This is a genomic window from Snodgrassella alvi, from assembly GCF_002777425.1.
Taxonomy (GTDB): domain Bacteria; phylum Pseudomonadota; class Gammaproteobacteria; order Burkholderiales; family Neisseriaceae; genus Snodgrassella; species Snodgrassella alvi_B.
Genome location: NZ_MDVC01000005.1, coordinates 1 through 57,671, shown reverse-complemented (window position 1 = coordinate 57,671; position 57,671 = coordinate 1). Strand labels below are relative to the sequence as shown.

At 43.0% G+C, this 57,671-nt stretch carries 50 protein-coding genes and 1 tRNA gene (1 of these 51 running past the window's edge); 26 read left to right on the top strand and 25 right to left on the bottom strand.

Going from position 1 to position 57,671, the window contains the following annotated elements; translation table 11 throughout:
- The 3 genes in view from BGI33_RS02105 to BGI33_RS02095 are tightly spaced (at most 1 nt apart) and all read right to left on the bottom strand, a layout consistent with a single transcriptional unit that may run on beyond the window.
- Window positions 1–1,120 carry the 5' portion of an ABC transporter permease gene (locus BGI33_RS02105; protein ID WP_100089740.1) on the bottom strand. Its footprint begins 8 nt before the window's first position, so only the first 1,120 of its 1,128 coding nucleotides appear in the window; it begins with the start codon at window positions 1,118–1,120; its stop codon lies beyond the left edge, outside the window.
- On the bottom strand, window positions 1,121–3,910 hold the full coding sequence (gene rbbA / locus BGI33_RS02100) for a ribosome-associated ATPase/putative transporter RbbA (RefSeq protein ID WP_100089739.1): 2,790 nt from the start codon (window positions 3,908–3,910) through the stop codon (window positions 1,121–1,123). It lies immediately after the preceding gene.
- Window position 3,911: 1 nt separating this feature from the next.
- On the bottom strand, window positions 3,912–4,910 hold the full coding sequence (locus BGI33_RS02095) for an HlyD family secretion protein (RefSeq protein WP_100089738.1): 999 nt from the start codon (window positions 4,908–4,910) through the stop codon (window positions 3,912–3,914).
- A 253-nt stretch (window positions 4,911–5,163) separates the two neighbouring features.
- On the opposite strand from BGI33_RS02095, the gene BGI33_RS02090 reads away from it, so the two are divergent.
- From BGI33_RS02090 to BGI33_RS02040, 10 genes are all read left to right on the top strand, one after another.
- On the top strand, window positions 5,164–6,021 hold the full coding sequence (locus BGI33_RS02090) for a chorismate mutase (protein ID WP_100089737.1): 858 nt from the start codon (window positions 5,164–5,166) through the stop codon (window positions 6,019–6,021).
- A gap of 390 nt (window positions 6,022–6,411) precedes the next feature.
- Window positions 6,412–8,184 carry a biosynthetic-type acetolactate synthase large subunit gene (gene ilvB / locus BGI33_RS02085; RefSeq protein ID WP_100089736.1) on the top strand — a complete coding sequence of 591 codons (1,773 nt, stop codon included), beginning with the start codon at window positions 6,412–6,414 and terminating at the stop codon, window positions 8,182–8,184.
- Window positions 8,181–8,672 (top strand): acetolactate synthase small subunit, encoded by a 492-nt coding sequence (gene ilvN, locus BGI33_RS02080; protein ID WP_100089735.1) that lies wholly within the window; start codon window positions 8,181–8,183, stop codon window positions 8,670–8,672. The genes ilvB and ilvN overlap by 4 nt, the downstream gene beginning before the upstream one ends.
- A gap of 84 nt (window positions 8,673–8,756) precedes the next feature.
- Complete coding sequence (ilvC, locus tag BGI33_RS02075; RefSeq protein ID WP_100089734.1) at window positions 8,757–9,773, top strand: ketol-acid reductoisomerase; 1,017 nt, start codon at window positions 8,757–8,759, stop codon at window positions 9,771–9,773.
- Window positions 9,774–9,866: 93 nt separating this feature from the next.
- On the top strand, window positions 9,867–11,207 hold the full coding sequence (locus tag BGI33_RS02070; RefSeq protein ID WP_100089733.1) for an MFS transporter: 1,341 nt from the start codon (window positions 9,867–9,869) through the stop codon (window positions 11,205–11,207).
- A 138-nt stretch (window positions 11,208–11,345) separates the two neighbouring features.
- A complete protein-coding gene (gene smpB / locus BGI33_RS02065; protein ID WP_100089732.1) occupies window positions 11,346–11,792 on the top strand; it encodes an SsrA-binding protein SmpB in 447 nt (148 codons plus the stop codon).
- A 316-nt stretch (window positions 11,793–12,108) separates the two neighbouring features.
- A complete protein-coding gene (locus tag BGI33_RS02060) occupies window positions 12,109–12,363 on the top strand; it encodes a hypothetical protein (protein WP_100089731.1) in 255 nt (84 codons plus the stop codon).
- A 715-nt stretch (window positions 12,364–13,078) separates the two neighbouring features.
- Window positions 13,079–14,644: a glutamine-hydrolyzing GMP synthase gene (gene guaA, locus BGI33_RS02050; RefSeq protein WP_100089729.1), complete on the top strand. Its 1,566-nt coding sequence runs from the start codon at window positions 13,079–13,081 to the stop codon at window positions 14,642–14,644.
- A gap of 487 nt (window positions 14,645–15,131) precedes the next feature.
- Window positions 15,132–16,328, top strand: coding sequence for an MFS transporter (locus BGI33_RS02045; RefSeq protein WP_100089728.1), 1,197 nt, complete (start codon window positions 15,132–15,134; stop codon window positions 16,326–16,328).
- Between the two features lie 135 nt (window positions 16,329–16,463).
- Complete coding sequence (locus tag BGI33_RS02040) at window positions 16,464–17,435, top strand: alpha/beta hydrolase (RefSeq protein WP_218965102.1); 972 nt, start codon at window positions 16,464–16,466, stop codon at window positions 17,433–17,435.
- A gap of 121 nt (window positions 17,436–17,556) precedes the next feature.
- Here BGI33_RS02040 and BGI33_RS02035 read toward each other — a convergent pair whose 3' ends face one another.
- The gene (locus BGI33_RS02035) at window positions 17,557–18,438 is read right to left on the bottom strand and encodes a LysR family transcriptional regulator (RefSeq protein ID WP_100089726.1); all 882 of its coding nucleotides are present in this window, start codon (window positions 18,436–18,438) and stop codon (window positions 17,557–17,559) included.
- A 1,159-nt stretch (window positions 18,439–19,597) separates the two neighbouring features.
- Here BGI33_RS02035 and BGI33_RS02030 point away from each other — a divergent pair.
- Complete coding sequence (locus BGI33_RS02030; protein ID WP_100089725.1) at window positions 19,598–20,161, top strand: hypothetical protein; 564 nt, start codon at window positions 19,598–19,600, stop codon at window positions 20,159–20,161.
- An 85-nt stretch (window positions 20,162–20,246) separates the two neighbouring features.
- Here the strand turns inward: BGI33_RS02030 and BGI33_RS02025 are convergent, their stop codons facing one another.
- From BGI33_RS02025 to BGI33_RS02010, 4 genes are all read right to left on the bottom strand, one after another.
- Window positions 20,247–20,441: a CsbD family protein gene (locus tag BGI33_RS02025; protein ID WP_100089724.1), complete on the bottom strand. Its 195-nt coding sequence runs from the start codon at window positions 20,439–20,441 to the stop codon at window positions 20,247–20,249.
- A 624-nt stretch (window positions 20,442–21,065) separates the two neighbouring features.
- Window positions 21,066–21,365 carry a hypothetical protein gene (locus BGI33_RS02020; RefSeq protein WP_100089723.1) on the bottom strand — a complete coding sequence of 100 codons (300 nt, stop codon included), beginning with the start codon at window positions 21,363–21,365 and terminating at the stop codon, window positions 21,066–21,068.
- 5 nt (window positions 21,366–21,370) lie between these two features.
- Window positions 21,371–21,994, bottom strand: coding sequence for a nucleotidyltransferase domain-containing protein (locus BGI33_RS02015; RefSeq protein WP_100089722.1), 624 nt, complete (start codon window positions 21,992–21,994; stop codon window positions 21,371–21,373).
- A 2-nt stretch (window positions 21,995–21,996) separates the two neighbouring features.
- A complete protein-coding gene (locus BGI33_RS02010; protein ID WP_218965101.1) occupies window positions 21,997–22,803 on the bottom strand; it encodes a pentapeptide repeat-containing protein in 807 nt (268 codons plus the stop codon).
- Window positions 22,804–23,337: 534 nt separating this feature from the next.
- On the opposite strand from BGI33_RS02010, the gene dusA reads away from it, so the two are divergent.
- The 6 genes from dusA to BGI33_RS01980 all read left to right on the top strand — a co-directional run bounded on the left by dusA (window position 23,338) and on the right by BGI33_RS01980 (window position 27,911).
- Window positions 23,338–24,411, top strand: a complete 1,074-nt coding sequence (dusA, locus tag BGI33_RS02005; protein WP_100089720.1) for a tRNA dihydrouridine(20/20a) synthase DusA — start codon at window positions 23,338–23,340, stop codon at window positions 24,409–24,411.
- Between the two features lie 35 nt (window positions 24,412–24,446).
- Window positions 24,447–25,241, top strand: a complete 795-nt coding sequence (locus BGI33_RS02000) for a thymidylate synthase (protein ID WP_100089746.1) — start codon at window positions 24,447–24,449, stop codon at window positions 25,239–25,241.
- Complete coding sequence (locus tag BGI33_RS01995; protein ID WP_100089719.1) at window positions 25,238–25,735, top strand: dihydrofolate reductase; 498 nt, start codon at window positions 25,238–25,240, stop codon at window positions 25,733–25,735. The genes BGI33_RS02000 and BGI33_RS01995 overlap by 4 nt, the downstream gene beginning before the upstream one ends.
- A gap of 223 nt (window positions 25,736–25,958) precedes the next feature.
- A complete protein-coding gene (gene tpx, locus BGI33_RS01990; protein ID WP_100089718.1) occupies window positions 25,959–26,456 on the top strand; it encodes a thiol peroxidase in 498 nt (165 codons plus the stop codon).
- A 123-nt stretch (window positions 26,457–26,579) separates the two neighbouring features.
- Window positions 26,580–27,257, top strand: coding sequence for an epoxyqueuosine reductase QueH (locus BGI33_RS01985; RefSeq protein ID WP_100089717.1), 678 nt, complete (start codon window positions 26,580–26,582; stop codon window positions 27,255–27,257).
- Window positions 27,258–27,578: 321 nt separating this feature from the next.
- Window positions 27,579–27,911: a DMT family transporter gene (locus BGI33_RS01980; protein WP_100089716.1), complete on the top strand. Its 333-nt coding sequence runs from the start codon at window positions 27,579–27,581 to the stop codon at window positions 27,909–27,911.
- A gap of 49 nt (window positions 27,912–27,960) precedes the next feature.
- On the opposite strand, the gene hfq is transcribed toward BGI33_RS01980, so the two are convergent.
- From hfq to BGI33_RS01910, 14 genes are all read right to left on the bottom strand, one after another.
- The gene (gene hfq / locus BGI33_RS01975) at window positions 27,961–28,209 is read right to left on the bottom strand and encodes an RNA chaperone Hfq (protein ID WP_100089715.1); all 249 of its coding nucleotides are present in this window, start codon (window positions 28,207–28,209) and stop codon (window positions 27,961–27,963) included.
- Between the two features lie 84 nt (window positions 28,210–28,293).
- A complete protein-coding gene (der, locus tag BGI33_RS01970; RefSeq protein WP_100089745.1) occupies window positions 28,294–29,745 on the bottom strand; it encodes a ribosome biogenesis GTPase Der in 1,452 nt (483 codons plus the stop codon).
- 135 nt (window positions 29,746–29,880) lie between these two features.
- Window positions 29,881–30,507 carry a YfgM family protein gene (locus BGI33_RS01965; protein WP_180296989.1) on the bottom strand — a complete coding sequence of 209 codons (627 nt, stop codon included), beginning with the start codon at window positions 30,505–30,507 and terminating at the stop codon, window positions 29,881–29,883.
- A complete protein-coding gene (gene hisS, locus BGI33_RS01960) occupies window positions 30,507–31,799 on the bottom strand; it encodes a histidine--tRNA ligase (protein ID WP_100089744.1) in 1,293 nt (430 codons plus the stop codon). The genes BGI33_RS01965 and hisS overlap by 1 nt, the downstream gene beginning before the upstream one ends.
- 63 nt (window positions 31,800–31,862) lie before the next feature.
- The gene (gene ispG / locus BGI33_RS01955) at window positions 31,863–33,131 is read right to left on the bottom strand and encodes a flavodoxin-dependent (E)-4-hydroxy-3-methylbut-2-enyl-diphosphate synthase (RefSeq protein WP_100089713.1); all 1,269 of its coding nucleotides are present in this window, start codon (window positions 33,129–33,131) and stop codon (window positions 31,863–31,865) included.
- A gap of 1 nt (window position 33,132) precedes the next feature.
- Window positions 33,133–34,020, bottom strand: a complete 888-nt coding sequence (locus BGI33_RS01950) for a helix-turn-helix domain-containing protein (protein WP_100089712.1) — start codon at window positions 34,018–34,020, stop codon at window positions 33,133–33,135.
- Entirely contained in the window at window positions 34,020–34,784 is a 765-nt protein-coding gene (gene pilW, locus BGI33_RS01945; protein WP_100089711.1) for a type IV pilus biogenesis/stability protein PilW, read from the bottom strand. The genes BGI33_RS01950 and pilW overlap by 1 nt, the downstream gene beginning before the upstream one ends.
- A gap of 4 nt (window positions 34,785–34,788) precedes the next feature.
- The gene (gene rlmN / locus BGI33_RS01940) at window positions 34,789–35,871 is read right to left on the bottom strand and encodes a 23S rRNA (adenine(2503)-C(2))-methyltransferase RlmN (RefSeq protein WP_100089710.1); all 1,083 of its coding nucleotides are present in this window, start codon (window positions 35,869–35,871) and stop codon (window positions 34,789–34,791) included.
- Window positions 35,872–36,485: 614 nt separating this feature from the next.
- Window positions 36,486–36,911 carry a nucleoside-diphosphate kinase gene (ndk, locus tag BGI33_RS01935; RefSeq protein ID WP_100089709.1) on the bottom strand — a complete coding sequence of 142 codons (426 nt, stop codon included), beginning with the start codon at window positions 36,909–36,911 and terminating at the stop codon, window positions 36,486–36,488.
- A 94-nt stretch (window positions 36,912–37,005) separates the two neighbouring features.
- Window positions 37,006–38,166 (bottom strand): cell division protein ZapE, encoded by a 1,161-nt coding sequence (gene zapE, locus BGI33_RS01930; protein WP_100089708.1) that lies wholly within the window; start codon window positions 38,164–38,166, stop codon window positions 37,006–37,008.
- Window positions 38,167–38,315: 149 nt separating this feature from the next.
- Window positions 38,316–38,633, bottom strand: a complete 318-nt coding sequence (locus BGI33_RS01925; protein WP_100089707.1) for an integration host factor subunit beta — start codon at window positions 38,631–38,633, stop codon at window positions 38,316–38,318.
- 6 nt (window positions 38,634–38,639) lie between these two features.
- Window positions 38,640–40,322: a 30S ribosomal protein S1 gene (rpsA, locus tag BGI33_RS01920; protein WP_100089706.1), complete on the bottom strand. Its 1,683-nt coding sequence runs from the start codon at window positions 40,320–40,322 to the stop codon at window positions 38,640–38,642.
- A 226-nt stretch (window positions 40,323–40,548) separates the two neighbouring features.
- Window positions 40,549–41,223: a (d)CMP kinase gene (gene cmk / locus BGI33_RS01915; RefSeq protein ID WP_100089705.1), complete on the bottom strand. Its 675-nt coding sequence runs from the start codon at window positions 41,221–41,223 to the stop codon at window positions 40,549–40,551.
- 221 nt (window positions 41,224–41,444) lie between these two features.
- Complete coding sequence (locus BGI33_RS01910; RefSeq protein ID WP_143557101.1) at window positions 41,445–42,071, bottom strand: nitric oxide reductase; 627 nt, start codon at window positions 42,069–42,071, stop codon at window positions 41,445–41,447.
- 192 nt (window positions 42,072–42,263) lie between these two features.
- Between BGI33_RS01910 and aroA the strand changes: the two genes are divergently transcribed.
- The 3 genes from aroA (at window position 42,264) to BGI33_RS01895 (ending at window position 46,188) form a co-directional block, all read left to right on the top strand.
- A complete protein-coding gene (gene aroA / locus BGI33_RS01905; RefSeq protein ID WP_100089703.1) occupies window positions 42,264–43,577 on the top strand; it encodes a 3-phosphoshikimate 1-carboxyvinyltransferase in 1,314 nt (437 codons plus the stop codon).
- 81 nt (window positions 43,578–43,658) lie between these two features.
- Window positions 43,659–44,699 (top strand): Holliday junction branch migration DNA helicase RuvB, encoded by a 1,041-nt coding sequence (gene ruvB / locus BGI33_RS01900; protein ID WP_100089702.1) that lies wholly within the window; start codon window positions 43,659–43,661, stop codon window positions 44,697–44,699.
- A 91-nt stretch (window positions 44,700–44,790) separates the two neighbouring features.
- The gene (locus tag BGI33_RS01895; RefSeq protein WP_100089701.1) at window positions 44,791–46,188 is read left to right on the top strand and encodes a phosphomannomutase/phosphoglucomutase; all 1,398 of its coding nucleotides are present in this window, start codon (window positions 44,791–44,793) and stop codon (window positions 46,186–46,188) included.
- A gap of 109 nt (window positions 46,189–46,297) precedes the next feature.
- Here the strand turns inward: BGI33_RS01895 and BGI33_RS01890 are convergent, their stop codons facing one another.
- The 3 genes from BGI33_RS01890 to BGI33_RS01880 form a co-directional block, all read right to left on the bottom strand.
- On the bottom strand, window positions 46,298–47,563 hold the full coding sequence (locus tag BGI33_RS01890; RefSeq protein WP_218965100.1) for an MFS transporter: 1,266 nt from the start codon (window positions 47,561–47,563) through the stop codon (window positions 46,298–46,300).
- A gap of 762 nt (window positions 47,564–48,325) precedes the next feature.
- The gene (gene trxA, locus BGI33_RS01885; RefSeq protein WP_100089700.1) at window positions 48,326–48,655 is read right to left on the bottom strand and encodes a thioredoxin TrxA; all 330 of its coding nucleotides are present in this window, start codon (window positions 48,653–48,655) and stop codon (window positions 48,326–48,328) included.
- Window positions 48,656–48,816: 161 nt separating this feature from the next.
- Window positions 48,817–50,001, bottom strand: coding sequence for an O-succinylhomoserine sulfhydrylase (locus BGI33_RS01880; RefSeq protein WP_100089699.1), 1,185 nt, complete (start codon window positions 49,999–50,001; stop codon window positions 48,817–48,819).
- A 224-nt stretch (window positions 50,002–50,225) separates the two neighbouring features.
- Here BGI33_RS01880 and yaaA point away from each other — a divergent pair, with 224 nt between their 5' ends.
- The 6 genes from yaaA to clpB all read left to right on the top strand — a co-directional run bounded on the left by yaaA (window position 50,226) and on the right by clpB (window position 57,366).
- Window positions 50,226–51,008 (top strand): peroxide stress protein YaaA, encoded by a 783-nt coding sequence (gene yaaA, locus BGI33_RS01875; protein ID WP_100089698.1) that lies wholly within the window; start codon window positions 50,226–50,228, stop codon window positions 51,006–51,008.
- Window positions 51,009–51,116: 108 nt separating this feature from the next.
- A tRNA-Ser gene (locus BGI33_RS01870) sits at window positions 51,117–51,207 on the top strand.
- A gap of 659 nt (window positions 51,208–51,866) precedes the next feature.
- Window positions 51,867–52,337 carry a hypothetical protein gene (locus BGI33_RS01865; protein ID WP_100089697.1) on the top strand — a complete coding sequence of 157 codons (471 nt, stop codon included), beginning with the start codon at window positions 51,867–51,869 and terminating at the stop codon, window positions 52,335–52,337.
- 42 nt (window positions 52,338–52,379) lie between these two features.
- Window positions 52,380–53,120, top strand: coding sequence for a hypothetical protein (locus BGI33_RS01860; protein WP_100089696.1), 741 nt, complete (start codon window positions 52,380–52,382; stop codon window positions 53,118–53,120).
- Between the two features lie 77 nt (window positions 53,121–53,197).
- The gene (locus tag BGI33_RS01855) at window positions 53,198–54,157 is read left to right on the top strand and encodes a restriction endonuclease (RefSeq protein WP_100089695.1); all 960 of its coding nucleotides are present in this window, start codon (window positions 53,198–53,200) and stop codon (window positions 54,155–54,157) included.
- A 635-nt stretch (window positions 54,158–54,792) separates the two neighbouring features.
- The gene (gene clpB / locus BGI33_RS01850) at window positions 54,793–57,366 is read left to right on the top strand and encodes an ATP-dependent chaperone ClpB (protein WP_100089694.1); all 2,574 of its coding nucleotides are present in this window, start codon (window positions 54,793–54,795) and stop codon (window positions 57,364–57,366) included.
- Window positions 57,367–57,671: the final 305 nt, after the last annotated feature.

Sequence of the window (57,671 nt, the reverse complement as noted above, 5' to 3'; positions counted from 1 at the left end):
GCTGCGCCAGCATGCCACGAAAGCGCGACAAAGCCAAAGCCAGAAACAGCGCACCCATGATTGTCATCATCATTATTTTCGGCCAGACAATATCCAGCCCGGCATTGCGAAACAGCACATCCTGACTAAACTGAGTAAACTGGGTTTCTGGCGAAAACCAGGTTATATACTGAAAAAAAGCCGGCATGCTCTCCAGTGGCGATTCCGAGCCTGAAAGCAAACGCATCACCACATATATCGGCAAACACAGCAAACCGAATTGCGGCATGGTTGGTGCCAGCGTTGCAAACCAGATACCCAGCGAAGCCACAGAAAACAGATAAATCAACATACCCAGACTAAACAAAGACACCGAACCATTAATCGGAATACCCAGCCAGCCCTCAATCACCAACCACAGCGACAGCAGAGAAGCCACCGAAATCACCGCACCATTGGCAAAAATCTTGGCCATCACAATTTCACTGGGGTGTACCGGCATCACCAGCAACTGCTCAATCGTTCCGTGCTCACGCTCACGGATTACCGCTGCACCAACCAGAATAATTGCCAGTAAGGTCAGATTCGATATCACATTCATCGTAGCGATAAACCATGAAGATTCACCATTGGGATTAAACTGGATATTCAGCACCGGAGTCACCGGCGAATATTCAGCTGCCATCGGCTGGTGTAAAAACGAGCGTGTCTGTGCATCAATTATCTGGCTTAAATAATTAAAGCCAATCCCGGCCTGAGTTACCGAAGTGGCATCAGCCAGTACCTGAATAGTAGGCGAACGCCCTGCCACTACATCACGTTCAAAGTTAACCGGAATATCCAGCACAAACACATAATCGCCTTTATCCATGGCCGCATCAATTTCCTCGCGCTTTACCTCTACCGGCGGCTTGAAATATGGTTCTAGCAAAGAATCACGAATCCGGTAAGACAGCACACTGTGGTCGGCATCCATTACCGCCACAGAAGCATGTCGCACTTCCGTAGAAATACTGGTGGCTACAGAATATATGGCTACAGACAATACCACCACCATCAAAGCAATCAGTACTACATCGCTCAGCAGACTTTTTAGTTCTTTAATACTCAGTACCCACACATTTTTAAACCATTGCAGCATCTATACCTCCTGCTTTTTTAACAAGCAGCCGGCCAAAAATACATACACCAAACAGAATGCCAGCAATACCAGATAATAGTTAACGAAATCCAGAAAGCCCAAACCTTTGGTAAAACCGCCCAGACTGATTAACTGATACCATGCAGTGGGAAAACTCCAGCCAAACCAGTAATTCACACCAGTTAGCGTAGATAAGGGATAAAGTAGACCGGAAAAATTCAGCGCCGGAATCAGTGACAAGATAGCAGAACCAAAAATTGCGGCCACCTGTGACTTAACAAAACTGGAAATAAGTAAGCCAAAAGCGGTGGCAGCACAAATCAGCGCCAACGCCCCCAGACTCATGGCAAAGAAACTGCCACGTACCGGTACACCCAGTACCACTACCGCCAGCCACACCAGAATCAGATAGCTGATAAAGGAAACAAACACATAGGGTATCTGCTTGCCAATCAGAAACTGCCTTACCGAAGCCGGAGAAGTATACAGATTGGTAATTGAGCCGATTTCCCGCTCGCGTACCACACCCAGCGCCGTCATCATAACTGGTATCAGCATCATTGCCATCATAATCATACCGGGCGTTATCGCAAAAATACTTTTAAAATCCTGATTGTATACATAGCGCGGTGCAATCTGCGCATTAGGCGTGAGCGATACTGGCAAGCCTTTCTGAGCCCATTCAGCCGTAGCATAGCGGTTCAATATCACCAGAATAAAACTTTTAATATTCTCCGCCATAAACGGCATGGTACCATCTACATAAAACCCCACTTCCGGCTTATCACCACGCAGCAGATCGCGACCAAAATGGGGGGGAATATCAATAACCAGTCTGGCTCGCGAAATTTTCAGCGTTTGGTCAACTTCACTGGCATCATGCAGATTGCCGGTAAAGGTAAAATAGCGCGAACCATGAAAGTGTTCGATTAACGCACGGCTTTCCACCGTCTGATCACGATCCAATACTGCAAACTTTACATGCTCTACATCAAAAGACACTGACCACGCAGCCATCATCATTAAAACAACCGGCCCGAACAAAGCAAAAAACAAGCGAATTTTATCGCGTAGCAACTCCTTGCCTTCGCGTACAGCAAATGTCCATACCGTCCGTAGCCAGTAAGTAAGACTATTAACATTCATTGCCTTGCCAGCAGTTTGCGCCAGTTTGGTTTCCTGAGGCGGATTATGCTCGGCAGTTGCTGGCTGATTATCCTGATTTTTGTCTACCGCTTCTTGCAAATAATCAATAAATGCTGTTTCTAAATCATCTGTATTCTTATTGGCACACAACTCAGCAGGCGTACCAATAGCCAGTACCCGTCCCTGATGCATAAACGATATTCGGTCGCATCGTTCTGCCTCATTCATAAAATGTGTCGATACAAAGATAGTGGTACGATTATGCCTTGATAAATCAAGCAGATGATGCCAGAACATATCTCTGGCCACAGGGTCAACCCCTGATGTTGGTTCGTCTAGAATCAATACCTGCGGATGGTGCAGGCAGGCCGCAGCCAGTTGCAAACGTTGCCGGATACCCAAAGGCAGTTCACTGGGTTGGATATCAGCAAATTCAACCAGATCAAACTGCTGTAAAGACTGCTGAACCGAAGAACCAATCTGCGCCGCATCCATACGATATAGCCGAGCAGATAAAACCAGATTCTGCCGTACCGTTAATTCCTCATATAAAGAAAACGACTGCGACATATATCCAATCTTCATGCGCGTCGTCATATCATCGGCATCAACCGTGTGCCCAAGCAACTGGGCAGTACCCGAGCTGGCGTCCAGCAAACCAGTAAGCATTTTCATAGTTGTCGATTTACCGCAACCATTCGACCCCAGAAAGCCAAAAATTTCGCCACGCTCAATCGTAAAGCTTACATTATTTACCGCAACAAAATCCCCAAAACGCTTAGTTAAATCTTTCGCCTCAATAGCCGGTGGTGAATCCTTATCGGGTACAAATGGCGTTAGCTGTAAACTGCCGGCTTTATCCTGCTTCGACTCAGGCAGCATTTTCACATAAGCCTGTTCCAGCGTATCCGTATGCGTCTCTTCCAGAACCTGCTGCGTCGGTGCATTAACAATCAGGCGGCCTTCATCCATTGCCAGCAAATATTCAAAGCGCTTGGCTTCATCAAAATAGGCAGTGGCCACAATCACCGTCATATCCGGATTTTCCTGCCGCAATTGATCAATCAACTGCCAGAACTGCCGTCGTGATAACGGGTCAACCCCCGTAGTTGGCTCATCCAGAATCAGCAACTCAGGATTATGTACCAGCGCACAGCACAGGCTTAACTTCTGCTTCATCCCGCCAGACAGCTTACCAGCCGGCCGGTCGGCAAAAGGTGTCAGCCCCGTAGCCTGCAACAAACGCGCAATACGCTCATGCCGCATCGCGCCACGCAAACCGAATAAGCGCGCATGAAAATCAACATTTTCATTAACTGATAAAGTCGGATACAGATTCTGGCCAAGCCCCTGTGGCATAAATGCAATACGATGGCTTAGCAACTGACGGCTGTGCTTATCTGCCATGCTGTCACCAAATACCAGCACCTCGCCCTGCTGAATAATCTTTACACCAGCAATCAACGACAGCAAAGTCGATTTACCTACCCCGTCCGGCCCAATCAGGCCTACCGTAGCACAGCGCCGGATTTGCAGCGACACATCGCGCAACGCCACCGTCTGCCGGTATTGATGGGACACATGGCGTAAATCAACAGCCCAGTTTTCTCCTGTCGCAGCCTGCTCTTTGGCAGTACTCTCCATCTCAGGCACCTTTGGCTGATTGTTTCATACTGGGTAGATTAACCTGCCACTGCTGCGGCCATGCCTTACTGTTATCTAAACGGATATAGCCGTTACCCGTTAAGCCGCCTTTGAGCAAACCACTGTATTGCAACGCAATCTGTGGCGGAATTTTTAGCTTGACCTTATACATCAGCTTTTGCCGCTCGTTCAGCGTTTCTACAAACTTGGGCGTAAATTGGGCATTGGAATCAATAAAATCCACTTTTGCCGGCCAGACTGCATTCATCCCGTCCAGAATAATCCGTGCTTCATCCCCAAGCTTCAGCTTACCAATAGTATCCGTGGGCAAATATACCGACAACGTCACATCAGTTGGGTCTAGCAGCGACACCACCTTATAGCCTTCGCCCAGCACATTACCGGCTTCAGCAATACGATACTCAACCCGACCGGCTTTAGGCGCCCGAATCAGCATATCGTTGTTTGCAGAAGAAGTAGCATCAATTTGCGCCTGCGCCTGTTTCACCGCAGCCTGTGCCTCAGCGCGTGCCGCCTGCGCCGCTTTAACTTTAGCAATAGCCGCATCGCGGTCAGCCAGACGCCGGCGTAATTCTGGCGAAGATACCAGCTCATCTGATCTGAGCTGGCGCGTATTATCCAGATCCATCTGCGCAACTTTATGTGCCTGTTGCTGGGCAGCAATTTCCGCTTCTGCTTTAGCCACATTTTCCTGTGCACGCAGTTTATCCGCACGCGCAGCCGCCAGCTTGCTACTGGTCTGATCAGATGAAAGCTCAGCCAAAACCTGATTTTTGGCTACAATATCACCCTCATCCACTTTCATTTCCACTACTCGGCCAGAGTATAAAGTAGCTACATCCAGCCGTTTTAACTCCATGCGACCATTGCCACCAGCAAAACCATCCGGTAAAGCAGTATGACTGCGCATATTAATCCATACCGCCAGCCCAACCAACACCAGTACCACCAACACAAACAACAGTCTTCTTATTTTCATCTATCTATTCCTGATTATTGAACTGTTTTACTGGTTTCGCATCACGAAACACGCCGAATTTTACTCACGCAAGTTAACACATAAAATAAAGTCACATTTCATCAATAACAATAGTTTACTATCACTGTTGCACTCTTACCATAATAGCTGACACCCTAAACAGACAGGCTTAATTCTGATTCCTGCCAATCGCCACTTGTCAGCACCCTGATTTTTTCTGACAATCAAAACACTGCTTTCAAGGACTTCCGACATGATTATCGTAATGCAACGACAAGCAACAGCAACCCAGATCAACAACGTCATCACCTTTATCCGCCAGCGCGGATTGCATGAACACATATCGCACGGCGAAGAACGTACCATTATTGGCGCAGTTGGCGACGAAAGAGTATTTGAACCACGCGAGCTTGAAGCGCTCGCCGGCGTTGAAAAAGCATTGCGTATACTACAGGACTGGCGCATTATCAGCCGTGAAATCCAGCAGCAGGACACCATCATCACCGTACGCGGCCAACAATTCGGCGGCCAGCACTGTCATCGGGTAGCCAGCACCACCGGCTTACAATTTCCAGAAAATACCAACATATTTATCGACCCTTTCTACCAGACAGCTTCACCTTATACACCACCACAGCCAACTGGTACTAACATGCAACAACAAATAAAACAGGCACATCAGGCCAGTAAATCGGTCTGGTTACGTATCAGAGATGTGCGCCAGCTCGAACCTGCCTTACAAGCAGAAGCAGATATTATTTATCTGGGTGGAGAGCTGATGTCCAACCGTGCCCTGCTCAATGAAGTAGGCTGTCTAAATATCCCGGTGGTACTGTGCAAAGACAAACATCATCAGGTTGACGATTGGCTGATTGCTGCCGAACACATCGCCCTCAAAGGCAATCATCACCTGATGTTGGGTGAAGCCGGAACATTAAGCCTTGAACGCAATGCCCCATACAGGCTTGATGTAGAAGCCATTGTTAAGGCCAGACAAATTACCCATCTACCGATTGTTGCCAATATTTCCCATCTTGCCCATGCCTATATGAACAGTGCAACACTCATGCAACTGGCACAGGCAGCAGGTGCCCATATCATCATCTACTAACTGGACAATAAGTCTAAAATTTAATAATTAACAAAAACCTATAATTTCTTCAAATTTGGACAAATTAATCAAAATAAACAGTTTAATTTGTCCAAATTAAGCATTATATTGCTCATAACCAAAAAAATTCAGCATAAAATAAATTAAAAAGTACATAAAATCAGCACTTTTCTTAAAATTAGCGCTTGCTTAACACCCATACCTGATTTATCGTAAACACTCATTTAGCTAACCCAAACCTGCTAATCCGACTATCTGACGCAGAGCCAACAGTCCATCACAATAGGTATATTCGCGTACCCAAAATCGCTGTTTACATCTATTAAATCTTACCGGATGAAGATGCATTGACAACGTGTCAGTCGGACTACTAGAACATAAGAGGTTGATATGCAACTTTCAGGTGCACAAATACTCGTGCAGAGTCTCAAAGCCGAGAATGTAGAATATGTTTTCGGATATCCCGGCGGAGCAGTTCTCGAAATTTACGACGCCATCTTCCAGTTAAAAAAATTTCGCCACATACTGGTCAGACACGAACAGGCCGCAGTTCACGCTGCCGATGCCTATTCACGTGCCAGTAATGGTGAAAAAATCGGCGTAGCACTGGTCACATCCGGCCCGGGTGCCACTAATGCCATTACCGGTATTGCCACAGCCAATTCCGACTCAGTACCCCTCGTGGTTATTTCCGGTCAGGTTGGCACACCTGCCATTGGTTCCGATGCCTTTCAGGAAGTAGATACCGTTGGCATTTCCCGCCCCTGCGTGAAACATAATTTTCTGGTAACACACGTCAGCGAACTGGCCGAGACCGTAAAAAAAGCATTCCAGCTTGCCCGTACCGGCCGGCCCGGAGTAGTGGTTATCGATGTACCTAAAGATGTCACACAGGCAATGGCAAAATTCAGCTATCCACAGGAAGACATCAATATCCGCTCCTATCAGCCCGTTACCCACGGGCACACCGGCCAGATAAAAAAAGCAGCACAGGTAATGGCTGCGGCCAAACGCCCGATTATTCTGTTTGGTGGCGGCGTGATACTGGGCAATGCCAGCAATGTCCTCACTGACTTCATCCAGTCTACCGGCACACCCTGTGTATCCACCCTGATGGGATTGGGCGCATTCCCCAGCACCAATCGTCAGTTTCTGGGCATGGTAGGCATGCATGGCTGCTATGAAGGCAATCTGGCCTTGCAGAACGCAGATGTTGTACTGGCCGTGGGCGCACGCTTCGATGACCGCGTTGTCTCTGTACCAGACAAATTTACCGATGATGGCAAAAAAATCATCCATATCGATATCGACCCCTCCAGCATTGCCAAACGCGTTAAAGTAGATGTGCCGATTGTTGGCGATGTAAAAAACGTTCTTGCTGATTTACTCGCCCTGTGGCAGAAGCAGAATCTGGCTTTCAACAGCAATGCACTGGAAAGATGGTGGAAAACCATCGAAAACTGGCGCAGCTATAACAGCCTGTGGTTTGACAGCACAGGCGGATCCATCACGCCGCAACAGGTAATCCAGACATTAGCCAGACTTACCGGCAACAATGCCCTCATTACCTCCGATGTCGGCCAGCATCAGATGTTCACTGCGCAGTACTACCCGTTTCAGCGGCCGCGCCAGTGGCTCAATTCCGGCGGACTGGGCACCATGGGCGTAGGCCTGCCTTATGCCATGGGTGCCAAACTGGCCAGACCAGAGGAAGACGTATTCTGTATCACCGGTGAAGGTTCCATTCAAATGAACATTCAGGAACTGTCTACCTGTTACCAGTATCGCCTGCCCATCAAAGTAATCAACCTGAATAACGGCTTTCTCGGCATGGTTCGCCAGTGGCAGGAGCTGTACTACGAAAACCGCTACTCCGAAACCTATATGGAATCACTGCCCGACTTTGTCAAACTGGCCGAAGCCTACGGCCATATCGGTATCCGGGTTGAAAAAGCAGCCGACATAGAAGGTGCCCTGAAAGAAGCCATTGCCCTGAAAGACCGGCTGGTATTCATGGACTTCATTACCGACCGTACCCAGAATGTCTACCCGATGGTAGGCAATGGCAAAGGACTGGACGAAATGGTATTACCACCGCATATGAGTCCCCCCCCAACTACCGCAGGCAGTGACCGCGAACAGAATAGCCGGAGTGCATCATGAGACACATTTTATCTATTCTGATGGAAAACCAATCTGGTGCCATGAGCCGCATTGTTGGCCTGTTTTCAGCCCGTGCCTACAACATCGATTCTCTGTCGGTATCGCCCACAGAAGACAAAACCCTGTCACGCATGACAATCGTCACCAGCGGTAACGATCTGGTCATGGAGCAGATAACCAAACAGCTAAACAAACTGATTGAAGTCATCAAAGTAATCGACCTCAATGACAGCCAATACGTCGAACGCGAATTAATGCTGGTCAAGCTGCGCGCCACCGGCAAAGACCGCGATGAAGTACTGCGTCTGGCTGATATTTTCCGCGGCCACATCATCGATGTTACCGATAAAACCTACACCGTAGAAATCACCGGCACCAGCAACAAACTTGATGCCTTTCTGGATACCGTGGGCAAAACACTGATTCTGGAAACAGTTCGCACCGGTGCAGCCGGCATAGGCCGCGGTGAGCGCATGTTACGTATTTAATCAGACACGCTGACAAAATTACCGGCTTAAAGCCATACCCGAACACCAATTATAGAATCAAAGCATTAAACCAAAGGAATAACCATGCAAGTTTATTATGATAAAGACGCCGACCTGTCATTAATCAAAGGCAAAACCGTAGCCATTATTGGTTATGGCTCACAGGGTCATGCCCATGCTGCCAACCTGAAAGATTCAGGTGTAAACGTAATCGTAGGCTTACGCAAAAACGGTAACTCATGGCACAAAGCAGAAAATGCCGGCCATGACGTACGTGAAGTGGCCGAAGCCACCAAAGCGGCGGATGTAGTCATGATTCTTACCCCGGATGAATTTCAACCGGCAGTATATGTAAATGAAATTGCCCCCAACCTGAAAGACAATGCCACCCTAGCCTTTGCCCATGGCTTCAATATCCATTACAACCAGATTATTCCGGCTAAAAATCTCGACGTAGTCATGATTGCCCCCAAGGGCCCCGGTCACACCGTGCGCAGCGAATTTCTCAAAGGTGGCGGCGTACCCAGCCTGATTGCCGTACATCAGGATGCAACCGGTCGTGCCCGTGACATCGCCTTATCCTATGCAGCAGCCAACGGCGGTACCAAAGGCGGCGTTATCCAGACTACCTTCAAAGAAGAAACCGAAACCGACCTCTTCGGCGAACAGGCCGTATTGTGCGGCGGGCTGGTTGAATTAATCAAAACCGGTTTTGAAACACTGGTAGAAGCCGGCTATGCCCCCGAAATGGCTTACTTTGAATGCCTGCACGAAATGAAATTAATCGTAGACTTAATCTACGAAGGCGGCATTGCCAACATGAACTACTCCATTTCCAACAATGCAGAATACGGTGAATACTTCACCGGCCCGCAAGTAGTAAATGAACATTCACGTCAGGCAATGCGTGAAGCATTAAAACGCATTCAAAACGGCGACTATGCCAAATCCTTTATCGTGGAAGGTGCTACCAACTACCCGTCCATGACTGCCCGTCGCCGTCAGAATGCCGAGCATCCGATTGAAATTGTCGGTAACCAGCTACGCAGCATGATGCCATGGATTGCCAAAAACAAACTGGTTGATCAGGACAAAAACTAATTTAGCTGTCTAAGTCAGCTTGTACCCAAACAAAAAGCTTGTGTATGCATTTTCATATACAAGCTTTTTTCAACCCTGAATCCAAGAAAAATTATGACTAACACACCCGCATCGCAGCCCGAATCTGCACCTCAAATCACCCAAAATTCCCCTACTAAAGTTGCCGTTGCCAGTCTGGTAGGTACAGCCGTAGAATTTTACGACTTCTACATATACGGTCTGGCCGCCGCACTGGTACTGGATACCTTGTTTTTTGCAAACAAGGATCCGGCACTTGCCGTCATGCACTCATTTCTGACCTTCGGCATCGCCTTTATCGCCCGCCCCATTGGTGCAGCACTGTTCGGCCATTTCGGCGACAAAGTCGGCCGCAAAACCACCCTGATTGCATCCTTACTGATAATGGGCATCAGCACCACCCTGATTGGCTTTCTGCCAACCTACCAACAAGCTGGCATCTTTGCACCAATTTGCTTATGCATCCTGCGCTTCTGTCAGGGGCTTGGGCTGGGTGGCGAATGGGGCGGTGCCGCCTTACTGGCTACCGAAAACGCTCCCAAAGGTAAACGCGCCCTCTTCGCCATGTTCCCACAAATCGGGCCTCCTATCGGCTTTATTACCGCCAGCCTGATATTCATTATTCTGTCCAAAAGCCTGAGCAACGAACAAATGATGGCTTGGGGCTGGCGTATTCCCTTTCTGCTGAGCATAGTGCTAGTTGGCCTTGGCATGTATGTCCGCATGTCCATTATTGAAAGCAATGCCTTTCGCAGCATGGTTGCCAAACAGAATGCAGTAAAAGTGCCGCTGGCTGATACCGTCCGTAAGCATTACAAACAGCTTATCCTTGGTTCACTGGCGGCCATGTCATGCTTTACCCTGTTTTTTCTGTCTACTGTATTTTCCCTGCAATATGCTACCACACAGCATCCATGGCAAAGCGCAGCACTGTTCAACAAAATTGACTACCTATTCATCCTGATGGGTGCCATAGTATTTATGGCTTTAGGTTCGCCCGTCTCAGCATGGCTTTCCGATAAAATCGGCCGCCGTCCGATATTTTTAATCGGTGGCATCCTAACCGTAATAATCGGTTACTTCTACGGTGATTTAATCAATTGTGACAGTACTGCTGTTGCCGCCATATTTCTGTCCTTTTCCTTATTTGTTATGGGCATTCTATGGACACCACTAGCTGCCTTTTTACCGGAAATATTTCCTACTAACGTACGATATACTGGCGCAGCCATATCTTTCAGCTTCGGCGGCATCCTGGGTGGTTCACTCACACCCTTTACCGCCGCATGGCTAGTTAAAGAATACAGCTTACAGGGTACCGTGTATGTTGGCTGGTTTCTGATCGTTTCCTGCCTGCTTAGCATGCTCGCCGTCCTGCTACTACCCGAAACCCATCGACAGGAAATCGAAAACTAAAACAGATAAAAAACCGATTAACCCAATCGGTTTTTTATTTATTCCATCTATTCCCATCAGCTTTATTAGTAATCTGTCTCCATTGCCCATTCTTTCTGCTAAAATAGACACAAAAATACAACGTAACAGAAAACCAATATGAGCATTATCAACAATAAAAAAGCCTTTCACGATTACTTTATTGAAGAACAGATAGAAGCCGGCATCGTTCTGGAAGGCTGGGAAGTCAAAGCCATTCGTGCAGGCCGGGTGCAAATCAAGGAAAGCTATATCCAGTGGAAAAAAGGTGCCTTCTACTTAGTCGGCAGCCACATCACTGCATTGCCTACCGCCTCCGATCACGTCAAGCCCGATCCGGTACGCCAGCGGAAACTTCTACTGAATCAATCTCAAATCAACAAACTGATTGGCAAAGTAGAACGCAGTGGCTATACCCTCGTCCCCGTCAACATGCATTACAGCCATGGCTATGTCAAAATCGACATGGGCTTAGCCAAAGGTAAAAAACAGCACGACAAACGCCAGAGCAGCAAAGAAAAAGACTGGAACCGTGAAAAACAACGGCTAATAAAACAGGCTCGCTAACTCATGCCAAATCATAAAATATTAAAAAGGGAAATTGATATTTTTCAATTTCCCTTTTTAATAAAATTTAAATCCGATTGATAATCGCAATCCCATCCATTTGATCCATAAAATAAAAGCCATCAATAACTGCCAGAAAAGCCAAAACAAAAAAACAACTCAAAATAAATTAAAAAGTACATCATTACCTACTCATCCACCCCATACCACATTCCTGCAAATTTAACTAAACAGACACCTACTAAAATATGTTATATTTAAAACTTAAAAGTACAATATAACCATTGTTTTCAATAACAAAAAAGAGAAATTAGCGATGAAAAAAACTGCTTATCTTTTAGGGCTACTATTATTAAGCGGCTGTATAACAATCAACGGAGATTATCGCCTTACTGCCCAAGATGAAAATGGTAAAGATTTATTACCTAAAATGAAATTGCTGGCACATGGCACCGGCATCTACACCGTTAAAAATTCCCTATGTGCATCCTTTCCCAAAGCTACTATTCGTATTTACGACCTCCGCACCAACGAAGAGCTAAAAGGTGAAAGCCCGCGCAAATGCCGATAAATCCGGCTGCATTATCAATAAAATAATAGCATTTCCTCGTCAATAATTTATAGCTAGTTTTTATTGGAAAAAATAACATTCAGCAATAGCATGAGCTATCAACCCAAAGACTTAAAAATCATGCAGGAATGGCGATGTGATTCAATAGTTTACACAAGCATTTAGCTGTTTTTTTTGCCGGAGTGAATGCTTTAATATCCCTGCTTTGTGGGCTAGTAACCCAAACAAATAATGAAAATTCCAGCTTGGCAATATTTTTATTAGCGGCAATAGCTACTTATTTGCTATCTGTAATCAATCAACTTTATCAGAACAACTAACGGACCGAATGGAGAAGTTAACACCAATGAATTCTACATGACATCTACACCTAAACCCATCATTAACAAAAAAATTCATTTCTATATAGAGCCTGGCAAAAGCACTTTTAATAATACATTAAATAATGACTATCAGAACCGGCTTAGCAATATCCTGAAATTTCTGGCACAAAATCGAAAAAAGAAGCTGAATAAAAATCATAAAAGTATGCAACCCACAAAACAGCAAAACTAAATAACAGCAGCCATAAAACAAATACATTAATCATCTTATCCAGATAGATAGCCTATTTTTCACAATATTAGTTTTCCCCATACAGAGCACTTGCAGAAATAAAAACAGAAAAGTGTTAAAATAACTCGCTTCATACTCAAACACCTGTCAAGAGCCTAGCATGAATCAGGATAAAATCTTAATTCTCGATTTTGGTTCACAAGTAACCCAGCTCATCGCCCGGCGCGTACGTGAAGCTCATGTTTATTGTGAATTACATTCATTCGACATGCCCATTGCCGACATCAAGGCATTCGCCCCCAAAGGCATTATCCTGTCTGGCGGCCCCAATTCAGTATACGAATCAGACTATCAGGCCGATCCAGAAATCCTTAATCTGGGTATCCCCATTCTTGGCATCTGCTATGGCATGCAATGGCTGGCACACACCATGGGTGGTGAAGTCAGCGGTGGCGACCAGCGCGAATTCGGTTATGCTCAGGTACATACAGAAGACAGCCAGTTTACCAATGGTATTTTTGACAACCAGCCCAACACACTGGATGTATGGATGAGCCATGGCGACAAAGTAAGCAAACTGCCAGAAGGCTTCAAAAGCATTGGCCATACCCCTAGCTGCCCTTATGCCATCATCGAAAATCCACAAAAACACTTCTATGGCGTACAGTTTCACCCCGAAGTTACCCATACCAAACAAGGGCGCGAACTAATCAACCGCTTTGTACTGGACATCTGTCAGGCCAAACCAAGCTGGACAATGCCAAACTACATCGAAGAAGCCATTACCAAAATTCGCGAACAGGTAGGTAACGATGAAGTTATTCTGGGTCTTTCCGGTGGCGTGGATTCATCCGTAGCCGCAGCCCTGATTCACCGTGCCATCGGCGACCAGCTTACCTGCGTTTTCGTTGATCATGGCCTGTTGCGCTATCAGGAAGCGCAAATGGTTATGGACATGTTCGGCAAAAACCTTGGCGTAAACGTAATTCACGTCGATGCTTCTGTCGACTTCCTCGAAAAACTTGCCGGCGAAACCGACCCCGAACGCAAACGCAAAATCATCGGTGCCGAATTTGTTGAAGTTTTCCAGCGCGAAGCCGGCAAACGCCAAAACGCCAAATGGCTGGCACAAGGCACCATCTACCCTGATGTAATTGAAAGCGCCGGCGCCAAAACCAAAAAAGCGCATGCCATCAAAAGCCATCACAACGTAGGCGGCCTGCCGGAAACACTCAATCTGCAACTGCTGGAGCCACTGCGCGACCTCTTCAAAGACGAAGTGCGCGAACTAGGTGTAGCTCTGGGACTACCACGCGACATGGTATACCGTCATCCCTTCCCCGGCCCCGGTCTGGGCGTGCGTATTCTGGGCGAAGTTAAACGCGAGTATGCCGACTTACTGCGTCGTGCCGACCACATCTTTATCGAAGAATTGCGCAACACCTGTGATGAAGATGGCCTATCCTGGTACGACAAAACCAGTCAGGCATTTGCCGTTTTCCTGCCAGTAAAATCCGTAGGCGTCATGGGAGACGGCCGCACCTACGAATACGTAGTAGCCTTGCGTGCAGTTATTACCAGCGACTTCATGACTGCCCACTGGGCACACCTGCCGTACGATTTACTTGGCCGCGTTTCCAACCGCATCATCAACGAAGTCCGCGGCATCAACCGCGTGGTTTACGATGTCAGCGGCAAACCACCTGCTACCATTGAGTGGGAATAACAGCGCACACACCATATTAACGCAAACCAAAAAGCCTTGTTCACCACAGGGCTTTTTCTTTTTCAGCATCCTCTAGCCCCAAAACCCTGCTTATTCCTGCCACCAGCAATAAAAAAACACATTTTTCAGAAAAACAACAGCAATACTTTCATACTAAATCTGATTTCCAACTACAAGCAAATTGCATCATCTATCATTTTTCACTAACTTATCTTCGCCATCTAAAGCCAGCATTTACTTCACTCCCCAAGCAAATTTCAGTACATATCATCCTTAAAAAGTCACCAAACCATGCTTTTCAGGCATTAATTGCCATAAAGTATAAGTATTTTACATAGAAATTTTAGCTACTTATACTTTTCAAAACAGCATGAAAGTATCAATCAGTCAATAAAACATCCACAAAAAACATAGTAAATACCTACACAACTCTAAAAAATGAATACCACATCAATTGTGCAAACCAGATAACGGAGACTCAGCAACAATGCAGCAGCAAACCCATCAGCCACCAGCAACAGCACACTGGTCTGCCGTTTTCTCATTATTTATGGGCGTTACCAGCCTCATCAGCGCCGAATTTGTCCCGATTAGCCTGCTTACACCAATAGCCAAATCCCTGAACATCACTGAAGGCATGGCAGGGCAAACTGTTACCGCTGTAGGTATTTTTGCCGTAATAGCCAGCCTCTTCCTTTCATCAGTAGCCCAAACCACCAACAGGCGCACAGTCTTATTAATCATGTCTGCCATGTTAATAGCAGCAAATACATTAATTGCCTTTGCCCCAAACTATATTCTATTGCTTAGCGGACGTTGCCTATTAGGACTGTGTGTCGGCAGCTTCTGGTCACTAGCATCCGCCGTAACCATACAACTGGTACCAGAAAAAGAGGTTTCGCGTGCACTCAGCATTGTCTACGCCGGCGTATCCGTGGCCACCATCATTTCCCTGCCATTGGCCAGTTATCTGGGCAACATCATCGGCTGGAGAAGCATCTTCCTGCTCACCGCACTTTTAGGCCTTGCCGCATTTATCTGGCAATTCTTCTCCTTACCCTCCCTACCGGCGCAAGCAGATAGCAACTTCAAACAAATGCTCTTACTCTTAAAACAGCCATGGGTAGCCACCGGAATACTGGCCACCATATTCAGCTATGGCGGATATCATATTTTCTTCACCTACTTAAGACCTTTTCTGCAACATACCCTTGCCCTGCCAGCTAATACCTTATCCATACTGTTATTGATTTTCGGCATCGGCAATTTTGCCGGCACCATTATCGCCGGATGGATAATGCATAAACACTTTAAACCAAGCATGATAATCAGCCACATCATTTTATTTATTCTGGCCGTCACATTACTATTCAGCCATAACAATCCGGCCACCGATTCAGCACTTATTGTTGCATGGGGTTTCATGTTTGGTTTTCTGCCTGTCGGCTGGTCAACATGGATAGCCATTACATTGGCCAACAAAGCCGAAATGATGGGCGGCCTGTCTGTGGCAGCCATACAATTTGCCATCGGCTTAGCTGCGGCCGTAGGCGGCATCATCTATGACCATCAGGGCATAGCGGGAATTTTCTTAAGTTCCGCATTAATTTTTATCGTAGCACTACTACTCATGAAAACCAGCTTTGCACTATATACCCGCACAACAGCTAAACCCTTTTCATAAATTATTCTTCACCAGATTCAACAAAGAGACTTCCCAATCATGCAAAACATCAGTCTTTATCTCAAAAAGAAAATTTTTATAACCATATGTCTCAGTTTTTTCGGACTGTTTCCCCCACTATCAATCGGAGCCAATATGTCAAACAACGCAGATAACTTTTATCAAAGCAAACAAATAACCATGCAGAAAGTCAACTTTCTCAATCAGTATAAAATGAAAGTGGCTGGCAACCTGTTTACACCGAAAACATTAGCAGCAAACACAAAATACCCAGCCATCATTGTCGGCCATCCCATGGGCGCAGTAAAAGAACAAAGCGCCAATTTATACGCCACCAAAATGGCCGAACAGGGCTTTGTCACACTGGCAATCGACTTATCATACTGGGGTGAAAGCGAAGGACAACCACGCAATGCCGTATTGCCCGACGTGTACAGCGAGGATTTCAGTGCCGCTGTAGATTTTTTAGGTACCCAGCCTTTTGTAGACCGCAACAACATAGGCGTAATCGGCATTTGTGGCAGTGGCAGTTTTGCCATCAGCGCCGCCAAAATCGACCCGCGTTTCAAAGCCATCGCCACAGTCAGCATGTACGACATGGGTGCCGCAAGTCGCAATGGCCTCAATCATTCACTCACCCTGCAACAGAGAAAACAAATTCTTCAGCAAGCAGCAGAACAGCGTTACATAGAATTTACCGGCGGTAAAACTTTATATACCGGTGGCACCATCAATAAAGGGCAAATTACCGCCAAAGACAGCCCAATTGCACATGAATTTTATGATTTTTACCGCACCGCGCGTGGCGAATTTACCCCGGCTGGCTCTCAACCTGAATTAACCACTCATCCCACCTTGACCAGCAACCCCAAATTCATGAACTTCTACCCCTTCAACGACATAGAAACCATATCTCCGCGACCATTATTATTTATCACCGGTGATAAAGCCCATTCCAAAGAATTCAGCGAAGATGCTTACCGTCGTGCAGCCGAGCCTAAAGAACTTTACTATGTCAAAAATGCGGGACACGTTGATCTGTACGACCGCGTCAACCTGATTCCATTTGACAAATTGGTTTCATTCTTTAAGGCAAATCTGCATTAACACCACAGCATGACAAAAAAACATAACATCAATGTTTAAAAATATCTCTTCCTACCTGCACCATAAGCTTAGCTTATGCGTGCAGGTATAGCCTTACAAAAACTAAGCGCAGATTCCACCACTAAACACAAAAACTTGCCTTCAAGCGTTGCAAAAACAGAGCAGAAACCCGCGAAAATAACTGATATCTTTTCCAGACAACATTCACATCAACTTCCAGCAGCGGCTCCAGTGGCCTGAAACAAAACATACTTTCCCCAGTCGTATTAATAAGCTTGTCCAGACACAGCGCATAGCCCACATTCTGTTCCACCAGCAACGCCGCATTAAAAATCAGATTATACGTAGCAACCACATCAAGCTTGTCATAATCCCTTTTTATCCATCTGGCTATACTATCACTCACATACTTCTGTCTCGACATAATCAGCGGCAGGTTCCATAAATCTTCCGGCCGGATAAACTCACGCTCAGCCAGTTCATCATCCTTTCTCATCAATACCCCCCATCTATCTTTCTGCGGCAGACACAAAGATTCATAATTCTCCAGATAAGCAGGATCAATCAACACCCCGAAATCAAGTAAGCCCTTATCAATCCGTTCCGTCACATCATTCGCATTACCACTGTAAATATGAATACGAATATGCGGATAATCCAACTGCATCGCCTTAATCACCTTTACTACCGGCCTTAAAGCATCTGTTTCACCACAGCCAATATAAATATCACCACTAAGCGTTTTATCAGACTTATGAAATTCAGCTTCAGTTTTGTGCACCAGCTCAAGAATTTCCTCAGCACGCTGGCGCAAATGCATGCCGTCTTCAGTCAGCATAATTTTCCGGCTGCCACGGATAAACAGCTTACGCCCCAGCTCCTCTTCCAGCTCCATAAGCTGGCGCGACAGCGTTGGCTGAGTAATATGCAAATAATCGGCCGCAGCAGTCACACTTTCCTGTTTAGCCAGCGCCAGAAAATAGCGTAAAATCTTAATATCCACCCGTTCACCCCTCCTAACTCCATGACCAAATTACCCTCTAAGCAGAATATTTATTTCTTTTAAACCATCATTTAACTGGCCATCAATCCTATCTATAAAATCAGACTGCCACAAAATATTATTGCAAGCACATCAGCTTAAAATCAAACCCGACTATCCTAACAAAATTATCCAGCAAAGCCATTGCTCATTTTCTATCAATAATTTACCAAAAAAATCAGCCACACCCCTTATTCTTCGCAAATAAACAAAGTCAGCACAGATAACCAGCCAGAGAGATTAATTACAGCCAATATCATTACGCACACAAACCAGATTTTAGTTAAAGCAATAAAATGCGTTAATACCTCCATCCCGATACTAGCTTCAACAGCACAACTATGCATAGATATCCTACTGGCTGTCAGGCAGCAGAATTTCTGATGACTATTTTTTCTAACCATTGTGCTGCTGGCAGGTACTCATGCGTCTCAGACCAGCCAACAAAATCAGCCTCCTTAAACTTAGCATCTTCCCTGCCCGCCGGTTTGCCTTGCAGATAGCTTGAGCAGCATACAGACCAAATCCAAGTACGCCTAAGCACCAGATATTGATATTATCCCGTACATAATATACTGCATAATTCTTAATTAAATCAGCAGCGCCATAGACGGATGCTTATTCTTTTACTACTGAGCTATTGCCGCAATTATTCAGGCTTTTGCCCTGCCCGCCATGCGGCACTGCCTGATTGGGACAAAAGCAAGTCTGCAACGGTTATTCACCTTAAACACTTAATTCGTATATATGATTGCTTCTGCGGCCATCATCGCTCACTTTGCTACCTTACTCATATAGAAATTTTCTGGCCAAACAAATAGCCATTTCTACCAATCAGATTGCCATTTATCTGTTGGCATTCGTAGCCGCGAGTGTGATTGGCAATCTGTTAATCAATGCACACAAATTTCAAAATAAACCCACTCTAAATCAATATAATCTTTGACAAAAAAATAACTTATTGTTTTAAAGTTAAATCACGTAAGCATAAATCAATATCTAGCTAAGCGGAAAGTTTAAAACGGATATTATTTCAATAATCAAATTTTTAATATTAATATTTTCTTTGAGTTGTATCCGTGAATTTTTCTTACAACAATTTATTCCGTCTGAAGACGATATGAAAAAAATTGCAGAGTATTTAGTAACAACCAGAAAAGAGCTTAATGACAAAAATGCCAACCTCAAGGAAAGAAAGCTGGCATTAATGTCAGTACCCTATTTAAAGTATCTGGATTTAAGCCAAATAGATTTTTGGGAAGAAAATTATAGTGATGATATAGAGCTTTTATTCAATCTTTATGTGGCGCAAGGAGTTCACCATAAAGGCCTCAGACGAGTTATATGGAATAAAAACGATTTAAATTATTGTTATCATAATCCCTTTTCACTGAAAAACAAAAGCAAGAAAAAAAATTTACGGCTAAAAAGACTTATGAGCAGCACAGCACGGTCAATTATTTTTATATTCATTCTGGCCATATTGCTATCACTAATGCTATCTATTTTGAGTTCAAGTATCGGTTCAGCAATATTTTCTTATGCTTTTGGTACCATGATTGGAATCGATCTGATTTTTATCAGCTTAATCCTGTATCGTAATCGAATTGTTATGGATGCCACTGAAAAAATCATTAATCAATATCCAGATTTAATAAAAGGATTAGCTCTGGAGCAGAAATAAATTGATAATAAACCATCAATTAAAATATTTAAGCCCATCACCAATAAGCCGCTCTTATTGAGCGGCTTATTTATCATTTCAGATATTAATCCTGAAATTTTTTCTTAATCGAATCAACAGCGCCATCTATCGCATTAGATACATCATGAACGGCGTCTTTTACACCACCAACAGCCTTATCCACCATACCCTCAGACTGGGTTTTAGTATCACCAACTACCTTACCAACATTTTCTTTTACTTCGCCTTTGGCTTTATCAACGAATCCATTATCACTCATAACCATCTCCATTCTGTCTGTTTACTGTTTACAACAGCATTAAATTAAACTACTGCTAAATTCTTATCCTTCAAAAACTTATCATAGAGAGACAATCATCCGTCTGCAATGGCTAAAGCCCACTTTTGCAGCTAATTACAAATATCATAGCAAAACAAGCAAATCATAGAATTAATTAACTTAAACAGATACTTATGTATATAACTACATATTAGTAATCGCCACGCTACAGTGTTTTATCTCAGGCAAGATAAAATCTGCTATCTCAACAATTGTCATATGCTGTTTTATTTAAGACAGTTTTTAAATATAATTATTCGTTAAATTTAAACAAGATAAGTCAATAACCTAAAGTACAGTAACAAAAACCTGAAACCCGCTAAAACAGGATTAGTAATGGAAAATGAAATATTGATGCGTTAATTAAGCAATACCGTCAAGTTACACGTAATGATGGAAATAAAAATATGCAAATGCTCAATTTGAATTAGGGTTTATATATAAAAAACTGGAATGGCAACACATATTCAAGCAACAAAATTATGGGGTACCATTTGTCAAATTCTACCGGAGGCAAATTAAATAAGTAACATTTTTGTGTTGATTTCAGAAACCAGTATTTGGCTATCTCCTATTTTCTAACTCATGCTTCAATTTTAACAATTGGTTATTTACCTTTTCAGATAGAATTTTGTAATCTTCAGTTACTTGCTCTTGGCTTTTATTGGCCAAAAAAAATAAATTTTCTGAAATTGATTTGAGCAACATAACCAATTGATTACGATTATCAATCCTATTATTATTAGACCATCTATCAATAGCCTTTTCTGTCAAACTTAATAAAGGTTCAAAAAAAAGTCCCGATCCGTTTACTATTTTTAACGCTTTTCTCTGAGCTGTTATTCTATTGTTAAACTCATTCATAACAATCACTTTGCTAGCATGCTAATTTTTTCTTTCATCCAAAATTCAATTTTATTTAATTCTTGCTTTGCTTTTCCAATTTCATAATTACTTAGAAGTTCACCTAAGCCTCTTGTGCAAAGTATTCTAGCTCGTTCAAGTAATTCATAAATATAATCGTCAATGGGTATGCTGTGAACCCCTAAATTACGAGCGGAATTTCGCGAAAAGTCAGGTTTTACATTAATGTGTAAAGTGTAACATGTTGCAAAATTTCTTACTGCTAGAAATATTGACGATAAATCAAATATTTCAGTAAGATTTGACTTTTCAATTGAATTTTTAGCGGATAAAAATATTTCATGAAATTTCTTACAATCAGATAAACCTGAATTATAAATATTTGGTTCCCTTAAGTTTCGTAAATAGTCAGAACTATCTGATGAATAGATTAGTCTAGACTCTAAAAAAAGATGCCAAGCAAAGGGGTTTCCTTGTTCCCAAAGTTCATTTATCCGCGCATATGTATAAATAGAATAATTTTTAGGATTAAAGCTATGATTTCTGCCATTAACGATAGCAAGTAGATCTATATCGGAAAATAAATCGACCTCACCTCGGCAAATGGATCCGAATGCATAGATATGCATACTCACCGCCTATTAAAACGCTTAATTAATATAGACATAAAGAAACCAAACATAATCAATCTAATAAGAAAAATAGCGGACAAATATAACTTTGGATATGTGGAAGGTTTGTCTATTCCTAAAAACAATTGTGGTGAGATAAGCAATGCTTCGAAATATGATTTGACTAGTGTTGGATCACCAAAGCCAATATTATGAATTAAAGAAATAATGAATAGAACCACTAGAACAGCTCGACATAATTTCCACGCAGATTCACCATTTCCCCATATTATATCCAATAACTTAAATTCTAACCACTCACTAAATACCTTGAAACGTTTAATTCCCTGATATTTATTCCTATAGTAAGACTCTTTAGAGCTCCATGCCTTGTGAAGATGTTCTCCAGTGGCCTGCAATTCTATGCTCATTGCTTTGTTAGCAGATTTAGAGTCGCCTATTTGCTGATAATTTAATCGTAAAGAACGTGCAAATTTAAGTTTTAAATTCTCTGGTCCAGGACAGCCTACTTCGAGTATATCATTATCAATTTGAGTTTTCTCAAAAATAGCATAATTAAAATTGCAACCCTCAAAGCTTGTACCTACTAGATTACAACTGAGAAATTTACAACCAGTAAAATTACAATCCCGAAAACTACAATTTCTTATGTAAGCTGCGTCAAAAATACAATATCTAAAATCCACATTTTTAAACTCAATTCTCAACGCAACTAATCTTTCAAACAATTTATTAGTAAAATCTTCATCGCATACCGAATTATCAAATTTTTTGTCTGACAGCTTTTCTCTACCACTATTCTTCATAATTCTATGTTCTATAACTATTCTATATGTAAGTACGTAAAATATTTTATATAAAAGATGAATTAATAATGTCTTTTTGGTATTTTATTTCAATAAATTTAAGAATTGTATTTATAATTATAGCGATTTATTCAATTGAAACAAGTTTTTTCAAAGATCTATTACTAAATCTTTTTGGTTGCCGTCCATTCTTGTAAATACCCCAAGCTTAAAACAAGATTTAGGTATTAAATTATATTAATAATATTTATTCAGTCCCACAGTGTGAATTACTGCATAAATTATGGCTGCAAAATCATTTCAAGAAAAAACAGCAAGGGAAACAAATCAAGCTGATTAAGTCTGAAATGCCGCTGCGTTAAACTGCATAAATAATTAGAGATTGATGCAAAGATTCATTTTTAGCACGCAGTAAAGGTAAGCTGCTTAGTTAAGCCATGTATAATCTAGCTTTATGAGAAAATGATTAGAGTGAATGCTGAGCTGAGTTTCTGGCTCAGCTTGATTTCACTGATGTTTTAAGAATGCTGGATTATGCAAGAAAATAAGCAGTTAAGCAGTACGGATGGTTCTGTACAAGGTAGTGGTTGTCAGCCTGATAACAGCCCTCAGCCAAAAAGAACCTTGTCTGTGGCGCCCATGTTAGACTGGACAGACAGGCACTACCGGTATATGGCCAGACTAATTACAAGAAACGCATGGCTGTATACGGAAATGATTAATGCCAATGCAATCATTCATGGTAATAGCGATAAATTACTGGCTTATCACCCACAGGAGCAGCCTGTTGCCTTGCAGCTAGGCGGCAGTGATCCCGCAGCTTTGGCGCAGGCAGCAAAAATTGCCGCCGGTTATGCTTACAATGAAATCAATCTGAACTGTGGCTGCCCCAGCCCGCGGGTACAGCAAGGTGCCTTTGGTGCCTGTCTGATGCGCGAAGTTGCGCTGGTAGTGCAATGTCTGAATGCGATGCAGGATGCTGTATCCATTCCGGTAACCATCAAGCACCGCATTGGACTGGATAAAGAAACAGCCTACCAGCCGCTGGCCGATTTTGTTGGTACATTACGCGAGCAAACAGCCTGCCGTATTTTTATTGTGCATGCGCGCAATGCATGGCTGGAGGGTTTATCTCCCAAAGATAATCGTGATATTCCGCCGCTGCGTTATGATTATGTTTATCGTCTGAAACAGGAATTTCCTGATCTGGAAATTATTCTTAATGGTGGCGTTACCACCAATGAACAAATCAGCCAGCATCTGCAATATGTAGATGGTGTGATGGTTGGGCGCGAGGCTTATCATAATCCGATGCTGATGCGCAGTTGGGATGCTGAATTTTATGGCAGCAGGCAGCCTACCGTTGAATATGAGGCGCTGGTTGAGCAGTTAATCGACTATACGCAGCAGCAACTGGCTGAGCCAGATAATTCTTTACGCCATATGGCACGGCATTATCTGGGGCTGATGCACGGGCTGCATGGTGCACGCCAGTGGCGGCGCATGTTATCCGACGCTGCATTGTTAAAAAATAACAATGCCAGCCTGATTACCGCAGCATGGCAGGCGGTGAAAAACAGCAGCATCAGCCAGTCTGTATCAATTTAAGCTACAATTGCCCTATTTTGTATTGGATAATCCGCATGCAACAGTATCTTGATTTAATGCAACACGTGCTCGACCACGGTGTAGATAAGGCAGACCGTACCGGCACTGGTACCCGCTCAGTATTTGGTTATCAGATGCGCTTTAATCTGGCTGATGGCTTTCCTGTGCTCACTACTAAAAAGCTGCACTTACGCTCTATTATTTACGAATTATTGTGGTTTTTACGTGGTGATACCAATATCCGCTACTTGCACGAGCATAATGTTTCTATCTGGGATGAGTGGGCTGATGCCGATGGCAATCTGGGACCAGTATATGGTTATCAGTGGCGTAGCTGGCCAGCTCCGGATGGCCGTCATATCGATCAGATAAGTAATCTGCTGCAACAGATTAAAACCAATCCGGACAGTCGCCGCCTGATTGTTTCTGCATGGAATCCGGCTTTAGTAGATGAAATGGCCTTGCCTCCCTGTCATGCATTGTTTCAGTTTTACGTCGCCGAAGGCAAACTGTCGTGCCAGCTTTATCAGCGTAGTGCGGATATTTTTCTGGGCGTACCATTTAATATTGCCAGCTATACTTTGCTGACAATGATGATTGCTCAGGTATGTGATTTAAAAGTAGGTGAATTTATTCATACACTGGGTGATGCTCATCTATACAGCAATCACTTTGAACAGGCGAAGCTGCAATTAAGCCGCAGCCCGAAAAAGCTGCCGCAAATGCACCTTAATCCCGAGATTAAAGACTTGTTTTCTTTCCAGTTTGAAGATTTCACGCTTTCTGATTATCATCCGGATGCTCATATTAAAGCCCCTGTAGCAGTATGAATAAACACAACAAAATTACCTTAGTCGCCGCACTGTCTGACAACAACTGTATCGGTGAAAACAACCGTATTCCTTGGCACGTACCTGAAGATTTTGAATTTTTTAAAAATTACACCATGGGGAAGCCCGTGGTGATGGGGCGCAAAACCTGGGAATCACTGCCGAAGAAACCGCTGCCGGGGCGGCCAAACTACGTTATTAGCCGGCAGCAAGAGCAGCAATTCAGTGGGGCTATTTTGTGTCACAGTATCGAAGAGGCGATTCAGCAACTGATGGATTGCCCGGAAATCATCATCATGGGCGGAGCGCAAATTTACGCTCAGGCGATGCCGCTGGCCACAGATTTACGCTTAACCAGAATTCATGTCAACGTAATGGGTGACACCTTTTTTCCAACAATTGACGCCACTGAATGGCAGCAAACAGAAAGCAGCAGTCATATCAGCAGTAAAAACAATATTGCTTATGATTTGCAGCATTTTGTACGACGCTGAGCTTCTATCTAAAGATTTTTCCTAATAGCCGGTTTGCATTCAGCCTGAATACAGCAATACCTGTAACAGCAATGCTTGCTGGCTAGTTGCATTAATTAACTCTGCTTATGCGCTGATGTTTTAACAACTGTAATCAGCATAGATAAACTTTGACAGTTACCCACCAATCCCCCACAATAAGCCTACACCTTATTAACCACATTAAACATCAAAGGATACAATCATGAGTACAGTTACCCTGCAAGGTACACCCGTAGAAGTAGGCGGCCAGTTTCCACAAGCAGGCAGCACGGCACCGGCATTTAGCCTTACCGATGCCAGCCTGAATGAAATATCACTTGCAGACTTCGCCGGCAAACGCAAAGTACTGAATATTTTTCCCAGCGTAGATACAGGTGTTTGTGCTGCGTCAGTACGCCATTTCAATGCAGCCGCAGCCAAGCTGTCCAATACAGTTGTATTGTGTATTTCTGCTGATTTACCTTTTGCTCAGGCACGTTTTTGTGGTGCTGAAGGGTTGGATCAGGTAAAAACTTTATCTACATTCCGCCATCCTGAATTTCAGGATCAATACGGTGTTAAGCTGAGCAATGGCCCTTTGGCTGGCTTATGTGCCCGCGCTGTAATTGTGCTGGATGAAAACAATCAGGTATTACATAGCCAGCTAGTGACTGAAATCACGACTGAACCGGATTACGAGCAGGCATTAGCTGTGCTGTAAAACAGCCTTCTCATACAAGCGTTCAGATATCTGAACGCTTTTTTTCTTTCCAACTATGTTGTTGTGCTGGCAGCTTTGTTAAAATCTCTTCAGAAAAATAGCAAATATCAGGAAATCACATCAATGAACCCACAACCAGTTACCACAGCGGTACAGCGCCCCAAATTAACTCTCCCCAATGGCGCAAATAAGGTATTGCTACACTCATGCTGTGCCCCCTGCTCCGGTGAAGTCATGGAAGCCATGCTGGCCGCCGGTATTGATTACACCATTTATTTTTATAATCCCAACATTCATCCGAAAAAGGAATACGAAATTCGTAAGGATGAAAACAAGGCCTTTGCCGAAAAATTCAATATTCCCTTTATCGATGCTGATTATGATATGGATAATTGGTTTGAACGTGCCAAGGGTATGGAGTATGAACCTGAGCGTGGTATCCGCTGTACCATGTGCTTTGATATGCGCTTCGAACGCACTGCTTTATATGCGCACGAAAACGGCTTTCCGGTTATTACCAGCTCTTTAGGTATTTCCCGCTGGAAAAATATGCAGCAGATTAACGACTGCGGCAAACGCGCAGCAGAAAAATATCCCGACCTTACTTACTGGGACTATAACTGGCGTAAAGGCGGTGGCAGCCAGCGCATGATTGAAATCAGCAAACGTGAGCAGTTTTATCAGCAAGAGTATTGCGGCTGTGCCTACTCTTTACGTGATACCAATGCATGGCGTCGTGAGCAAGGTAGAGAAACGATTAAAATCGGTACCAAATACTACGGCGTTGAAGACGAAGCATAAGCAATCAGCCTGAATATAATAGTTTACAACTGATTGCGCCAACGGCTCATCAAAAACAGTTCAGTATCAAAGCGGATTCTGGTATAAATCCGCTTTTTCTTTGGTAAAAAATGGCAGAACGGAAATGAAATTATCAGCAATCCATTGTGTTGGTGCTGATAATCAAATTTTCTATCATTGGGCAACACTGTCGATATCTCAGCCTGATGACCAAAATTATTAAACCATACCACAGCGCGCTGTATATATTATGACTGAACAGTAGCTTTTCCGGCTATGTTCTGCCATGCTTAAGCGCAGAAGCAGCAAAAAAGGATAACTATGAATCAATGGCTTTTTCTAGCAGTAGCCATACTGGCGGAAATATTTGCAACCAGTATGCTCAAGCTGAGTAATGGCTTTACCCGGCTCATGCCCAGCATCTGTTCGATTATGGGCTATATAATCTCATTCTATTGTCTGGCACAAACTCTGAAAACCATGCCAGTAGGCATTGCCTATGCGGTATGGTCTGGCGTAGGCATTGTTTGTGTCTCCGTAATAGCTTGGCTTAAATTCGGGCAAAAGCTGGATATGCCTGCCATTTTCGGTATTGGCCTGATACTGGTTGGCGTGGTGGTTATTAATCTGTTTTCCAAATCGATGACCCATTAGCAAAAAACCGTGGTTGCCCACGGTTTTTTGCTTTAACAGAATAACTGAATTACTCTGCTGATGCAGGTTTCTGCTCGTGCTGCAAACTTACTGCTCGTGCAGGCACAATCGTAGAAATTGCATGTTTATACACCATTTGTGTTACTGAAGTGTTACGCAATAACACAACATACTGGTCAAATGATTCCACCTGACCTTGTAGTTTGATACCGTTAACCAGATAAATTGATACTGGCACGTACTCTTTCCGCAGTGCATTCAAGAAAGGATCTTGTAACATTTGTCCTTTGGCGCTCATGTGGATACTCCGTTTTTTTGATTATGTTGTCGCTAAGCTGCACCCGCGTACAGCGATTAGAAAAGCGAAGTCAATGCTATCACATTACAGCGCGTTTGTTTTCTTCGAACTGACTTTATTTTTACGCTTTACCTGCTTTTTCGATTGTTTAACCTGCTCACGCTTGGCAATACGGTTACTTAGCTTAACCCGACGCAAAGGTTGCGCGGGTTTACCTTCTTTTTCTTCATAGGGATTTTTATTTACATTATATTGAATACGTAAAGGTGTTCCCTGCAAATGAAATGCTTTGCGAAAGGTTTGTGTCAGATAACGGGTATAAGCATCACTGATATGTTGCAAGGCATTACCATGTATAACAATGACTGGCGGATTCATGCCTCCCTGATGGGCATAACGCATCTTGGGGCGAATCAGTCCGGCACGGGGAGGTTGCTGCCGCTCCAGCGCACTTTGTAGCACACGGGTTATTTTCGGCGTTGATAACTTAATCATTGCGGCATCATAAGCAGCCTGAATCGAGCTGAACAGCCCGTCAATTCCTTTTTCTTTCAACGCGGAAATAAAATGGAATTTAGCAAAATCCAGAAAATACAGTTTACGCGCAATATCCCTTTTTACCTGCTGCTTGCGCTCATCACTCAGTCCATCCCATTTATTAACCGCCACTACCAGCGCACGGCCTGCCTCTAAAGCAAAGCCGGCAATGGTGGCATCCTGATCAGCTATGTCCTGCTGGGCATCCAGCACCAGCACAGCTACATTAGCGGCCTCAATTGCCTGCATTGCCTTAATCACGGAAAATTTTTCTATTGCATCATCAACCTTGCCGCGGCGGCGTACACCGGCGGTATCAATAATGGTAAACGGTTTATCACCACGCTCAAAATCAATATGAATCGAATCGCGGGTAGTACCGGCCATATCAAAAGCAATTACCCGTTCCTCGCCCAGTATGGCATTCACGAGGGTTGATTTACCCACATTCGGCCGGCCAATAACTGCAAAAACCGGATGATGGCTTTCAGCTTCCTCTTCTTCATCAGGAAATGTTTCCAGCACTGTTTCTATCAGTTCATAAACGCCGTCACCATGCGCACCAGAGATAACCACCGGTTCGCCAAGACTCAGTTCATAAAATTCAGCAGCCAGAACAGGCCGGTTACCACCCTCACCTTTATTAACGGCCAGATACACCGGACGGGTACTCTGGCGCAGACGATTAGCAATAATCTGGTCTTGCGGTGTTAAACCGGTACGTCCATCTACCAGAAAAATAACCGCATCAGCCTCATCAATAGCCTGTAGCGTATGTCGAGCCATTTCATACAGGATACCGCTGTCTACTACCGGCTCAAAGCCTCCGGTATCCACCACCAGATAAGGTTTAGTCCCTACTCGGCCATGGCCATAATGACGGTCTCGAGTCAAACCGGGTAAATCAGCAACCAGTGCATCCTTGGTACGGGTCAAACGGTTAAATAATGTTGATTTGCCTACATTCGGGCGACCAACCAGAACAATCGTTGGTTTCATATTGATTCTTTCAGATAATTTTGCCTTGCTGTAAAACAGCAACAGCCTGCCAGCGGCAAGCTCTTTCAGTACAACGATAAACCTGAAATTCCTGCCGGATTAATCTGGCCGAAATTTCAGGTTTGATTAAACAGATTAACTCAAACTACTGATTTTCATCTGAAGTACTTCACGTTGTACTGAATCTTTTGATAACAGATTTAATGCCTGCTGGTAGGCAGCAACCGCCTCGGCATTTTTCTTCTGAGCCTGTAAAATATCGCCTCTGGTTTCCAGCAAAACCGGCTTAAACTGACTGGTTACCTGTATGTCCAGTGCCTGTAAAGCATCACTATATTTACCTTGTTGTAAATAAACGGTAGCCAGCCGCTGAGCGACGATAGTTTGCAGTAAATCATCTTGCTGTTTGCCTTTGACCCACTGCAAGTGGCGGATTGCCTCATCATACTTACCATCATCAAAAGCTGAACCAGCCATCATTAATGTAGCCTGAGTGGCATTCATGGTATCAGGATATTCCTGCTGCAATTGCATCAGCGCTTTTTTACTCTCAGCTATATTATTGGCACCTGCCTGAGTCACAAATGTATTAAATACCTCCGCTGCTTTTTCATTATTGCTGCGTATATGACCCTGATAGAGCACATAGCCCAGATAGGCAAGAGCCAGAACAACCAGAACCGCAAAAATCCAGCGCCCCCAGCGATGCCAAAAATATTTGAAATTCGCAACTTCCTGTTCATCCTGAATATGTACAACCATTATGTATTCTTCCATTGTTGGATTAACTGTAAAGCTGCGCTGGCAGCAACAGTTTGTTGTTCATGAGTACGCAGATTTTTAATAGTCAGCGTATTAGTTAACTGCTCTTCCTGTGCCACGATAACAGCAATTGCCGCGCCGCTGGCATCAGCTTTCTTTAATTGCGCTTTCAGGCTTTGTTCACCGCAATGCAGGTAAACATTCAGCCCTTGAGCACGCAATAAAGCAGTATGCTGCATGGCCGCCAGACTACTGCCTTCGCCCTGATGTAAAACATACACATCAGGTGCATTGTTAACCGCAAGCTGCCCGAATTCCTGTACCAGCAATAATAAACGCTCAATACCCAGAGCAAAACCAATAGCTGGTGCAGGTTTACCGCCTAACTCTTCAATCAGCCCGTTATAACGGCCTCCCCCACACACAGTAGCCTGCGCCCCGAGTTTATCAGTTGTCCACTCAAATACCGTCAGATTATAGTAATCCAGACCACGTACCAGACGCGGATTTTCTACATAGCTAATACCGAGGCCATCCAGCATGCTTTTCAGCGCATTATAGTGTGCCAGAGATTCGCTACCCAGATAATCTGTCAGACGTGGTGCAGCATTGGCCATTGCCTGCAAATCAGGATTTTTGGTATCCAGTACCCGTAGTGGGTTGGTATACATACGACGCCGACTGTCTTCGTCCAGTATAGCTTCATGCTGTTGCAGATACGCAATCAGCGCCGTACGGTGAGCAGCACGCTCCTGCTGATTACCCAGCGTATTCAGTTCCAGAGTCAGATGCTCACGAATACCCAGTCGCTCCCACAGATTGGCACTCATGGCAATCAGCTCGGCATCCACATCCGGCCCATTAAAACCAAGTGCTTCAATACCTACCTGATGAAACTGGCGATAACGCCCCTTTTGTGGCCGTTCCCGCCGGAACATTGGCCCCATATACCATAATTTCTGCGGATTATTATAAAGTAAATTATGCTCAACCACTGCACGCAAACAGGATGCCGTGCCTTCCGGCCGCAAACTGAGACTTAATTTATCGTTAGAATCGGCAAAGGTATACATCTCTTTGCCAACCACATCAGTCTCTTCACCAATTGAGCGCACAAACAGGCCTGTTTGCTCCACAAGCGGTGTACGAATCTGGCTATAGCCAAAACTACGCGTCCATGCAACGACCACATCTTCAAATGCCTGCCAGAGCGCAGATGTCAGTTTGAAATCTTTCTGCGCCACTGGTAACAAATCATTCATGCCTTTAACGGCCTGGATTTTCTGACCCATATTAATTAAATTTTTATCCATATGAAACTGTACAGCGATTAATCGCCATAACAGTAATATTTATTATAAAGCTGTAATCGGAATCACTTTTGCCGTTACCCGTTTTTTACCCTGCTCACCATAATTGGTATGTATATATTCTTCCACCAGTGCCAGAAATTCTTCGGCCATGTGCTCCCCTTTTAAAGTGGTTTTCCGTTCACCATCTATATATACGGGCGCCACCGGAGTTTCCCCTGTACCTGGCAAAGAAATACCGATATCAGCAAGTTTGCTTTCACCCGGGCCATTAACCACACAGCCCATAACGGCCACATTCAGATTTTCAACACCCGGATATTGCAGCCGCCAGACTGGCATTTTCTCACGCAAATACTGCTGTATATCACGCGCCAGCTCCTGAAATACCGTACTGGTAGTACGCCCGCAGCCAGGACAGGCCGTTACCATGGGTGTAAAGGAGCGCAATCCCATGGTTTGCAGAATTTCCTGAGCCACAACCACTTCCTGTGTTCGTGCGCTACCCGGTTCTGGTGTAAGTGATACCCGAATAGTATCACCTATGCCCTGCTGTAATAAAATAGCCAGAGCCGCCGTAGAAGCCACTATACCTTTACTGCCCATGCCGGCTTCCGTTAGGCCAAGGTGCAATGGATACAGACAACGCGCAGCCAGATTATGATAAACCTCAATCAAATCCTGCACATTTGATACTTTGCACGACAAAATGATTCGGTTAGCCGGTAAACCTAGATCTTCAGCTTTCTGTGCTGATTCCAGTGCAGAAACAATTAATGCTTCTTTCATTACTGCTTCAGCTGGTTGTGGTGCTGATAACGCCAGATTGCTGTCCATCATGCGTTTGGCCAGTGTCTGGTCCAGAGAGCCCCAGTTTACGCCAATCCGGACAGCTTTATCATGCTCAGCTGCTGTGTGAATCATAAAGGCAAATTTTTCATCACCTTTCACACCTTTCCCCACATTACCGGGATTAATCCGGTATTTGGACAACGCACGCGCACAATCCGGATAATCCTTTAGCAGTCGATCACCATTAAAATGAAAATCTCCCACTAAAGGAACATTACAGCCCATATCATTAAGACGCTGGCGAATTTCAGATACTTTGGCAGCAGCCTGAGGTGAATTTACCGTGATCCGCACCAGCTCGGAACCGGCATCGGCCAGAGCTTTAACCTGACTGGCAGTCTGTTCAGCATCAGCAGTATCGGTATTGGTCATCGACTGCACCAGTACCGGTGCGTCAGAACCAATTACGGTATGATCAATTTTTACCTGGTGTGTTTTCCTGCGTACTCCAGCCAACGTCATTTTAATTTCCACCTACCGTTATTGCAGCAGTTCTTTTTCTATTTTGTGGGATAGCAACATCTTTACCAGCAAACTGGATACTGACACCCAGTGTATAACCCAGAATAACCTTATACGGTGCACCACCACTGAACTGGTGTGTACTTCCAGCGTCGACAATCTCGCCGATTAATACCTTGCCACTTTTGTCACTCACCTGTAGCCATGTTCTGTTTGCCGGTTTAATAACCAGTGCTTCTGCACCTGTTACAACAGGTTGAGAAGCTGCTGCCATGCCAGTACTGGCGCCATTAGCCTGGCTGGCATTAGTACCCGCATAAGCAGCTTGCGTGTTGGTTTGTTCACTGGCTGTCATTGGTACGACACGAATATTGCTGGCAGCAACATCGCCAATAGAAGCTGCCTGTACAGATACTTCCTGACTGGATGTAGCTGTCTGTCTGGCATTTTCTGATGCGGATTTACTTTGCCATGCATACACCACAATACCAATTAAAATAACTACCAGCACAACAACCAGCCAGTGTGGAAAATGACGACGTAGCGGCCTGTCCTGAAAATCCAGCTCAGTAGATGCTACTTTATAATTATCCGAAGCTGAATGACCATTACCAGATGGAAAAATCTGTTGTAAATACTGCTTTAGCTCTTTCTCATCCAGTTCAAGCAAACGGGCATATGAATTCAGAAAACCTTTAATAAATACAGCTTCGGGCAAACCTTTATAACTGCCACTCTCCATCGCCTCAATCTGTCTGGCCGGTAATTTCAAGCGCTCAGCAACCTCTCCGACAGACAAGCCTTTCTGCTTTCGTGCCTGTGCAAGTATTGTTCCCAGAGTGACTGCGGCATTTGGGGCGGATTCGGGATTTTTGGTTTGCTCATTCATCAGAATTTTCCTGTAGAAACCTGCTCTAATTCAGCAGAATAAGGGAAATTATTACGCAGTTGAGCCTCATATTCATAGGCAGCCTGCACATTACCCAACGACCTTTCAATTCTCCACCCCAGCAATAAATCATCGGCAGATAATTTGTTTATCTGGCTTTGATACTGCCTGAACAGATAATTTGCTTCTGATGTGCTGCCTGACTGTAGGTTATTACGAGCCATTTCTTTTTTTGCAGCAATAAAATTCGGGTTGGCAGCCAGCGCGCGCTCAAAATAACTATTAGCCAGCTGATATTGCCCCATGCGGCTAGTGCAAATACCTTTATTAAACTGGGCAATTTCGGGTGTAGGATACGTTGGATCTGTCAAAGCCTTATCAAAATAAACTATTGAGACATCAGGCTTCTTTAAAGCATCACATAAGAACCAGCCATAATTATTGTTTACTTCAGCACTATTTGGAGCTATCGACAGTGCGCGCCGAAAGCTTTCTTCGGCTTTGGCCGGTTCCTTTAAATATTGCCATATCTGCGCTCGTATCAGCCAGGCATTAAACGAACTGCTATTGCTTTTTAATGCTTCATCAATAGCCTCTACAGCCTGTCGATAATTTTGAGTTCTCATATACTCAATCGCCAGTTGAGTTTTAATTTGTGCAATTTCACGGGCCCGCTGAGCAGCAGTTGGTTTCTTATTCATGCCCTGATTCGCACAAGCAGATAATATCAGTGCAAACAATAAAGTTAATCCTATCTTTTTCATCAAATCACCCCTGTACAAGTTGCCATTTTTGTTGACGACGTGTTTTGTCTTTCACTTTTCCGGCCAGCTGACCACATGCTGCATCAATATCATCGCCACGAGTTTTTCTAACCGTAACAACAAAACCAGCTTCCTGCAATATTTCACGAAATACACGAATACGTTCATTTGTGGAACGCTCAAAACCTGAATTGGTAAATGGATTAAATGGGATCAGATTAAATTTACACGGTACATCCTTAACTAGCTCTATCAATTCGCGTGCATGCTCCGGGGCATCATTGACATCCTTGAGCATAATATACTCAAAAGTAATGAAATCGCGTGGTGCCTTAGCCAGATAACGCTGACAGGCAGCCATTAGCTGGCTAAGTGGATACTTTTTATTCAATGGAATAAGCTGGTCACGCACCTTGTCATTAGATGCATGTAACGAAATGGCCAGAGCCACCGGCATCACTTCTTTCAAGCGATCCATTTGTGGCACCATGCCTGAAGTGGATACCGTTACACGACGACGCGATAGACCATAGCCATGGTCATCAAGCATGATACTCAATGCAGTTACCACATTATCAAAATTGGCTAAAGGCTCACCCATTCCCATCATGACTACATTGGAAATAACTCTTTCATCTTTGGGCGTTACACCAAGCGCTCTATTTGCCCACCACAACTGACCAATAATTTCTGCAGTAGTCAGATTACGGTTAAATCCCTGTCTTCCAGTAGAACAGAACAGACACTCCAATGCACAACCTATCTGTGAAGAAATACATAAAGTTCCGCGTGTATCTTCCGGAATAAAAACCGTTTCCACACCATTACCGGTGCCAACATCCAGTAACCATTTGCATGTACCATCAACAGATTTTTGCTCAAACAGTAAATCCGGCACTTTTACTTCGGCATTATCCAGTAATTTGTGACGTAAGGATTTGGCCAGATCAGTCATGTCAGAAAAGTCGGCCACGCCCCCAAGGTGCATCCAGCGCATAACTTGTCTGGCACGAAAAGGCTTTTCCCCCATCTGGGCAAAATGGGCAGTTAAACCGGGTAAATCAAAATTTAGCAAATTGGTTTTCATCAGGGTATTACAATAAAATTGGGAAAAGGCGGTAACAATTAGTATTCAGTCAAGTCATTATGCTGATAATTCAAATTTATTCAACAATTTATACAATTATTTAATTTCTACCAGACAGGCAATGCCATAATTTTTTCAATGTTTTCTCAGTTTTCTTCTTTTGTACAATGACGTTAAACAGGCACCGGCAATGATTGGGCGGGCAAGTTAAAACTTCGGTGGCATGCCAGCCATCAACCGTATTTTTTAATAAAAACTACTATTATTGCGTATATCAAAAGCTTTCTATAGTTTCAAAATCTGTTTCATATCATGATTGGTTTTCGCTGTTTTTTTGCCACCCAGAGTAAAATAGAACCACTCCATTCAACTTCCCAATCAGCTTAAGTATTAAAATAGAAAATATGTGTGCCAATTTTATCAAAACTGTCACCATGTGGCTAAACTTCAGAATCTGTTTCGCCTATGCTATGCATCGCAAATAACATATTCGTCAAGATTTAAATATCGACGTACAAATTCCTGCTATACTTTTCGTTTCTCGCATTTGCATGTTAATTATAAATTAGTCCACCTGTTTTCAGGTGGACTAATTTATAAACTTATCTACAGTCTTAGCGCGCGCATACTTCTTCAGCAGCAAAGAAATATGCAATTTCAGTAGCAGCATTTTCAAGACTGTCTGAACCATGTACTGCATTGGCATCAATTGAATCGGCAAAATCAGCGCGGATGGTACCGGCAGCAGCTTCTTTAGGATTGGTAGCACCCATCAATTCACGGTTTTTTGCCACTGCGCCTTCACCTTCCAGTACTTGAATCATCACAGGGCCACTGATCATGAAATTAACCAGATCGGCAAAAAAAGGCCGTTCCTTATGTACAGCATAAAAGCCTTCTGCTTCGGCTTTAGAAAGATGTTTCATTTTAGCAGCAATAATTTTCAAACCATTGCTTTCAAAGCGGCTATAAATCTGTCCGATAACATTTTTAGCCACGGCATCCGGTTTAACAATAGATAATGTGCGTTCGATAGTCATATTTTTTCCATTATGTTAAATATATTAAATTTTTGCGTACAGACACAAAAATTTATCACAAAAACAGATTTAGTTATTTTAACAAAATTCAGCTTTATTTAATATCTTTTCCTGTATCCGTAACATCTTTATCCAGTGTCAGATGCGGCAAGGTTAAATATTCTTCCGAACCCATTTCGGTAAGACGGCTGGCTGTACGGGTAAACTCATTTGCAAAATCACCATCGGTATAAATAGCATCTATGGCTACTTCACAACTGGCACAAAGCTTGATACGGTAATCATACAGTACATCAATCAGCCACGTAAGGCGACGTGCCTCTGCCATTTGGCCAGAACCCATTTTAGGTATATCAGACAAAATTAATACGCGAAACTGTTTTGCCAGCTCCAGATAGTCATTCTGCGAACGCGGCCCACAACATAAAGTATTAAAGTCAAACCAGATTGTTGTTTCAGAAATGGCTTTATATGCCAGCTTCCGTCCCAGGATTTCAATTTCTCCCCCTGCTATCTGCTGCTGACCATTAATATTGTGAAACAGTTGCCCAAGCTTTACCTCACTGGCGGCATCTGCCGGAATGTAAAATACATCTGCTGGCTTGAGTGTACGCATACGATAGTCTTCCCCACCATCCACATTCAGAACAGTCAATTCTTTTTCAATTAATGCAATAGTAGGTAAAAAACTGGAACGATTCTGACCTTGGGGATAAAGCTCGCATGGCGCGTAATTCGATGTAGCTACCATAACCACACCCTGCTCGAATAGACCGTCCAGTAATCTTCCCAGTATCATGGCATCAGCAATATCGCTGACGTGGAATTCATCAAAACACAATACTCTAACTTCACGTGCAATGTCCTGCGCCACTGCATTTAATGGATTGGCCTGACTATGATGATCTTTCAGGCGTTGTTGTACTTCTGCCATAAATGCATGGAAATGCACTCTGCGTTTACGTCGGTAAGGTAAGCAGCCAAAAAACACATCCATTAAAAAACTTTTGCCACGCCCGACTCCTCCATACATATATAAACCCTTGGGCGCGCGTGGTGAACGTAAACTGCGCCCTAAAAAGCGGTTACGCTTACGCTTGAACATCATCAACTCAGCCCAAAGCCTGTCGAGCTCTTTAATTGCTCGCAACTGGGCAGCATCATGAATGAACCCGGGTTGCTGTTCTGCAGTCTGATACCAGGTCAGGGGACTTTGATTATTAAATTCGGGAGCAACAAAGACGGGTGTGGTCATATTATAGAATTTCTACTGGAAATTAAAATTGTATATGGCAAAAGTTAAAAGACGTAACCTTAGCACACCCACTAAACATTCGACCACCCTAAAATAAAAATACGCCGCAGAAACTGCGGCGTTAACGTCTATCTCAAATAAAAACAGTATTATTTATTCGCAGACTGTAGCGCATTGTCAACGCGTTCGCGTAACTCCTTGCCAGGCTTGAAGTGCGGCACATATTTTTCTGGTACCGATACTTTTTCACCTGTTTTAGGGTTACGGCCAATACGGGCTGGGCGATGATTCAGATCAAAGCTACCAAATCCGCGAATTTCGATTCGCTGGCCTCTAGCTAAAGCACGAGTCATGGTATCAACGAGAATCTTGATACTTTGCTCAACATCCTTGGCATTTAATACAGTACTACTATTATTAGCAGTATATAACTCCGCCAAGCGAATCATTAACTCCGACTTCGTCATAACCCCTTATTCGCTTTCACCAGATAATTTTGCTTTTAACAAGTCACCCAAGCTGGTAGTACCAGCAGAGGCATTATTAGCAGATAATGTACGCAAGGCAGCACTGTTTTCCTGTGCATCTTTAGCTTTGATAGACAGGTTGATACTGCGATTTTTGCGATCTACGGTAGTAATCACTGCTTCAACATCATCGCCTTCTTTCAAGGCATTGCGAATGTCTTCAACACGATCATTTGAAACTTCAGATGCACGCAGATAGCCTTCAACATCATCAGCCAATGCAATAACAGCACCTTTAGCATCCAGTGATTTTACTTTACCGGTTACGATGCTGCCCTTGTCATTTACGCTAACATAATTGCTGAACGGATCACCGGCCAACTGTTTCACGCCAAGAGAAATACGTTCCTTGTCAACATCAATGGCCAGAACTACGGCTTCAACTTCTTCACCTTTCTTGAACTGACGTACAGCTTCTTCGCCACCATCAGTCCATGACAGGTCAGACAGATGAACCAGACCATCAATACCGCCAGGCAAGCCTACAAACACACCAAAATCAGTAATGGATTTCACCACACCTTTGATTTTGTCGCCTTTTTCATGGTTGGATTCGAATTCCTGCCATGGATTAGCCTGACACTGTTTCATGCCCAGAGAGATGCGACGACGATCTTCATCAATTTCCAGAATCATCACTTCTACTTCATCACCCATCTGCACTACTTTGCTTGGGTGAACATTCTTGTTAGTCCAGTCCATTTCAGAAACGTGTACCAGACCTTCGATGCCCTGTTCGATTTCCACAAACGCACCGTAGTCAGTCAGATTGGTTACTTTACCAAACAGACGGGTACCTTGCGGATAACGACGAGCCAGACCATTCCATGGATCTTCACCCAATTGTTTCAGACCCAGAGAAACACGGCTGCGTTCCTGATCGAATTTCAATACTTTGGCTTCTACTTCCTGGCCAACTTCCAGTACTTCACTTGGATGTTTAACACGACGCCAAGCCAGATCGGTAATGTGCAGCAAGCCATCAATACCGCCCAGATCAACGAATGCACCGTAATCGGTAATGTTTTTCACAATACCTTTCACCACTGAACCTTCTTTCAGGTTTTCCAGCAATGCTTTACGTTCTTCGCCCAAAGTTTCTTCCAGTACTGCACGGCGAGAAACCACAACGTTGTTACGACGTTTGTCCAGCTTGATTACTTTGAATTCAATTTCCTTGCCTTCAAAGTGAGAGGTGTCTTTAACCGGACGTACATCTACCAGCGAACCCGGCAGGAATGCGCGGATGCTGTTAATCATGACGGTCAGGCCGCCTTTGACTTTACCATTGATCACGCCAGACAGAATTTCACCATTTTCCATGGCTTCTTCCAGCTTGATCCAGTCAGCCGCACGTTTGGCTTTTTCACGTGACAGTTTGGTTTCACCAAAACCATTTTCCACAGATTCAATAGTTACAGTGACAAAATCGCCAACTTTAACTTCAATCTCGCCCGCTGCATTTTTGAATTCGCTCACCTCAATCAGAGATTCTGATTTCAGACCGGCATTCACAGTGACGAAATTATTGTCTATGGCAACAACTTCTGCGGTGATGACTTCGCCGGGATTCATCTCTTGCAAGGTGAAACTTTCTTCCAGCAACTGGGCAAAATTTTCCATAGTCATATATTTATGTTCTCAAACAAGTATCGTCAGGGGATACGAAAGTTAGTTAATCAAAGCCGGCACACCCTGACTGTGCCAGCAATACTCCTGACTGCGGCTGATGCAGGCTACAACCACACCAGCAACAAAAATCATGTAAAACAATTACTTATGACAAGGTTCGTATACTACCAAATGTGCAAACACACTGAACGCCTGTACAAAAGACCAGAATTATAACTTATTTTTAGATTTTTCGATACCAATCAAGTACTTTTTCTACACTTTCTTTAATACTAAGCGAAGAAGTATCGAGAATCCTGGCATCACTGGCCGGTTTGAGGGGGGCAACAGCACGGGAGCGGTCGGCCTGATCCCGTTTTTCAATATCAGCAAGTATCTGCTGATAGTCTGGTCCATCAGTAGCTATTCCCAATTGTAAGGCACGCCGTTGTGCCCGTATCTGTGCACTGGCAGTAAGAAATATCTTGAGTTCGGCCTGCGGAAACACTACTGAAGCCATATCCCGCCCGTCAGCCACCAGTCCTCGGGGCGTTAAAAAATCCCGCTGGCGTTGTAGTAGCGCAGTGCGCACCGCCGGCAAAGCAGCAATAGCCGATGCACCCATACCAATTTTTTCAGTGCGAATTGCTGCCGTTACATCCTCGCTATCCAGTAAAATGGAATCTGTCCTGAAAACCACAGGCAATTTGTACGCAAGTGCAGCAATTTCATGCTCATTTTGCCAGCCAATATTCTGCTGATAGGCATACAGTGCTGTTAATCGATAAAGTGCACCGGAATCCAGATAATCTCTGTCCAGAATAGCTGCTACCTGCGCGGCCACAGTCCCCTTCCCGGATGCACTGGGGCCATCAATAGCAATTACTTTCAATCGCGGCTTAAATTGCGTCGCAACCATATCCTTACCTTTTTTCACAAAAGTTTTTTACGCATCGTACTGAATTTGAATCAGCACTGATAACTGTCTGACACCATTAAATTTCTATACCGAACAATCTAATCTAACCATAAGCAACCGCACTGTTTGCTATTATTTGTTTCAGTAAAAAATTAACAAGCCATCAGGCTTACTTTCAATACCTGATGGCTGAATTTCCTTTTTTTATCAAATACAATAAATTATTGTACCTCAACCTGCTTTAATGATCTTTTCATCTGAACAATTGTCCGCCATTGCAACACTACTGATACAGTAAATAAAGCCAACATAAAGGGACACTCATATAATTCTTCCAGCATATCATCATAAACAGGATTGTACAGAATAAAATGTGAAATCCAGCGACCGCGCTCTACCGCATCGGCCAACAAAAAGCCAGCAGCGGCGAGCAGGAAATTCCATGCAGGAAAAGGTTGATGATAGTAATATTCGATGCCAGCACGCAAGCGCGGCCATAGCAACATTAATATTAGCCCAAGAATAAGCACTGCCGCGATACCATGATACACCGCATGCGGATAACCAGAAAAAATTTGCCTGCCCCAGTTTTGATCACGCCCCAGCAATACCAGCCACCACAATGATGCCCATAGCCAGAACGCTCTTTCTTTACCAGTTAATCCACTGCATAAAGTTGATAACAGAGTAAACAAAAAGCAAAATAACAAAAAAAAGGTTTGCCCCTGTTCCACAAATGACACCAAATCGGGATTAATATGCAATTTTTGCACCAAAGGCACACACAGTAGCATTAATAACCATACCGTACTAAATTTAGACCAGTGCCAGTCTAGGTTTATTTTCATAGTTATTACATTAAGATATTAATATATTTACTATTATACTTAATATAACCAGTGATTACCTGATTTATATATAAGCTTCACTTGTACATTTTCCTGTTAATACTTGCCCAAATGCAGATATATATACATATCCTGTAACACAATTAACTGATAAACTTCCAGCCAAATCTTCCAAAATTACCCAATACCAGCATGAATACCTTGCATTTAAAAGCCAGTACCTGTCATTCTGCCAGCATCAATCTGCCTGGTTCCAAAAGCATTAGCAATCGTATCCTGCTTCTGGCCGCTCTGGCAGAGAATATCTGTGAAATTCATAATTTACTTGATTCAGATGATACCCAATACATGCTGAAAGCGTTAAAAACCCTGGGCATAAAAATTGAACAGTTGCCTGCTGATAGTGAAAACTCAGGCTTACATCTCAGAGTATACGGGTGTAAAGGTAAATTTCCACAACAGCAGGCAGATTTGTTTCTTGGTAATGCAGGGACTGCATTCAGACCTTTAACAGCAGTGCTGGCAATATTAGGGGGTGAATATTATTTACACGGCGTGGCGCGTATGCATGAGCGCCCCATTGGTGATCTCGTTGATGCACTGCAAACAGTAGGTGCAACAATCGAATATAAGGAACAGATCGGTTTCCCACCTTTACAAATCCATCATGCCCGCCAGAACACAAATTATCATATTAGCGTTAAAGGTAATGTATCCAGCCAATTTTTAACCGCCTTACTGATGGCTCTACCGCTAACCGGAAAAGCCTACACTATTGATGTCTGTGGTGAATTAATATCCAAACCTTACATTGCCATTACCCTAAAGCTGCTTGAGCAATTCGGCATTCAGATTAGTCACAAAGATTTTCAGACATTCCAACTCCCTGCCGGGCAGCACTATCATGCACCAGCACAAATTTATGTTGAAGGTGATGCCTCCAGTGCTTCATACTTCCTTGCTGCGGGGCTGATATCAGGTAAACCTGTCCGTATTAATGGCATTGACGCAAACAGCATTCAGGGGGATATTGCCTTTGCACACGAGCTGGAAAAAATTGGTGCACAAATATTCTGGGGTGAACAGTTTATTGAAATATCACGTTCCTCAAATCAGAATATACTGCCCTTTGATATTGATGCCAATCATATTCCAGATGCCGCCATGACTCTGGCTATCGTGGCTCTGGCCAGCAAAGGCACTTGTCATATTCGTAATATTGCCAGCTGGCGCGTTAAAGAAACTGATCGCATCAGCGCCATGACTGCCGAATTACGCAAACTTGGTGCTCATGTGATGGCCACAGAGGACAGTATCAGCATTACCCCTCCAGCAAAATTGCAGGCCGACGTTCACATCAGTACTTATGACGATCACAGAATGGCCATGTGTTTTTCGCTTGTCAGCCTGCTTGGCACCTCTATCTATATAGATGATCCACAATGTGTCAATAAAACCTTTCCCGAATACTTCAAGGTTTTTGCCAGCATGTGCACACCTGTTTAAAATTCAGAATTTTACCCAGTCTGTTTTCTATTTACTCTGGCCTAAAGCCATTATTGATATAATTTGTTTTTTTATTTAGCCATGCTACAAACAGACCAACTTTCTGGTGCACAGCCACAGCGTGTCATCAGCCCACAAACCGCTTCAGCACAGGAAGAACAGCTGGAGCGTGCTTTGCGCCCCCGGGCGCTGACAGACTATATTGGCCAGCACAAAGCCAAGGAACAACTTTCCATCTTCATTCAAGCCGCAAAAATACGGCATGAAGCTTTGGATCATACATTATTATTTGGCCCGCCCGGTCTGGGCAAGACCACTCTGGCTCATATCATTGCTCATGAACTTGGCGTCAATTTGCGCCAGACATCTGGGCCGGTACTGGAACGGGCTGGTGATCTGGCGGCACTACTTACCAATCTTGAGCCACATGACGTACTCTTCATAGACGAAATTCACCGCCTTAACCCAGTGGTAGAAGAAATACTGTACCCGGCACTGGAAGATTACCAGCTAGACATTATGATTGGCGAAGGCCCCGCTGCACGCTCAGTTAAAATTGACCTGCCGCCCTTTACTCTGGTTGGCGCTACCACACGCGCAGGCATGCTCACCAACCCTTTACGCGACCGCTTCGGCATAATTTCACGTCTGGAATTCTATAACAACACTGATTTAACCACTATCGTTGCTCGTTCTGCCCAGCTACTACAACTACAGATTGACAACACTGGTGCTGCTGAAATTGCCAGACGCAGCCGCGGTACACCACGCATTGCCAATCGCCTGTTACGACGTGTACGGGATTATGCTGAAGTAAAACACCAGGGCCAGATAAATGCCGAAATAGCAGATGCAGCACTAAAAATGCTAGACATCGATCAATCCGGACTGGATGTCATGGACTGCAAATATCTGGAAGCAATTCTATATAAATTTTCAGGTGGACCAGTTGGTCTGGACAACATTGCCGCAGCGATAGGCGAATCAACCGATACCATAGAAGACGTTATCGAACCTTACTTAATTCAGCAGGGTTTTTTACAGCGAACACCACGAGGACGCATGGCTACAGAAGTAAGCTACAGCCATTTTGGCTTGCCTGTTCCCAGCAATAAAATTTAATTAACATCTGTAAAAACTGGCTATATCTTTAGTTCAACATTAAAAATATTCTACAGTTTAATTGATTAAATGAATAAATAAGGAAAAACTTATGACCTCAAAACAGATAGATGCCAGCATATTTAAAGCATATGATATCCGTGGCATTGTAGATGTTTCACTAAACAAAGATACAGCTGAGCTGATTGGCCGTGCGATTGCTACCGTAGCCATCAGTAAAGGTGTTAACCAGATTGCAATTGGCCGCGACGGCCGTCTTTCTGGCCCGATACTGGCAGCCAGTCTGATGCAGGGTATTACTGCCTGCGGAATTAATGTCATCGACGTAGGCATGGTTGCGACACCAATGTTATATTTTGCAGCTATCGAGCATTGTCAGGGTAGCGGCATCATGATTACCGGCAGCCATAATCCGCCCGATTACAATGGTTTTAAAATGATGCTGGCCGGCATTACTCTGGCTGGTGACGATATTCAGGCATTACGCAAAATGATTGAATCCGGCCAGCTAGCCGCCCCTGCTGAACATAGCGGGAATATTGTTCCATTACCTATTGCCTCTGAATATATCAACTATATAGCCAGTCACATTCAGCTCAAACGGCCGATGAAGATTGTGATAGATGCAGGAAACGGAGTAGCCGGCGCTTACGCCGGAGATTTATATCGTGCTCTGGGCTGTGAAGTAACAGAATTGTTTTGTGAAGTAGATGGCAATTTTCCCAACCATCATCCTGACCCGGCTAAACCGGCCAATCTACAGGATTTGATTCAGGCTTTGCGTAACAGTGATGCAGAAATCGGTATGGCTTTCGATGGCGATGGCGATCGTCTGGGCGTAGTAACCAAAGATGGCCAGATTATCTACCCTGATCGCCAGCTAATGCTGTTTGCAGCCGATGTACTGGCACGCAATCCAAACGCAAAAGTGATCTATGATGTTAAATCCACCCGATTACTGAAACCCTGGATTGAACAGCATGGCGGCGAAGCCATCATGAGTAAAACCGGTCACAGCTTTATCAAGGCCGCAATCAGGGAGCATGGTGCATTACTGGCTGGCGAAATGAGTGGTCACGTATTTTTTAAAGAACGCTGGTTAGGTTTTGATGATGGTCTATATGCCGGCGCACGTTTACTGGAGATTTTGTCTGCCAGCGATAATCCTTCTGCGGTTTTAAATGATTTGCCTGAAGGTATATCCACACCTGAACTCAATATCGCTGTGCCAGCAGGAAAATCAGGACACGAAATTATCGCCAGTCTGGCACAAACTGCACAGTTTGATAATGAAATTGAGCGTATCACCATCGATGGCCTGAGAGTAGAATTTAAAGACGGATTTGGGCTAATGCGCGCCTCCAATACGACGCCAGTGCTGGTATTGCGCTTCGAGGCAGACAACCAGCAGGCTTTAGACAATATCATAGCTCAATTCAAAGCAGTGATTTCCCAAAACCCGGATTTAAGCTGGAGCGAAACGTGGTAAATAAATAATCATCGGATACTCTGTCTGATTTGCTCTAAAACACAAAACGGCTACTTAAAGTAGCCGTTTAATTAATTTCCAAACTGGCCAGAAAACCAGTTTATACAATTTAAGCTTTAGCTTTACTACCGGTTTCGCGTACAAATATTGTCATGATAAAAGCCAGAACCAAACCACCAACAAAAATAAGATCAGCAGTCTGGAAAACCTTCAGACTTAACTGGCCACCTTCTGCGCTGGTTAAGTGAGCAATCAGCATACTGAACAGATTTGTCATTATCGCACTGATCACAAACACGAAAAAGTTAATCACACCTGTAGCAGTACCTTTAACCTCATCAGGATTAACTTCTTTAATCATGGTGTAAGGAATCATTGCCGCGCCAGAAGCAACACCTAATAGCAAACCCATTATATAAGGTGGCATAGTATTAGGCAGATAGACAATAATACCACCGGTAATAACCATAGCAATAATACTACCCATAACAACAGGTTTACGACGACCAATCACGTCTGATAAATAGCCCAGAATGGGACAGCCAATCACCCAACCCAGTGGAACCATGGCCAGACGCAAAGCAGCATCCTCAGTGACACCTAAACCTTCCTGCAAAAACTGATTACCCCAGGCAATATTACCTACATTAGTAGGCATAAACATCATGGCACCAATGAAAGCGCAGATATAGGACTGCGGATTTTTCAGTACCACAAGATAAGGATGGCTCAAACCGGTCCAGTCGATTTTACCTTCGCGCGTGCGGGGGGTAATGATTACAGAAGCAAAAAACACCACGCCCAGAACACCGGCAGCAACCATCCAGAACATTTGCCAGGTCATCACCTGATTTTTAATAATCGGTGATACAACAGCCTGCCCCATGAAACCACCGAGCATACCGAAACATTGTGTCATGCCAACCGCAGTAGCCAGCCATTTTTTGGGGAAACCACGTGTAGCCAGAAACACGGCACTGGTAAAGGCCAACCCGGAACCGGCACCCTGTAAGAAACGGCCAGATTGAGCGGTAATAACCGTACCGGAGCAAAACAGAATACAGCCAGCAGCTACCAGAATAATACCTAATGATGCAGTGAAACGTGGCCCGATACGATCCAGCAGCACGCCCGACACCAATGCAAAGAAAGCATAAGAATAAAAATACAGACCTATGATTCCGGCCATTTCAACTTTGGAAATCCTCAAAGTAGCTATCATTTCGGTCTGCATAATACTTGGTGCAGAACGCAATGCATATTGAACAAAATAGAAAATAGCGCAGATAAGCCAAGCAATTACAAATGTTTTATTTAACATGCTGGCTTGATCACCACCGGGAGGAGATACTGACACCTTGGATTTATGATTCATAGCGTACTCGCTTTCATTTAATTCCGAATGAAATTTCACAAAATCATTCTAACAAAACCCACGATACGTGCACAATAAAGTTAATCCTAATTCCAGATTAGATACAATACACTCAAATTACATTATTTTAAACAATAAAATTAAATATTAATTCAATTTTAGTGTTATGATAAAAGATGTGCTATCTTCAAAATACCAAAACAATAAAATCCGCTCTCTAATTTTACAAAAAAAACTATATTGGCGTGATTATTGAATTTCAGTTTACAATATATTTACACATAATAGAGAACTTATAATATCAGTGCAAATGATGCTGATTATTAATTATTCTGAATAACGATGATTTCGTTTACATTCTGGATTTACACCCTAAAGAATTAATCCGGCAAAATATTATTGATTCTGTTAATAATACTGTGCTGAAATCTGGCTTATGAAAGATTATAAAAACAGCCAGATATAAATTCCTGGGTTACTTCGATTTATTCTGCATACTGATATTATGCATAGAAATGTAGAAAATCTGTTTAGCAAACAGAAACAATACTAGAAACTGGTACAGACTGGGGCTTAACCATTGATATCAAATAAAATACTTCCAAAAACAATAATATCAGTGCAAACATCGCCATTAAATACAGGTACCGGCAGAATATGAAATTATGTCCTCATAAAAGACAGAATAAGTAGCAAGCCTTTTATTCAGCCTGTATTTATCCCTGTCAGCCAGAGGACACAAATAAAATTGAAAACTAATAATTATATTGAAGCATTAATAAACGCTTCCAGTTGTCCTTTATTCAAGGCTCCCACTTTTGTAGCCACACTGGCTCCATCTTTAAAAATCATCAGCGTAGGTATGCCACGAACATTAAATTTGGCCGGAGTTTCCTGATTTTCATCAACATTAAGCTTAACAATTTTCAGTTTACCCTGATAAGCTGAAGCCAAATCATCCAGAATTGGCGCAATCATTTTACAAGGACCACACCAAGGAGCCCAGAAATCCAGCAATACTGGTGTATCCGCCTGTAAAACTTCCTGCTCAAAGTTGCCATCGCCTATATGAACAATTAAATCACTACTCATTATGATTTCCTTTTATTATCGGTTGTATATATAAAATATAGCCAAATAGCCATTAATGCAATAGAAGTATCCAAAACTAAACTGCTGCATAATATACAGCACCATAAAAAATTAGCTGTTACTGGCTATATAAATTACCTAAAAAATTTCTTTATATCATATCAAAAGTTAACCTGACTTAATGCGTTAGACAAATCCGCTTTTAAGTCAGCAGCATGTTCCAGTCCGATAGATAAACGGATTAGGCCAGGCTGGATACCGGCATCAAGCTTGGCCTCTGGAGCCATCCGGCCATGCGTGGTTGTCCATGGATGGGTAACCGTAGATTTCACATCACCAAGATTAGCAGTTTTACTAAAGAGTGTTAATGTATCAATTACCTGCCATGCAGCCTGTTGCCCCCCTTTAACCTCAAAGGCCACCACAATACCGCCACCCTGCTGCTGCTTGTGTACCAGCGCTTTCTGCGGGTGATTAGTCATGCCTGTATAGTGCACGGCAACAACCTGCGGCTGGGTAGAAAGAAACTGCGCCACTTCCAGTGCATTGGCACACTGTTTTTCCATACGAATATATAAAGTTTCCACACCACTTAACAGCACCCATGCATTAAATGGAGACAATACCTCGCCAGTGGTGCGTACATGTAGAAAAATTTCATTAATTAAGGCTGCGCTACCACAGATAACACCTCCCATCACCCGCCCATGGCCATCAATTGCCTTGGTCGCAGACTGCACAGATAAATCAGCCCCAAGAGATAACGGCTGCTGTAGCGCCGGTGACAGAAAGCTGTTATCCACTACCAGCAAAGCCTGATGGCGATGTGCCATTTCTGCCAACTTGGCAATGTCAGCCAGTTCATTCAGCGGATTGGATGGCGTTTCCACAAACAGCATTCTGGTATTGGGCCGGATAGCAGCCTGCCATTCGGCCATATCAGTCTGACTAACCAGCGTTACCTCAATTCCGAATCTGGGTAGTATATTATTCAGTAAGCCAATAGTGGTACCAAACAGGCTTTTACTGGCCACCAGATGGTCACCAGCTTTTAATAAAGCCAGAAAAACAGCGTTGATTGCGGCCATACCGGTGGAAGTAGCCAATCCTGCCTCACCCTGCTCCAGTTGTGCCACTCGTGCCTGAAAAGCCGCTACAGTAGGATTGTTGGTGCGCGTATAGGTATAACCCTGAGTTGAACCGGCAAACAGAGCAGCACCAGCTTCCGCACTATCAAACATAAAGCTGCTGGTTAAAAACAATGCAGAATTATGTTCATTGTACGAGGTTTGTTCCTTAGCACCCCGGATTGCAATGGTTTCCGGATGCAGTTGTAAAGTAGACATGATTGTTTAATTTATCTATAAATATGAGTAAAGAATTGTGCCGCTTTTTTTATGATTATGCAAATAACCAGCTTATCTAAAATTCAGAATATAGTATTCTTTAATATCAAACCCCATACATACGCAAACAGCTATCCATGCCAAGCATATCGTTTTGCCCTGATATTAATCAGGGCACAGACCGTACACGCACAAGAGCAATAGCCAAACATTAAGGAAAAAAAATGTATTTTGTGATATCACCCGCAAAAAAACTCAATGAAACAGTAGAAATTACTACCAAGCAGTACACACAGCCACAATTACTGCCACAGGCACGGCAGCTAATGCCATTATTACAACAACTGGCTCCGCATGAAATTGCTACCTTAATGAGTATCTCCGACAAGCTCGCCTTGCAGAATGCCGAACGCTATCATCACTGGCAGCCACCATTTACCCCGGATAATGCCAAGCAGGCTGTCTATCTTTTCAATGGTGATGTTTATGAAGGACTGGATGCAGGCCATTTATCAGAAGCGGGATTAAACTATTTACAGCAACATCTGGCGATTCTTTCCGGTTTATACGGTGTACTCAAGCCACTGGATTTGATTCAGCCTTATCGTCTGGAGATGGGCACCAAACTTGCTAATCCTTACGGCAAGGATTTATATGCATTCTGGGGCGATATTATTACCAGTACCATTGAGCAAAATATGCAGGCAGTACAGGATCAGGTGTTAATCAACCTCGCCTCACAGGAGTATTTCAAAGCGATAAAGCCCTCAAAGCTTTCTGCTCCAGTGATTACTCCTGTGTTCAAAGACCAAAAAAATGGCGAATATAAAATTATCAGCTTTTATGCCAAGCGTGCACGTGGTTTATTCATGCGCTATGCAGCCGAGAAGCAGTTAACTGAGCCAGAAGAGTTAAAAGGTTTCGATTACGAAGGCTATTATTATGATAAAGCCTCATCCAGCGACAAACAGTGGGTATTCCTGCGTGATGAAAACGCCCATCATTAAAATTTAATCAAAAATAAAATGAATGATTTAGCCAAAAAAGCCCACTTTACCTAAATAAAATACTTGGCAAAGGCGCATTTATCGTCTAATATGCGCATCTTCAAAGACGGAAGCGTGGCAGAGCGGTTTAATGCAACGGTCTTGAAAACCGTCGTGGGTTGATAGCCCACCGTGAGTTCGAATCTCACCGCTTCCGCCAAAACATTATTCTTTAAACACCTTTATTAGTGTTTAAAATCTAAAAAATCACCTGAATAACCATTATTTAGGTGATTTTTTTATTTAAATTTGTGTGGTATTTTAGGTATTTCAAAACTAAGTTATATCTTAATACATGATACATAACCAAAGTCGTTACCCTTTCCAAGCAAAATCGGCGCGACAAACAAACTATACAAACACTCCGGTGAAGGTATCTAATATATTTATTGCCCTCAAGTAAGAAGTAGTAGCGTGTAAGCTATAAACATTTAAGTGATAATAAAACAGATATAGTTAAATAATCAGAGATAAGATTTATAGAATTACGTAATACATATTGTCAACGATTTTTAGTAAGGGTGGTTATTGCAACCACTGTTACATATATTTTTGCTAATATCATTTACCCACGCAGTATACCTAGGGTAAAAAGACCTCACATCACTAAATACAAGTCTCGAATGCATCTTCTTCAAAAATTATAAAATGTAAACCGATTAGATTTTCCTGCTATACATACATGCAAAATATATTCAAATAAAGGTTTTAATGTTCTTTGAATAATAATTATCATTATATTCTTGAATGCGACATTCATTTAATATACTATAATTATCATTACAATATTGCTTTATGTACTTTAATGTGCAATAAGTCATGATAAAGCCTATTTCAAACATTATATTAAAACCTTTACCACCCGATAAAAATGGCAATATCTTTTCCCATATCGAAATAGATGGTATTCATCATAATATTTCTGTGTCTGGTGCTTTTCTGGAAGCAGCGTTTAGTTATCAGGATAAATATATCCTCATATTCGTAACGTTAGATGGTGGTTGCTTTGAAGAATTACTACATATATATTTGCTGGATCCATATCGAGATAAAGTAATTGATTATGCCATTATCGGTAATTTATATGGTTATGCCTATGGTGATGTATCCAGTATTCAAATAAAAGCAGATAACACTATTTTCTTTAAATTTATTACTGCAAATGGATGGTTACTTACCCTATTTAAACAACCTGCCAAAACTTTCCCAATTTCATTTAAAGCACTTTTTGTAGTTCAACGTCCATTCGCATTTAAACGTTATTTTTCAATTACAGAAATTAAAGCATAGTAATACAATTTTAGGACTATCAATTTCACGAAAGGAGATATTTTGGAAAATACTATTCATCAACAAGACTTAATCATGCCAATTAAAGATAATGACCAAGAATATGAAAAGGAATTCGAATCTACTATTCGTTCTATTCAATATGTTGCCGATGGCATTATGCTGCAAGGTATTCATGATAATAAAGTTAGAACCGAGTATCGCAACGAAATCAAAAAAATGAGTGATGGCTTTCGCAATGAAGTTTTTGCAGGCAAAATGACATGGCAAGAAGCTGCCAAACAAGCCAGTAATGCTAGAAATGAATTATTGAAATTATCTAGAGACAAAACATGGCCAATTGGTCTTTCTATTGCAAAAAAATTAAAGTCTAATGGTTTAGAATTCTCAGATTTACAAAATAAATATGCGAATGAGTTATACAAGTCAAATTCTAATTCACTTAGAAGTCAAGTAAAAATGGATGCTGTCCATGCAAAGATTGTCATAAAGGCAGGTGTGTCCAACTCAGCTGTTGATTCTCGATTACTAGTTTTTTCAAAATGTGCACGAGGATTTATAGCTATTTCACTAGCTATTTCTGCCTACAATATTTGGACAGCAGAAAATAAAGTAAATGCTACGTTAAAAGAAGGTTCGATGATGGCTGCCGGATTTGCCGGTTCGATGGCAGGAGGAGCTGCTGGCTTAACTTGTGGCCCTGGTGCTGTAGTTTGCGTTCCTGTAGGTGCATTTATAGGCGGTTTTATGGCTGCATTTGGTGTAGATTATTTTTGGAAATAATTAAATTTCAGGAAAATGGGCTTTAAGTTATAAAAAGCATAAATCAGACCAGAGATTGAAGAGTAGGCTTAAACAAAATGGCAGAAGCTTTCCACTATCCACCAGAGTTGTTCAACTTACTTGTTGATACTATTCCTTTACTTTGTCGCAGCAAGAAAGATGTTGTCTTGTTTTTTCGTGGAGCTGGTGTTGCACCGGAAGATATCACTGAAGTCGCAAATTTAGTGTTACATAGTCCTAATACGATTAATAAATATGATATTGTCCGTACTGTTTTAACCAATGTAAATGCCCGCGGAGACAGTGCTCTCCGTGTCCGCCGTGAAATCTTGAAACGAGTTGTAGAATTTGAGAGTTTCGAAACTTGCTGGGAAAATGACCAACTTAAAGCCAAAGGATTAGTTGCCAGCATCCGCGAAGTTGTTCATAAGAAAGACTCGTTTACTCGAATGAAGAAAGAGCGAGATGCTGAACGAAATGAGCGACTAGCAAAACAGTATGCTGAACGCAACGCAATCATTGAAAAGCAAAAAATGCTGGATGACATTAAAAATCGGCTATCAGCACTTTTCACAATGGATGACAAGCCACATCAACGTGGTAAGCTACTGGAGCTTGTGCTAAATGACCTATTCCAGGCATATGGAATATTAATGCGCCAAGACTTCCGCCGCCAAGATCATAATACAGGCGTGGTACTTGAGCAGATTGATGGCGTTATCGAATTGAATGGACAAATACATCTTGTCGAAATGAAATGGCTAAATTCACCTGTAGGCATGGCTGAGTTTACACCACATCTATACCGCCTTTTTTCTCGTACCGATGCACACGGTATTTTTATCGCTACCAACGGATATACTGACGCAGTAATGACTGAATGTCGAAATATCCTTAATAAGAAAACGATGTTTCTATGTTCATTACATGAGTTCGTCATGCTACTTCAACGCCAAGGCGACTTGGTTGAATTCTTGAAGCGTAAATCCGCAGCTGCCAGCATAGACAAAAATCCGTTTTTAGAAATTTTGTTCTAAAAATAAAGAATGATTTTTTTAAAGAATTTTTTTACGGCAAGCTTTTATCTGAAATTAAGTGGAAAAATTGCCCAAATTTTAATCACTATAAGATTGGTTTGATTCACCTTGTTTTTTTATAGTTATCCACAGATATACTCACAAAATTTGTGAAATTCTGCCAACCATTCTTAGCTGATATTTCACTATTAATCCGATACTGCTAGCCATTTATATCTATAATTTTATTACTTTTTCTGTAAGAACATGATATGACGCAAAAACAGCCAAATTTGAAGAATTAATAAAATTACCTGATTTATTCTGTGTCTTTTGCTGTGTGGAATTTTTGCATTGGTTTCCAGCAGAATTGAATTGCTAATTTAGCAGAGTAAGGAAATTATTTTTATACTTTGAACAACTATTATACTACCTATTGTATTTTGTTTATTGATAATTAAATAAATCAGTCATATAAAGTGATTCTAATATTTATATACTGCTTGAAGAAATAATATACAACTGCCCAAATTCAAACATTTTAATTTAAAAACAATAACTTATATACGAAATGGATTTTTAGCAATATTAGCCCTTGACATTAATTTTCTAATACCAATATTTCTATCAATGAAAATTTAAATAAAGGAAATTAGATGCGATTCGATAAGCTTACCGCAAAGTTTCAGCAGGCATTACAGGATGCACAAAGTCTTGCGCTTGGACAGGATGCTGGCTATCTTGAGGCAATTTTCGTGTTGAAAGCCTTATTTGATGATACCGATAGTGGCAGTGCAGCCCTGCTAACACAAGCTGGTGTGAATGTAGCACAGGTAAAACAGCAAATTGAAGCCACTATCGGCGGCTTGCCCAAGGTTTCCGGTCAGGGCGGAGAAATTCTGCCCAGTACAGAGTTGCAGCATATTTTAAATCTGATGGATAAGGCTGCTACTAAGCGTAATGATGCTTATATTGCCAGTGAGTTATTCCTGCTGGCTGCCGTCCAGGAAAATGGTCAGTGTGGCCGTATTCTGAAACAGGCTGGTGCTACAGAAGATAAATTAAATATGGCCATTGATGCCGTTCGTGGAGGTGCAAGTGTGGATAATCCAAATGCAGAAGACCAACGTGAAGCACTGAAAAAATATACAACCGACCTGACAGAAAAAGCTCGCGCCGGCAAGCTGGATCCAGTGATTGGACGCGATGATGAAATACGGCGTACGATTCTGGTGCTGGAACGGCGCACTAAAAATAATCCAGTGTTGATTGGCGAACCCGGCGTTGGTAAAACAGCGATTGTTGAAGGTTTGGCGCAGCGGATTGTCAATAATGAAGTTCCGGATTCTTTGCGCAATAAACGTTTGCTGATGCTTGATCTGGCCAGCCTAATTGCTGGCGCCAAATTCCGTGGAGAATTTGAAGAGCGTTTGAAAGCGGTACTCAATGATCTGGCCAAAGATGAAGGTAATACGATTATTTTTATTGATGAAATTCATACCTTAGTGGGCGCAGGCAAGGCAGATGGTGCCATGGATGCCGGCAATATGCTCAAGCCAGCACTGGCACGCGGTGAATTGCACTGCATTGGTGCTACTACACTGGATGAATATCGCCAGTACATTGAAAAAGACCCTGCTCTGGAGCGGCGTTTTCAGAAAGTACTGGTTAAAGAACCTACGGTAGAAGACACTATTGCGATTTTACGCGGTTTACAGGAACGCTATGAAATTTATCATGGTGTAGAAATTACTGATCCTGCAATTGTGGCCGCAGCAGAATTATCTAATCGCTATATTACCGACCGCTTTCTACCAGATAAGGCAATTGATTTAATTGATGAGGCTGCTTCACTGATTAAAGTTGAAAGCCAGTCTATGCCGGAAAGCATGGATAAACTTAAACGCCGCGAAATCCAGCTCGAAATCGAACGTGCCTCCCTGATTAAAGAAAATGATGAAGCGAGTAAAAAGCGCTTGGCTTTGCTGGATGAGGAGCTAGATAATGTTAAACGCGAATTTGCCAATCTGGATGAAATCTGGAAAGCGGAGCGTGCCAAAGCTCAAGGTAGCGTAACCATTAAAGAGCAGATTGACCAGCTCAAAATTAAGATGGATGCACTCAAACGTGATGGTAAATGGGAAGAAGTGGCCAAACTACAATATGAAGAGTTGCCACGATTGGAAGCGCAGTTGCAGGCAGCTGACAGTGGCCAGCAAGATAATCAGCCTAACAAGCTGTTACGTACTAAAGTAGGTTCGGAAGAAATTGCTGAAATTGTTTCTCGCATGACCGGTATTCCAGTATCCAAAATGATGGCGGGTGAGCGGGAAAAATTACTCAAAATCGAAGAAGTGCTACATGAGCGTGTAGTTGGACAGGATGAAGCGGTTCGGGCAGTAGCAGATGCCATTCGCCGTTCACGCTCTGGCCTGGCAGACCCGAACAAACCTTATGGCAGCTTTCTGTTTCTCGGTCCTACGGGTGTCGGCAAAACGGAACTCTGCAAAACACTGGCAAGCTTTCTGTTCGACAGTGAAACCCATCTGATTCGGGTGGATATGTCTGAATATATGGAAAAACATTCCGTAGCACGTTTGATTGGTGCGCCTCCCGGCTATGTCGGGTATGAAGAAGGCGGCTTTCTGACTGAACAGGTACGGCGTAATCCATATAGTGTAGTTTTGCTGGATGAAGTGGAAAAAGCTCATCCGGATGTTTTCAATATTCTGTTGCAGGTACTGGACGATGGCCGTTTGACTGATGGTCAGGGACGAACGGTGGATTTCAAAAACACAGTTATTGTGATGACATCCAATATCGGCAGTCAGGAAATCCAGAAGATGGTGAGTGATGATTATGAAGCCATCAAGGCGGTTGTGATGGAAGAAGTCAAACAATACTTCCGTCCTGAACTGATTAACCGTATTGATGAGGTGGTGGTATTCCATAGTCTCAATCAGTCAAATATTCGCGCTATTGCCAATATCCAGTTGGCTAGCCTGCGCCAGCGTCTGGAAAAAATGGATTTGCATTTGCAAGTTGATGACGCTGCTCTGGATGTACTGGCTAAAGTGGGCTTTGACCCAGTTTATGGTGCCCGCCCCTTGAAACGTGCTATTCAGACGGAAATTGAAAACCCATTGGCTAAAGAGTTACTGGCAGGCGATTATGCGCCAGACAGCACTATTATGTTAACTGCTCAGAATGGTATTCTGACTTTCGCCTGATAAAGGATCAAGAAACCTGCACAAATGCAGGTTTCTTTTAACTATAAATCGGCTTTAGTTTTAGTTTGCGCTGCTACAAATCAATTCGATGCAACCATCAATATGAAAATCGCTGTCTGACACTGACCAGCATGCATCAATGGCTGACCCGTATGTACCCTTTTCTGTTCACTAATTTCTTACTGAAACAGAATAAGGGTATTTGTCTGCCAATAATCTTCTTCTGTTTGAAAAACAATACTATCAAATATAAATCTGGCTGATTGCAATCTTCATTCTGTTTATAACCTTATAACCTATAAAAT

Excerpts from the sequence above, each read along its gene's own strand:
- pilW (WP_100089711.1), bottom strand. The coding sequence starts at position 34,784 with ATGAAAAAGATAGGATTAACTTTATTGTTTGCACTGATATTATCTGCT.
- BGI33_RS02060 (WP_100089731.1), top strand. The coding sequence starts at position 12,109 with ATGAAAAAAACTGCTTATCTTTTAGGGCTACTATTATTAAGCGGCTGT.
- hisS (WP_100089744.1), bottom strand. The coding sequence starts at position 31,799 with ATGGGTCAGAAAATCCAGGCCGTTAAAGGCATGAATGATTTGTTACCA.
- cmk (WP_100089705.1), bottom strand. The coding sequence starts at position 41,223 with ATGGTTGCGACGCAATTTAAGCCGCGATTGAAAGTAATTGCTATTGAT.
- yaaA (WP_100089698.1), top strand. The coding sequence starts at position 50,226 with ATGTATTTTGTGATATCACCCGCAAAAAAACTCAATGAAACAGTAGAA.
- smpB (WP_100089732.1), top strand. The coding sequence starts at position 11,346 with ATGAGCATTATCAACAATAAAAAAGCCTTTCACGATTACTTTATTGAA.
- BGI33_RS01895 (WP_100089701.1), top strand. The coding sequence starts at position 44,791 with ATGACCTCAAAACAGATAGATGCCAGCATATTTAAAGCATATGATATC.
- clpB (WP_100089694.1), top strand. The coding sequence starts at position 54,793 with ATGCGATTCGATAAGCTTACCGCAAAGTTTCAGCAGGCATTACAGGAT.
- BGI33_RS02030 (WP_100089725.1), top strand. The coding sequence starts at position 19,598 with ATGAAAAAAATTGCAGAGTATTTAGTAACAACCAGAAAAGAGCTTAAT.
- BGI33_RS01985 (WP_100089717.1), top strand. The coding sequence starts at position 26,580 with ATGAACCCACAACCAGTTACCACAGCGGTACAGCGCCCCAAATTAACT.
- BGI33_RS02095 (WP_100089738.1), bottom strand. The coding sequence starts at position 4,910 with ATGAAAATAAGAAGACTGTTGTTTGTGTTGGTGGTACTGGTGTTGGTT.
- aroA (WP_100089703.1), top strand. The coding sequence starts at position 42,264 with ATGAATACCTTGCATTTAAAAGCCAGTACCTGTCATTCTGCCAGCATC.
- BGI33_RS02025 (WP_100089724.1), bottom strand. The coding sequence starts at position 20,441 with ATGAGTGATAATGGATTCGTTGATAAAGCCAAAGGCGAAGTAAAAGAA.
- BGI33_RS01890 (WP_218965100.1), bottom strand. The coding sequence starts at position 47,563 with ATGAATCATAAATCCAAGGTGTCAGTATCTCCTCCCGGTGGTGATCAA.
- guaA (WP_100089729.1), top strand. The coding sequence starts at position 13,079 with ATGAATCAGGATAAAATCTTAATTCTCGATTTTGGTTCACAAGTAACC.
- BGI33_RS02000 (WP_100089746.1), top strand. The coding sequence starts at position 24,447 with ATGCAACAGTATCTTGATTTAATGCAACACGTGCTCGACCACGGTGTA.
- ispG (WP_100089713.1), bottom strand. The coding sequence starts at position 33,131 with ATGACGTTGGCTGGAGTACGCAGGAAAACACACCAGGTAAAAATTGAT.
- BGI33_RS02045 (WP_100089728.1), top strand. The coding sequence starts at position 15,132 with ATGCAGCAGCAAACCCATCAGCCACCAGCAACAGCACACTGGTCTGCC.
- BGI33_RS01855 (WP_100089695.1), top strand. The coding sequence starts at position 53,198 with ATGGCAGAAGCTTTCCACTATCCACCAGAGTTGTTCAACTTACTTGTT.
- hfq (WP_100089715.1), bottom strand. The coding sequence starts at position 28,209 with ATGAGCGCCAAAGGACAAATGTTACAAGATCCTTTCTTGAATGCACTG.
- zapE (WP_100089708.1), bottom strand. The coding sequence starts at position 38,166 with ATGACCACACCCGTCTTTGTTGCTCCCGAATTTAATAATCAAAGTCCC.
- BGI33_RS01965 (WP_180296989.1), bottom strand. The coding sequence starts at position 30,507 with ATGGTTGTACATATTCAGGATGAACAGGAAGTTGCGAATTTCAAATAT.
- BGI33_RS01910 (WP_143557101.1), bottom strand. The coding sequence starts at position 42,071 with ATGAAAATAAACCTAGACTGGCACTGGTCTAAATTTAGTACGGTATGG.
- BGI33_RS01950 (WP_100089712.1), bottom strand. The coding sequence starts at position 34,020 with ATGAATGAGCAAACCAAAAATCCCGAATCCGCCCCAAATGCCGCAGTC.
- BGI33_RS01995 (WP_100089719.1), top strand. The coding sequence starts at position 25,238 with ATGAATAAACACAACAAAATTACCTTAGTCGCCGCACTGTCTGACAAC.
- BGI33_RS02090 (WP_100089737.1), top strand. The coding sequence starts at position 5,164 with ATGATTATCGTAATGCAACGACAAGCAACAGCAACCCAGATCAACAAC.
- ilvN (WP_100089735.1), top strand. The coding sequence starts at position 8,181 with ATGAGACACATTTTATCTATTCTGATGGAAAACCAATCTGGTGCCATG.
- rlmN (WP_100089710.1), bottom strand. The coding sequence starts at position 35,871 with ATGAAAACCAATTTGCTAAATTTTGATTTACCCGGTTTAACTGCCCAT.
- BGI33_RS02040 (WP_218965102.1), top strand. The coding sequence starts at position 16,464 with ATGTCAAACAACGCAGATAACTTTTATCAAAGCAAACAAATAACCATG.
- ilvC (WP_100089734.1), top strand. The coding sequence starts at position 8,757 with ATGCAAGTTTATTATGATAAAGACGCCGACCTGTCATTAATCAAAGGC.
- trxA (WP_100089700.1), bottom strand. The coding sequence starts at position 48,655 with ATGAGTAGTGATTTAATTGTTCATATAGGCGATGGCAACTTTGAGCAG.
- BGI33_RS02015 (WP_100089722.1), bottom strand. The coding sequence starts at position 21,994 with ATGCATATCTATGCATTCGGATCCATTTGCCGAGGTGAGGTCGATTTA.
- ilvB (WP_100089736.1), top strand. The coding sequence starts at position 6,412 with ATGCAACTTTCAGGTGCACAAATACTCGTGCAGAGTCTCAAAGCCGAG.
- tpx (WP_100089718.1), top strand. The coding sequence starts at position 25,959 with ATGAGTACAGTTACCCTGCAAGGTACACCCGTAGAAGTAGGCGGCCAG.
- rbbA (WP_100089739.1), bottom strand. The coding sequence starts at position 3,910 with ATGGAGAGTACTGCCAAAGAGCAGGCTGCGACAGGAGAAAACTGGGCT.
- ndk (WP_100089709.1), bottom strand. The coding sequence starts at position 36,911 with ATGACTATCGAACGCACATTATCTATTGTTAAACCGGATGCCGTGGCT.
- der (WP_100089745.1), bottom strand. The coding sequence starts at position 29,745 with ATGAAACCAACGATTGTTCTGGTTGGTCGCCCGAATGTAGGCAAATCA.
- BGI33_RS01980 (WP_100089716.1), top strand. The coding sequence starts at position 27,579 with ATGAATCAATGGCTTTTTCTAGCAGTAGCCATACTGGCGGAAATATTT.
- BGI33_RS01880 (WP_100089699.1), bottom strand. The coding sequence starts at position 50,001 with ATGTCTACTTTACAACTGCATCCGGAAACCATTGCAATCCGGGGTGCT.
- BGI33_RS01865 (WP_100089697.1), top strand. The coding sequence starts at position 51,867 with ATGATAAAGCCTATTTCAAACATTATATTAAAACCTTTACCACCCGAT.
- BGI33_RS02070 (WP_100089733.1), top strand. The coding sequence starts at position 9,867 with ATGACTAACACACCCGCATCGCAGCCCGAATCTGCACCTCAAATCACC.
- BGI33_RS02010 (WP_218965101.1), bottom strand. The coding sequence starts at position 22,803 with ATGAAGAATAGTGGTAGAGAAAAGCTGTCAGACAAAAAATTTGATAAT.
- rpsA (WP_100089706.1), bottom strand. The coding sequence starts at position 40,322 with ATGACTATGGAAAATTTTGCCCAGTTGCTGGAAGAAAGTTTCACCTTG.
- BGI33_RS02020 (WP_100089723.1), bottom strand. The coding sequence starts at position 21,365 with ATGAATGAGTTTAACAATAGAATAACAGCTCAGAGAAAAGCGTTAAAA.
- ruvB (WP_100089702.1), top strand. The coding sequence starts at position 43,659 with ATGCTACAAACAGACCAACTTTCTGGTGCACAGCCACAGCGTGTCATC.
- dusA (WP_100089720.1), top strand. The coding sequence starts at position 23,338 with ATGCAAGAAAATAAGCAGTTAAGCAGTACGGATGGTTCTGTACAAGGT.
- BGI33_RS01925 (WP_100089707.1), bottom strand. The coding sequence starts at position 38,633 with ATGACGAAGTCGGAGTTAATGATTCGCTTGGCGGAGTTATATACTGCT.